General features: G+C 60.7%; 49 protein-coding genes and 1 pseudogene. 18 read left to right on the forward strand and 32 right to left on the reverse strand.

Annotated features, from left to right (window positions below; genetic code table 11):
• Positions 1–141: 141 nt before the first annotated feature.
• From ACSFE6_RS15720 to ACSFE6_RS15765, 10 genes are all read right to left on the reverse strand, one after another.
• The gene (locus tag ACSFE6_RS15720) at positions 142–1521 is read right to left on the reverse strand and encodes a PepSY-associated TM helix domain-containing protein (RefSeq protein ID WP_435428473.1); all 1380 of its coding nucleotides are present in this window, start codon (positions 1519–1521) and stop codon (positions 142–144) included.
• A 47-nt stretch (positions 1522–1568) separates the two neighbouring features.
• Positions 1569–2009 (reverse strand): DUF2946 domain-containing protein, encoded by a 441-nt coding sequence (locus tag ACSFE6_RS15725; protein ID WP_435428474.1) that lies wholly within the window; start codon positions 2007–2009, stop codon positions 1569–1571.
• 21 nt (positions 2010–2030) lie between these two features.
• On the reverse strand, positions 2031–2510 hold the full coding sequence (locus ACSFE6_RS15730; protein ID WP_435428475.1) for a copper chaperone PCu(A)C: 480 nt from the start codon (positions 2508–2510) through the stop codon (positions 2031–2033).
• 48 nt (positions 2511–2558) lie between these two features.
• The gene (locus ACSFE6_RS15735) at positions 2559–2957 is read right to left on the reverse strand and encodes a DUF2946 domain-containing protein (RefSeq protein ID WP_435428476.1); all 399 of its coding nucleotides are present in this window, start codon (positions 2955–2957) and stop codon (positions 2559–2561) included.
• Between the two features lie 117 nt (positions 2958–3074).
• Entirely contained in the window at positions 3075–3398 is a 324-nt protein-coding gene (locus tag ACSFE6_RS15740) for a DNA-binding protein (protein WP_435428477.1), read from the reverse strand.
• Between the two features lie 4 nt (positions 3399–3402).
• On the reverse strand, positions 3403–3738 hold the full coding sequence (locus tag ACSFE6_RS15745) for a type II toxin-antitoxin system RelE/ParE family toxin (protein ID WP_435428478.1): 336 nt from the start codon (positions 3736–3738) through the stop codon (positions 3403–3405).
• Positions 3739–3794: 56 nt separating this feature from the next.
• Positions 3795–4520: a cobalt-precorrin-6A reductase gene (locus tag ACSFE6_RS15750; protein WP_435428479.1), complete on the reverse strand. Its 726-nt coding sequence runs from the start codon at positions 4518–4520 to the stop codon at positions 3795–3797.
• On the reverse strand, positions 4517–5614 hold the full coding sequence (locus tag ACSFE6_RS15755) for a cobalt-precorrin-5B (C(1))-methyltransferase (protein WP_435428480.1): 1098 nt from the start codon (positions 5612–5614) through the stop codon (positions 4517–4519). The genes ACSFE6_RS15750 and ACSFE6_RS15755 overlap by 4 nt, the downstream gene beginning before the upstream one ends.
• Positions 5607–6818: a precorrin-6y C5,15-methyltransferase (decarboxylating) subunit CbiE gene (gene cbiE, locus ACSFE6_RS15760; protein ID WP_435428481.1), complete on the reverse strand. Its 1212-nt coding sequence runs from the start codon at positions 6816–6818 to the stop codon at positions 5607–5609. The genes ACSFE6_RS15755 and cbiE overlap by 8 nt, the downstream gene beginning before the upstream one ends.
• 135 nt (positions 6819–6953) lie before the next feature.
• A complete protein-coding gene (locus tag ACSFE6_RS15765) occupies positions 6954–7607 on the reverse strand; it encodes a hypothetical protein (protein ID WP_435428482.1) in 654 nt (217 codons plus the stop codon).
• Positions 7608–7823: 216 nt separating this feature from the next.
• On the opposite strand from ACSFE6_RS15765, the gene cobG reads away from it, so the two are divergent.
• From cobG to ACSFE6_RS15790, 5 genes are all read left to right on the forward strand, one after another.
• Positions 7824–9146, forward strand: a complete 1323-nt coding sequence (gene cobG, locus ACSFE6_RS15770) for a precorrin-3B synthase (protein ID WP_435428483.1) — start codon at positions 7824–7826, stop codon at positions 9144–9146.
• Positions 9139–9765 (forward strand): precorrin-8X methylmutase, encoded by a 627-nt coding sequence (locus tag ACSFE6_RS15775; RefSeq protein ID WP_435428484.1) that lies wholly within the window; start codon positions 9139–9141, stop codon positions 9763–9765. The genes cobG and ACSFE6_RS15775 overlap by 8 nt, the downstream gene beginning before the upstream one ends.
• Positions 9765–10496, forward strand: a complete 732-nt coding sequence (locus ACSFE6_RS15780; protein WP_435428515.1) for a precorrin-2 C(20)-methyltransferase — start codon at positions 9765–9767, stop codon at positions 10494–10496. Before ACSFE6_RS15775 ends, ACSFE6_RS15780 begins: the two co-directional genes overlap by 1 nt.
• A complete protein-coding gene (gene cobJ / locus ACSFE6_RS15785) occupies positions 10496–12205 on the forward strand; it encodes a precorrin-3B C(17)-methyltransferase (protein WP_435428485.1) in 1710 nt (569 codons plus the stop codon). Before ACSFE6_RS15780 ends, cobJ begins: the two co-directional genes overlap by 1 nt.
• A gap of 195 nt (positions 12206–12400) precedes the next feature.
• A complete protein-coding gene (locus ACSFE6_RS15790) occupies positions 12401–13216 on the forward strand; it encodes a hypothetical protein (protein WP_435428486.1) in 816 nt (271 codons plus the stop codon).
• 45 nt (positions 13217–13261) lie between these two features.
• Here ACSFE6_RS15790 and ACSFE6_RS15795 read toward each other — a convergent pair whose 3' ends face one another.
• The 14 genes from ACSFE6_RS15795 to gcbA all read right to left on the reverse strand — a co-directional run bounded on the left by ACSFE6_RS15795 (position 13262) and on the right by gcbA (position 31943).
• On the reverse strand, positions 13262–13858 hold the full coding sequence (locus tag ACSFE6_RS15795; protein WP_435428487.1) for a MarC family protein: 597 nt from the start codon (positions 13856–13858) through the stop codon (positions 13262–13264).
• A gap of 63 nt (positions 13859–13921) precedes the next feature.
• Complete coding sequence (locus tag ACSFE6_RS15800; RefSeq protein ID WP_435428488.1) at positions 13922–16699, reverse strand: response regulator; 2778 nt, start codon at positions 16697–16699, stop codon at positions 13922–13924.
• A gap of 99 nt (positions 16700–16798) precedes the next feature.
• Complete coding sequence (gene purD, locus ACSFE6_RS15805; protein WP_435428489.1) at positions 16799–18094, reverse strand: phosphoribosylamine--glycine ligase; 1296 nt, start codon at positions 18092–18094, stop codon at positions 16799–16801.
• A 154-nt stretch (positions 18095–18248) separates the two neighbouring features.
• Positions 18249–19856 (reverse strand): bifunctional phosphoribosylaminoimidazolecarboxamide formyltransferase/IMP cyclohydrolase, encoded by a 1608-nt coding sequence (gene purH / locus ACSFE6_RS15810; protein ID WP_435428490.1) that lies wholly within the window; start codon positions 19854–19856, stop codon positions 18249–18251.
• An 82-nt stretch (positions 19857–19938) separates the two neighbouring features.
• Positions 19939–20259 (reverse strand): DNA-binding transcriptional regulator Fis, encoded by a 321-nt coding sequence (gene fis / locus ACSFE6_RS15815; protein ID WP_015093301.1) that lies wholly within the window; start codon positions 20257–20259, stop codon positions 19939–19941.
• Entirely contained in the window at positions 20256–21266 is a 1011-nt protein-coding gene (gene dusB / locus ACSFE6_RS15820) for a tRNA dihydrouridine synthase DusB (RefSeq protein ID WP_435428491.1), read from the reverse strand. The genes fis and dusB overlap by 4 nt, the downstream gene beginning before the upstream one ends.
• 185 nt (positions 21267–21451) lie before the next feature.
• Complete coding sequence (locus ACSFE6_RS15825; RefSeq protein ID WP_435428492.1) at positions 21452–22726, reverse strand: DUF3426 domain-containing protein; 1275 nt, start codon at positions 22724–22726, stop codon at positions 21452–21454.
• A gap of 30 nt (positions 22727–22756) precedes the next feature.
• Entirely contained in the window at positions 22757–23635 is an 879-nt protein-coding gene (gene prmA / locus ACSFE6_RS15830) for a 50S ribosomal protein L11 methyltransferase (protein WP_435428493.1), read from the reverse strand.
• A gap of 252 nt (positions 23636–23887) precedes the next feature.
• Complete coding sequence (gene accC, locus ACSFE6_RS15835; RefSeq protein ID WP_435428494.1) at positions 23888–25246, reverse strand: acetyl-CoA carboxylase biotin carboxylase subunit; 1359 nt, start codon at positions 25244–25246, stop codon at positions 23888–23890.
• A 17-nt stretch (positions 25247–25263) separates the two neighbouring features.
• Complete coding sequence (gene accB / locus ACSFE6_RS15840) at positions 25264–25728, reverse strand: acetyl-CoA carboxylase biotin carboxyl carrier protein (RefSeq protein ID WP_435428495.1); 465 nt, start codon at positions 25726–25728, stop codon at positions 25264–25266.
• A gap of 48 nt (positions 25729–25776) precedes the next feature.
• The gene (gene aroQ, locus ACSFE6_RS15845) at positions 25777–26229 is read right to left on the reverse strand and encodes a type II 3-dehydroquinate dehydratase (RefSeq protein ID WP_017336343.1); all 453 of its coding nucleotides are present in this window, start codon (positions 26227–26229) and stop codon (positions 25777–25779) included.
• Between the two features lie 132 nt (positions 26230–26361).
• Positions 26362–28110: a protein-disulfide reductase DsbD gene (locus ACSFE6_RS15850; RefSeq protein ID WP_435428496.1), complete on the reverse strand. Its 1749-nt coding sequence runs from the start codon at positions 28108–28110 to the stop codon at positions 26362–26364.
• A gap of 164 nt (positions 28111–28274) precedes the next feature.
• Positions 28275–30221 carry a methyl-accepting chemotaxis protein gene (locus ACSFE6_RS15855; RefSeq protein ID WP_435428497.1) on the reverse strand — a complete coding sequence of 649 codons (1947 nt, stop codon included), beginning with the start codon at positions 30219–30221 and terminating at the stop codon, positions 28275–28277.
• Between the two features lie 51 nt (positions 30222–30272).
• Positions 30273–31943 carry a diguanylate cyclase GcbA gene (gene gcbA / locus ACSFE6_RS15860; RefSeq protein ID WP_435428498.1) on the reverse strand — a complete coding sequence of 557 codons (1671 nt, stop codon included), beginning with the start codon at positions 31941–31943 and terminating at the stop codon, positions 30273–30275.
• Positions 31944–32450: 507 nt separating this feature from the next.
• Between gcbA and ACSFE6_RS15865 the strand changes: the two genes are divergently transcribed.
• The 6 genes from ACSFE6_RS15865 to ACSFE6_RS15890 all read left to right on the forward strand — a co-directional run bounded on the left by ACSFE6_RS15865 (position 32451) and on the right by ACSFE6_RS15890 (position 39240).
• The gene (locus tag ACSFE6_RS15865; RefSeq protein WP_435428499.1) at positions 32451–33518 is read left to right on the forward strand and encodes a DUF2333 family protein; all 1068 of its coding nucleotides are present in this window, start codon (positions 32451–32453) and stop codon (positions 33516–33518) included.
• A gap of 3 nt (positions 33519–33521) precedes the next feature.
• Positions 33522–34091 carry an NUDIX hydrolase gene (locus ACSFE6_RS15870; RefSeq protein ID WP_435428500.1) on the forward strand — a complete coding sequence of 190 codons (570 nt, stop codon included), beginning with the start codon at positions 33522–33524 and terminating at the stop codon, positions 34089–34091.
• 296 nt (positions 34092–34387) lie between these two features.
• Positions 34388–34759, forward strand: a complete 372-nt coding sequence (locus ACSFE6_RS15875) for a translation initiation factor Sui1 (RefSeq protein WP_110966161.1) — start codon at positions 34388–34390, stop codon at positions 34757–34759.
• 218 nt (positions 34760–34977) lie between these two features.
• Complete coding sequence (speA, locus tag ACSFE6_RS15880) at positions 34978–36891, forward strand: arginine decarboxylase (protein WP_085727441.1); 1914 nt, start codon at positions 34978–34980, stop codon at positions 36889–36891.
• A gap of 232 nt (positions 36892–37123) precedes the next feature.
• Positions 37124–38446, forward strand: coding sequence for a type VI secretion system Vgr family protein (locus tag ACSFE6_RS15885; RefSeq protein WP_435428501.1), 1323 nt, complete (start codon positions 37124–37126; stop codon positions 38444–38446).
• Positions 38443–39240, forward strand: coding sequence for a DUF4123 domain-containing protein (locus tag ACSFE6_RS15890; RefSeq protein ID WP_435428502.1), 798 nt, complete (start codon positions 38443–38445; stop codon positions 39238–39240). The genes ACSFE6_RS15885 and ACSFE6_RS15890 overlap by 4 nt, the downstream gene beginning before the upstream one ends.
• Before the next feature lie 11 nt (positions 39241–39251).
• Here ACSFE6_RS15890 and ACSFE6_RS15895 read toward each other — a convergent pair whose 3' ends face one another.
• Together ACSFE6_RS15895 and ACSFE6_RS15900 are read right to left on the reverse strand one after the other, a co-directional pair.
• Positions 39252–40598 (reverse strand): MATE family efflux transporter, encoded by a 1347-nt coding sequence (locus ACSFE6_RS15895; RefSeq protein WP_435428503.1) that lies wholly within the window; start codon positions 40596–40598, stop codon positions 39252–39254.
• Positions 40599–40765: 167 nt separating this feature from the next.
• Positions 40766–41059 carry a hypothetical protein gene (locus tag ACSFE6_RS15900; RefSeq protein ID WP_435428504.1) on the reverse strand — a complete coding sequence of 98 codons (294 nt, stop codon included), beginning with the start codon at positions 41057–41059 and terminating at the stop codon, positions 40766–40768.
• 255 nt (positions 41060–41314) lie between these two features.
• On the opposite strand from ACSFE6_RS15900, the gene ACSFE6_RS15905 reads away from it, so the two are divergent.
• From ACSFE6_RS15905 to ACSFE6_RS15920, 4 genes are read left to right on the forward strand one after another with little or no spacing between them, the layout of a single operon-like run.
• Positions 41315–41617 (forward strand): MazG-like family protein, encoded by a 303-nt coding sequence (locus tag ACSFE6_RS15905; protein WP_008011269.1) that lies wholly within the window; start codon positions 41315–41317, stop codon positions 41615–41617.
• A complete protein-coding gene (locus ACSFE6_RS15910; protein WP_435428505.1) occupies positions 41617–42366 on the forward strand; it encodes a methyltransferase in 750 nt (249 codons plus the stop codon). The genes ACSFE6_RS15905 and ACSFE6_RS15910 overlap by 1 nt, the downstream gene beginning before the upstream one ends.
• A gap of 12 nt (positions 42367–42378) precedes the next feature.
• A complete protein-coding gene (locus ACSFE6_RS15915) occupies positions 42379–42990 on the forward strand; it encodes a DUF4136 domain-containing protein (RefSeq protein ID WP_435428506.1) in 612 nt (203 codons plus the stop codon).
• Between the two features lie 54 nt (positions 42991–43044).
• Positions 43045–43605, forward strand: coding sequence for a DUF4136 domain-containing protein (locus ACSFE6_RS15920; protein WP_435428507.1), 561 nt, complete (start codon positions 43045–43047; stop codon positions 43603–43605).
• Positions 43606–43697: 92 nt separating this feature from the next.
• Here the strand turns inward: ACSFE6_RS15920 and ACSFE6_RS15925 are convergent, their stop codons facing one another.
• The gene (locus ACSFE6_RS15925; protein ID WP_435428508.1) at positions 43698–44552 is read right to left on the reverse strand and encodes a MaoC family dehydratase; all 855 of its coding nucleotides are present in this window, start codon (positions 44550–44552) and stop codon (positions 43698–43700) included.
• 2 nt (positions 44553–44554) lie between these two features.
• The gene (locus tag ACSFE6_RS15930) at positions 44555–45907 is read right to left on the reverse strand and encodes a 3-oxoacyl-ACP reductase (RefSeq protein WP_435428509.1); all 1353 of its coding nucleotides are present in this window, start codon (positions 45905–45907) and stop codon (positions 44555–44557) included.
• A gap of 263 nt (positions 45908–46170) precedes the next feature.
• Here ACSFE6_RS15930 and ACSFE6_RS15935 point away from each other — a divergent pair, with 263 nt between their 5' ends.
• Positions 46171–47448, forward strand: a complete 1278-nt coding sequence (locus ACSFE6_RS15935) for an acetyl-CoA C-acetyltransferase (RefSeq protein WP_435428510.1) — start codon at positions 46171–46173, stop codon at positions 47446–47448.
• Between the two features lie 211 nt (positions 47449–47659).
• Positions 47660–48451, forward strand: coding sequence for an AraC family transcriptional regulator (locus tag ACSFE6_RS15940; protein ID WP_435428511.1), 792 nt, complete (start codon positions 47660–47662; stop codon positions 48449–48451).
• A 92-nt stretch (positions 48452–48543) separates the two neighbouring features.
• On the opposite strand, the gene ACSFE6_RS15945 is transcribed toward ACSFE6_RS15940, so the two are convergent.
• The gene (locus ACSFE6_RS15945) at positions 48544–49311 is read right to left on the reverse strand and encodes a methyl-accepting chemotaxis protein (protein ID WP_371920820.1); all 768 of its coding nucleotides are present in this window, start codon (positions 49309–49311) and stop codon (positions 48544–48546) included.
• A gap of 90 nt (positions 49312–49401) precedes the next feature.
• Positions 49402–50592 (reverse strand): annotated as a pseudogene (locus ACSFE6_RS15950) (cache domain-containing protein); the annotation flags it as partial.
• Between the two features lie 262 nt (positions 50593–50854).
• On the opposite strand from ACSFE6_RS15950, the gene ACSFE6_RS15955 reads away from it, so the two are divergent.
• On the forward strand, positions 50855–51748 hold the full coding sequence (locus tag ACSFE6_RS15955; RefSeq protein ID WP_435428512.1) for a PA4780 family RIO1-like protein kinase: 894 nt from the start codon (positions 50855–50857) through the stop codon (positions 51746–51748).
• Between the two features lie 162 nt (positions 51749–51910).
• Here the strand turns inward: ACSFE6_RS15955 and cueR are convergent, their stop codons facing one another.
• Both cueR and ACSFE6_RS15965 read right to left on the reverse strand, forming a co-directional pair.
• Complete coding sequence (gene cueR / locus ACSFE6_RS15960) at positions 51911–52324, reverse strand: Cu(I)-responsive transcriptional regulator (protein ID WP_435428513.1); 414 nt, start codon at positions 52322–52324, stop codon at positions 51911–51913.
• Positions 52321–54714 carry a heavy metal translocating P-type ATPase gene (locus tag ACSFE6_RS15965; protein ID WP_435428514.1) on the reverse strand — a complete coding sequence of 798 codons (2394 nt, stop codon included), beginning with the start codon at positions 54712–54714 and terminating at the stop codon, positions 52321–52323. Before ACSFE6_RS15965 ends, cueR begins: the two co-directional genes overlap by 4 nt.
• Between the last annotated feature and the right edge of the window lie 142 nt (positions 54715–54856).

Here is a 54856-nt window from a genome sequence, read left to right on the forward strand (position 1 = left end):
GGCTCGCTCCCACATGGATTGCGTTAACCCTGTGGGAGCGAGCCTGCTCGCGAAGGCGGTTCTGAAGATCAGGAGAAAAGCCGGACGACAGAAATGCGCGGGAAGTTTACCGCTCCTTCATTCCCGCGCATCTCGCCTGTTTCATGATGAAGTTGAAGCGCTCTCAGTTTGCCGGGTGAAGCGCGACAGCAGTAGCTTGTCGAGCACCCAGACCGCCACCAGCGAAGCACCCACCAGCGGGAACGCCACCGCCAGGGCGAACATGATCACCATCGCGGTTTTCCATTTCGGCAGGTCATGACGCAGTGGCGGTACGCCGAGCTTGCCTTGCGGGCGACGCTTCCACCAGATCACCACGCCGCTGACGGCGCTGAGCAGGATCATCAGGCAGATCAGCAACACGATGATCTGGTTGACCACGCCAAACATCTTGCCTTCGTGCAACATCACGCCGATTTCCGTGGCGCGGGCGACAGTGCCGTATTGCTCGAAGCGCACATCGGCCAGGACCTTGCCGCTGTACTGATCGACATGCAGGGTGGCGTCGTTGCGCGGGTCATCGGCGAATACCGAGATGGTGAACACGCCGGTCGCGGACTTCGGCAAGGTGATGCTGTAACCCGGTTCGACCTTGCTCTGGGTGGCGATGTTTTGCACATCTTGCAGGCTGATGGTTGGCGCCGCCGGACCCGCATGCGCGCCGTCGTGGGCCATGTGTTCGGCATGATCGCCAGACATCGGCATCGGCGTGTTTTCCATGGCCCATGGCACGGTTTGCCGATGAGCCTCGTTGAGGCTGCGCGCTTCAACATCGGATTTGGGTACGTCATCCCACATCGCGGCCGGGAACACGTTCCACACGGCAGCGTATTGCGAGCCCCAGAATCCGGTCCAGGTCATGCCGCTAAGCAGCATCACCAGCAGCAGCGAGGCGCCCCAGAATCCGGTGACGGCATGCAGGTCGCGCCACAACACCCGACCGCGACTGCTCAGGCGTGGCCATAGAATTCCAGCTGCTTGGCCGCGTGGCCACCACAGGAACACGCCGGACACGACCAATACCACGCCCCAACCGGCAGCCAATTCCACCAGTCGGTCACCAACGGTACCGATCATCAGTTCGCCGTGAATGGCTCGCGCGATGGCTTGCAGGTTTTTCTTGGCGTCTTGCTCGCCGAGGATGTCGCCACGGTACGGGTCGATGAATACGTTCAGCTCTTTGCCAGCGTCGAGCACGACAAATTGGGCGCTGCGTTCGGCGTTCACCGGTGGCAGGTATTGCTTGATGGTGCCCTGTGGATAAGCGTCTTTCACGCGTTTCATCAGGTCATCGGCCGCGACGGTGTGATGTCCGGCCGGCACATTGAGCCAGTGGCTGTACATCAGAGAATCGAGTTGTGGCTTGAACAGATAAATGGTGCCGGTCAGGGCCAGCATCACCATGAATGGCGCCACGAACAGTCCGGCATAGAAATGCCAGCGCCAGGCCAGGTTGTAGAAATTCACTTTTGGCTGCTTCATCACGTGTGCTCCGCGTGCTTCGGATCTTTTAGTTATGGGGTGCGGGATTACACGTGGATGGGCGGGGCACGAGTACGGGCGCCGGGGAAAATGGTTTGCCGGGCATGGCCCAGGCGCGGGGAGGGGGACGTGAAATGACCGGTGGGGGGCGTGTCGAACGCAGCGAATGACGCGCCACCGGTGAGTGCCGGGCAATTGAACAGCAGGCTGCAATAGCCGCATTTTTCCCAGATGGCATGATGCCCGGCCTGCGGCGGGCAGTGTTCAGCGTCGGATTGTGCGCCGTGCCCGGCCTGGTCCAGCGCTGGCGCATCCATGGGCATGTCCATCGACATGTTCATGGTCGCGTGTGAGTCCATCGGCATCGACTGGGAAACCAGTGGGCCGATAAAGATCATCAACATGGCGAACAGGCTGATCCAGCTGCCGCGTGTCAGGCTCGATGTCTGACGACGCAGTTTGGATGACCTGACGCTAGCCGGGCGCATTGGCGTTTTCTGCTCAGCCGGTTACTGGGCGTGCGCGTGCTTTTGCCCGTCTTCAGGCGCCTGCTTCTGTACCGCGACTTCGACCGTCACGTCGCCGGCTTTCTCGAAGTGCAAGGTTATCGGGAAGCGCTTGCCATCGCTCAGCAGGTTGCGGTCGTTCGGGTTCAGCAACATCACGTGATAGGCCATGGGAGCAAAGGTGACTTCGCCGCCGGCAGGGACTTCCACGCTCGGTACATGCTCCATCTTCATCACATCGTTTTGCATCACGTGCTCGTGCAATTGCGCAACGCTTGCAATCGGCGAGTCGACACTGAGCAAGCGATCGGCGGTTTGGCCTTCGTTGTGAATGACAAAATAGGCCGCGACGTTTGGCGCGTTGGGCGGCAACTCCTGCGACCAGGGGTGGTCGATGTGCAGCTCCCCGACCTTGTATTCGTGAGCATTGGCAAAGCAGGCAGGCAGCAGCAACGCGGCCACAACGAAGAGTCGATTCAACATGATGGTTCTCCAGAACGATTCAAAACGCAGGTCAATTGCGAGAAGGAATCACACCAGAGGGGACGCGCGGGGGTTGAGATTCGGCCATTGCTGGCGCGGTGTCGGCGTGTCGAGTGAGGCGGGGGGCAGGCTTCGATTGGATTCGAACTGCGCGAAATACAGCTGTGGTGCGTGTCCGGGCAGGGCCACCAACGGCGCGGAACCTGAACAACACCAGCAATGCTGCATGTTGGAGTGATCGTCGTTTTGAGAGGCTTTTTTCTCGATCCCACCCAGGGATATCGCCACCATTTTGGTGCCGCTGGACGAGCAGAAACTACCCCACAATAACTGTTCGGCAGGCGACTTAGCCGACTGCGCCATCGCTCCGGACATCGGCATGGCGAGCAGGTTGAACAGCACTGCGAAGCAGGCTATCCAGGCAATTGCGAGCCGTTGTCGGGTCATTGGGCAGATCCGGTTGAGTGGGCGATCAGGCGCGGCTATTTAGCCTGATCAATGCCGATAAGTAAAAACGCGGCGTGCGGTGTGGTGTCGCAGTAACACTAGCTGGTTTTTATGCCATTAGTGCGCACGTACCGCATGCACTTGCATATCTACTCCAAGCGTAGCGCGAATTACGGCGAAGATTGCAGCCAGGTTGTCCATGCTCGGGTTACCTTTGGCAGATAACATTCGATGGAGGCTTTTACTGGGCTTTGCCGTTTCCCTTGCCAGCTCCTCGAAGCCGACAGTGGCGTTCACGAGATCACGCAGAATGATCCTGGCCATTTCAGGCTCCCCGTTAAGAAACAGGGTAGCAGCCTCATCCAGCAATGCCTGGGCGAACTCCGGGTCACGCTGGGCACGTTCGGCGATGGTGTCTTTGTAGCTTCGGGTGAGCGCCATAACGTTATCTCCGGGGGCGGTCAGCTTTCTTTCGGGCTCTAAATTCGGCAATTAATATCTTGGCCTGTTTGATGTCGGCTTTTTGAGTGGATTTGTCGCCCCCACCAAAAAGGATGATCAGCCGCTTGCCCTCTTGAACAAGATAGATTCTGTAACCGGGCCCCCAATTTATTCGGTATTCGCCGAGTCCATCGAACCACTTGATGTTTGATGTGTTACCGAGTTCCAGTCGAATCAGCGCATTGGATACCCTGAGCGCGGCTTGCTTATTCAAGGTGGAAAACCAGCGTCCGAAGGGGCTTGTTTCATTGTCCTGCAGGTATTCTTCGAGTGTAATCACAGGCGGCTCTGAAGGTAACAAATAGGTTACTGTTCATGCAAGCCAATGATCCTGCCCTAGCGAGCGAAGTCCGCCAATGCAGCAAGTGTTTCTCCAAGCGTCAGAAACTCCCGCTCAACCCCCGGCAACACCGGCCGCTTCAACACCAGCACCGGCAGCCCACGCTCGCGCGCCACGTCCAGCTTCGGTTCGGTCGCGGCGCTGCCGCTGTTCTTGCTGATCAACACGTCGATCTGCCGACGTTCGAACAACTGCCGTTCATCGTCGATCAGGAACGGCCCCCGTACGCCGATCACTTCGCAGCGTTCGTTGCCCGGATACACGTCCAGTGCGCGCAAGGTCCAGAATTGTTCCGACGGGATTTCGTCCAGGTGCTGCAAAGGTTCGCGGCCCAAGGTGAACAGCGGTCGTCGAAAGGGTTTCAGGGCTTCGATCAGTTCGGCCCAGTCGCTGACTTCGCGCCAGTCGTCTCCGGCCTGGGGCTGCCAAGCCGGACGTCGCAGTGCCCAACAGGGAATACCGCTCAGGCGCGCTGCGCTTGCTGCGTTATGGCTGATTTTGGCCGCGTAGGGGTGGGTGGCGTCCAGCAGCAGGTCAATCCCTTCTTCGCGGATGAATTGCGCCAGGCCTTCGGTACCGCCGTAGCCGCCGACGCGAACCTGGCAGGTCAGGTCCGTCGGCACCCGACCGATACCGGCCAGGCTGTAGATGTGTTCCGGCCCGAGGGTTCGGGCGATGGCCAGGGCTTCGCTCACACCGCCGAGCAACAGCATGCGTTTCATTGGAAAGCTCCGGCATGGCCAACGATCCCGCCCTGGCGGTCGATGGCAAACACTTCGACTTGCACCTGCGCCGGGACCACGCTGCGGGCAAAATCCAGGGCGTGCCGGCATACCTCATCACCGAGGGCAACGCCTGCGGCCTTGGCCATGGCCAGGGCTTGCTGACTGGTATTAGCTTCGCGGATGCCTTGCTGCAATGCCGCATCGGCGCCAATCGCAGCAGCCCATTCGGCCAATTGCGGCAAGTCGATGCTCGAATGCCGACTGTGCAAGTCCATGTGGCCGGCCGCCAGTTTGCTGATCTTGCCGAAGCCGCCACAAATGCTGAGTTTATCCACAGGCACTTTGCGCAGATGCTTGAGCACCGCGCCGACGAAGTCGCCCATCTCGATCAGGGCGATTTCCGGCAGGTTGTAGATCCGGCGCATGGTGTCTTCGCTGGCGTTGCCGGTGCAGGCGGCGATGTGCAGGTAACCGTTGGTTTTCGCCACATCGATGCCTTGGTGAATCGAAGCAATGTACGCCGCACAGGAGAACGGCCGGACAATGCCGCTGGTGCCGAGGATCGACAAACCGCCGAGAATCCCCAAGCGCGGGTTCATGGTTTTCAGCGCCAGGGCTTCGCCGTTTTCGACGTTGATCGTCACCTCGAACCCCCCTTGATAACCCAGTTCGTCGGCGAGTCGGGTCAGATGGTCGGTGATCATTTGGCGTGGCACCGGGTTGATCGCCGGTTCGCCGACGCCCAGCACCAGCCCGGGACGGGTGACCGTGCCGACACCGCGTCCGGCATTGAAGCCGATGCCAGGCTCGGGGCGCAGTCGCACCTGGGAGTAGAGCAAGGCGCCGTGGGTCACGTCGGGGTCGTCGCCAGCATCCTTGATCGTGCCCGCCTCGGCGCCGTCATCTGTCAGCCGGCAGAACTCCAGGCGCATTTGCACCTGTTTGCCCTTGGGCAGGACGATTTGCACCGCGTCCGCCATCGTGCCGGCCAGCAGCAGGCGCGCCGCCGCGAGACTGGTCGCCGTGGCGCAACTGCCCGTGGTCAGGCCACTGCGCAGCGGTGCGGGTTGTTCGCCGGTTTCGTCACGCATCGAGAGGCTTCGTCATATCCAGAATGGTAATCGGCAAGGCCTGGCGCCAGGTGTCGAAGTCGCCCAGCGGTTGCGCCTGGGCGATATGAATGCGCGTCAGCTCGCCACCGTGTTGTTCGCGCCAGCCCATCAGGGTCATTTCACTTTGCAGGGTGACCGCGTTGGCGATCAGTCGGCCGCCCGGTTTGAGGGCGGCCCAGCAGCTATCCAGCACGCCTTCGCGGGTGACACCGCCACCGATGAAAACGGCGTCGGGACGTTCGAGCCCCTCAAGGGCTTGCGGCGCACGGCCGCGAATCAGTTGCAGGCCAGGCACGCCAAGGGCGTCGCGGTTGTATTCGATCAATTGTTGCCGCCCTTCGTCGGCCTCGATGGCCAGCGCCCGGCAACTCGGGTGGGCGCGCATCCATTCGATGCCGATCGAACCGCTGCCGGCGCCGACGTCCCACAACAGTTCACCGGGCGTTGGCGCCAGGCGAGCGAGGGTGATCGCGCGCACGTCACGCTTGGTCAGTTGACCGTCGTGTTTGAACGCCGAGTCCGGCAGCCCGGCAAGGCGCGACAGACGGGGTGTGTTCGGTTCTGCAATGCAGTCGATGGCGATCAGATTCAGATCGGCGATGTCGGGATCGGTCCAGTCGCTGGCGATGCCGTCGATACGCCGCTCGGCTTCACCGCCCAGATGCTCCAGCACGGTGAGGCGGCTCGGGCCATATCCACGATCACGCAACAGCGTAGCGACGGCGGCGGGGCTGCGACCATCGTTGCTCAGCACCAGCAAGCGCTGGCCGCTGGATAACTGAGTGTTGAGCGCGGCGACCGGACGAGCCACCACCGACAGGGTGACCACGTCCTGCAAGGGCCAGCCCATTCTGGCGGCGGCCAGCGAGCAGGAAGAAGGGGCGGGCAGGATCAGCATTTCATCGCTGGCAACTTGCCGGGCGAGGCTGGCGCCCACCCCGAAAAACATCGGATCGCCGCTGGCCAGGACGCAGACGGGTTCGCCACGACGCGCCAGCACCAACTCAAGGGAAAAGGGGCTGGGCCACAGTTGCCGATCACCGCGGATACAGGTCGACAACAAATCCAGTTGCCGTTGCGCGCCAATGATCCGCGACGCGTTCAGCAAAGCATGTCGTGCATTTTTGCCGAGCCCCTTGAAGCCGTCTTCGCCAATGCCTACCACTGTCAGCCAGGGGGTCATGCTGTTCCTCTTTTCTCGATCAAAGCCAAGTCATCGCCGCGCCCGACGTTATCGATCTGGCGGTCGCGCATCATAGCGCGGCGTGGATTGCGTTAGCCGAAATTGTAGTGGACGCCGACTCCAGCGGCCCAAGACTTAACGAGCCGCTTGTTTTCTCAAGTCGAATCGTTTCATCAGGAGTTCACGGCACTTGTCTTCAAGGAGTGCTCTTTTGGTTTCGAGTATGCGTTTGTCCAACTTGAGAAAGGCTCGACTCTGAATGATTTTGGCGGCCTGCCTATCCCAATTCCAGAACAGGAAACCGCTCTTTTTGGTGTGCACCACCAATTCGAGATTGAACACCGCTATTTCCAGAAAGCCCTTCGAGTCGTACCGCGCAGGTAAGACCTGAAAGCGCTCGCCCATCAGACTTTCTTCATCCAGCGAATACAGCGCCGGTTTATCGGGTTTCAATGCGTCGAGGGTGTCGATCATGGCGTTGCCCTGGCGGGTGTCGTGCATGCCGTGGGCGCTTCTGACCAGATAGTCCGCAACGCTTTGCGACACGTCATAACGGGTGCGGGTCTGGATGGCATCCTGAAAGACCGACCAGCCGAAAAAATTCAAGGTCGAAACATATTCGTTCAGCCACGCTGCCGAGTTGGCAAAGCGGCTGGCAATCATGTCTGCGGACCTCGTGGCGATCTGCGTGCAATGAGTGAGGTCGTGGTAATCCTGCGGTGAGAGTTCGTCGATACATGAAATAAGGTTGTGACCGGTCAATAGTCCATTTGAGTGATTACTGTCCATGTGTTGCTCCGAGAAAAATGGGTGAAGTCTTGCCAGTAAAAAAGTACAGGTTGCGCAACAGGCTTTAAACGAGAGTAATTCGGCGAATTGATTCTGGCTGTTAGTGCTTTTTTGCGGCGTAGCTTCGCGCTCTATTCGTCGACAAGTGTCTCGGGCTTTTCATCCCACCGGACAAAGCAGGCATAATGCTGCCCTTCATCTTGTGCCGGTCATCCTGTGAGCTCTCCCAAGACATCCAACCCTTTGCGTCCTACGGCCTGTCCCGGGTTGTTGCGTATTGTCCGGGCGTTGGATGGAGGTATCTGCCGGATCAAGCTCAACGGTGGCGCGATCAGCGCCCGGCAGGCTATTGCAGTGACGCAGGCCGCCGAACGCTATGCCGGTGGTGTGATCGAGGCGACCAACCGCGCCAACTTGCAGATTCGCGGGATTGGTAGCGAACAGACGCCTTTGATCGACGGCTTGCTTGCTGCGGGTTTGGGGCCGCGTAATGCGGCCAGCGATGATGTTCGCAACCTGATGCTCAGCCCGGCCGCCGGCATTGACCGGCAGATGCTGTTCGACACCCGGCCGCTGGCTGAGCGGATTCTCGCCACGTTGCAGGGTGACGAACGCTTTCACGATCTCAGCGCCAAGTTCGCCGTGCAGCTCGATGGTGGCGAGGCGCTGAACATGCTCGAGCATCCCCATGATCTTTGGCTCTCGGCCTTTGTTCGAGAGGGCGAGCAGCGCCTGGCGTTCGGTCTGGCCGGCTGCCCGATAGACAAACCCGCAGGTTCAGTGGCGCTCGACGCTGGCTATGCATTGGTGGTCGCAGTGCTTGAGTTGTTCCTGGAGTTGGCGCATCCCGAGCAAACGCGGATGCGTCATTTACTGACCGAGTACACCGTCGAACACCTGCTGAGCCGACTGAGCGAGCGAGTCTCCATTCAGGCTGTTACCGATTGGCGGCGCCTGCCGGATTCGAGCGTTCTGCACATCGGCGCACATCCTCAGAAAGAGGCCGGTGTTGCCTATGTGGGAGCGGTGCCACCACTGGGACGACTGGATCCTGCAACGTTGCACGGTGTCGCACAACTGGCAGAAACCTACGGCGACGGCAGCCTGCGATTCACGCCCTGGCAAAGCCTGCTGTTGCCCAATATTCCCGACGAACGCTGTGCTGAAGTCATCCGGCGCCTGGCTCAATTGGGCCTGCTGTGTCACGCCGATCAGGCGCTGACCCGGATGATCGCCTGCACCGGTTCAAACGGTTGCGGTAAAAGCCAGGCCGAGACCAAGGGCGATGCCCTGAGACTGGCCGCGCTGCTGCAAGGTCACGGGCATGCGCTGAGTGTGCATTTGAGCGGCTGCCCACGTTCCTGTGCCGCCGCGCATACCGCACCGGTCACATTGCTGGCCGTCGCCCCCGGCCATTACGATCTCTATTTTCGCGACGCAGCGCAGCCCGGTTTCGGCGCGTTGCACGCACGCAACCTTACTATTGAAGCGGTCGCAGCCTTGCTTGACGCCCGCTCACGGAGCCCCCTTGATGCTTGATTACATCCGCGACGGTCAGGAGATCTATCGCAACTCCTTCGCGATCATTCGCGCCGAGGCCAATCTCGCGCGAATCCCGGCCGATCTGGAAAAACTCGCGGTTCGGGTGATACATGCCTGTGGCATGGTCGAGTCCATCGACGGTTTGCAGTTTTCCGAAGGCGCGGGCAAGGCCGGGCGCGTTGCGCTGGCGGCCGGTGCGCCGATCCTGTGTGATGCGCGAATGGTCTCCGAAGGCATCACCCGCGCACGGTTGCCGGCCAACAATCCAGTCATCTGCACCTTGCGTGACGAAAGTGTTCCCGAGCTTGCCCGCGAGCTGGGCAACACCCGCTCCGCCGCCGCACTGGAACTGTGGCGTCCGCATCTGGAAGGCAGTGTGGTGGTGATCGGCAATGCGCCGACGGCACTGTTCTATCTGCTGGAAATGCTCGATGCCGGTGCGCCGAAACCCGCGCTGATCCTCGGATTTCCGGTGGGCTTCGTCGGCGCCGCCGAGTCCAAGGCCGCGCTGGCGGCGGACAGTCGAGGCGTGCCGTTCGTCATCATGCAAGGTCGCCTGGGCGGTAGCGCCATGGCCGCCGCCGCCGTCAATGCCCTCGCCACGGAGATCGAATGATGCAGCAACCTGGACGTTTGATCGGCCTCGGCGTGGGGCCCGGTGATCCGGAACTGATTACCGTCAAGGCACTGCGCCTCTTGCGCGAATCGCCGGTGGTGGCCTACTTCGTCGCCAAAGGTAAAAAGGGCAATGCGTTCGGCATCATCGAATCGCATCTGCAAGACGCTCAGAACCTGCTGCCGTTGGTGTATCCGGTGACCACTGAAGCTTTGCCGGCGCCGCTCTCCTACGAACAAGTGATCAGCGATTTTTATGATGGTGCCGCCGAAGAACTGGCTGCGCATCTTGATGCCGGTCGCGATGTGGCGGTGATCTGCGAGGGTGATCCGTTCTTCTACGGTTCCTACATGTACCTGCACGACCGCCTCGCCGAGCGCTATCAGGCAGAAGTCGTGCCGGGTGTTTGTTCGATGCTCGGTGGTGCTTCGGTCCTCGGTGCGCCGCTGGTGTATCGCAATCAGAGCCTGTCGGTGTTGTCCGGCGTGTTGCCTCATGATGAGCTCAAGCGCCGCCTGGCGGATGCCGATGCTGCAGTGATCATGAAGCTGGGCCGCAACTTTCCCAAGGTCCGTCAGGTGCTGGAAGAGCTCGGGTTGGCCGGGCGGGCGCTTTATGTCGAACGTGCGACCATGGCTAACCAGAAAATCGTCCCGCTGGATCAGGTCGAGCCGATGTCGTCGCCGTATTTCTCGTTGATCATCGTTCCCGGTGAAAGGTGGCAAGGCTGATGACCCGTCCAGTTCCGGCGATTGTCATTCTCGGCAATGGCAGTCTCACCACCGCGCGCGCTATTGCACAGGTGTACCCTGGTGCCTTGATCCATGGCCTGGCCGGGCGGGTCGAGGGTGCCGATCGTGTTTTTCACGAGTTTGGCGCGACCCTGCGCGAGCTGTATCAACAAAACACGCCCCTCATCGCCCTCTGCGCCGCCGGGATCGTCATCCGCACCCTGGCACCCTTGCTGCTGGAAAAAGGTGTCGAACCACCGGTGCTGGCCGTGGCTGAAGACGGCAGTGCGGTGGTGCCGTTGCTTGGCGGTCTTGGCGGTGTGAATGTGATGGCGCGAGAAATCGCCGCGCATCTCGATGTTATGCCGGCGATCACCACCAGTGGCGAGCTGCGTTTTGGCACTTGCCTGCTCAATCCACCCAGCGGCTACGCACTCGGAGATCTGGAGCTGGGCAAGCGGTTTGTATCTGACCTGCTGGCCGGTGAAACGGTGCGTGTCGAAGGTTCCGCGCCGTGGCTGGCGCAAGCGCAGTTGCCTGAGGATGACCAGGCGCGATTGGCGGTGCACGTCAGCCATGTCGAACGTGTGCCGGTGGCCAACGAACTGCTGATCTATCCGCGCAATGTCCTGGTGGCGGTCAGCGCTGGCGTTGCCGACTTGCCGAATGCGGTTCGCGAGGTTTTGCGTCAGGCCCGGATCGCCATGCAATCGGTGGCCTGTCTGTTGGCGGCTGATACTGAAATGGCCAGCGCGGAGTTACGTGAAGGGGCGCTTGAGTTGGGCGTGCCGCTGCGTTTTGCCAAGACTGAGGCTGGAGCTGGTGAACTGGTCCGCAATGCTATCAGTCAGTCTGTGTCCATGTTGGGTGACGACAGTATTGCCATTGCAGTCGCGGAACAACCGCTGGACCCATTGCAGATTGGTCGGCCTCGCGGACGTCTGGCGGTAGTGGGATTGGGGCCGGGGGCTGCCGAGTTGATGGTGCCTGCGGTGAAAACCGAACTGGCGCGCGCCAATGATGTGCTGGGTTATGAAACCTACGTGCGTATGGCCGGACCGTTCCGCGATGATCAGGTGCTGCACTGCACCGACAATCGCGAAGAAATGCAGCGGGCGCGTCACGCCTTTGAACTGGCGGCGCAGGGGAGATCGGTGGTGGTGGTGTCTTCGGGGGATCCGGGTGTGTTTGCCATGGCCGCTGCCGTGCTGGAAGCGCTTCATGAGTCGAGCGATGCGACGTGGCACAGCGTTGATCTGGACATTCTGCCAGGCGTCTCCGCTTCCCTGGCGACAGCTGCCCAGGCCGGCGCGCCGTTGGGGCATGACTTCTGCGTGCTGTCGCTGTCGGACAACCTCAAGCCCTGGACGATCATCGAGAAACGCCTGGATCTGGCGGCTCAAGCCGATCTCGCCCTGGCGTTCTACAACCCGATTTCGCGATCGCGTCCATGGCAGCTTGGGCAGGCGCTGGATATCGTCGCCCGCCATCGTGAGCCACGGACTCCGGTCGTGCTGGGACGGGATATCGGCCGTCCGGGTCAGACCTTGCGAGTTACCACGCTGGGTGAGTTGAGTGTCGATCAGGTGGACATGCGGACCATGGTCATTATTGGCTCTTCCACGACGCGGGTCATTCCCCGTGCCGATGGCTGCCCGTGGGTTTATACACCGCGAAGTTACGGCGACAAGCTCACGCCCATCCGGTAATTGATATTTATCGCTTTAAAATGAAGCCAGATCGCCCATGTTGTTGGACGGTCTGGCTTTTTTATATGCGTTGAGGCTTTGTTTTTATAACTGTACATATGTTGTATTTGGTTTGGGTTGTTGCTCGAAGTTGATTGGGATAGGTTTATGGTGTTCCTGGATGGAGCGCAGGTTAATTATTAAAGGGATTTATATATGGATGTTTTTGAAAGTTCAGTCAGTATTGCGCGCAGTGGTGAGTTCGTCCGGGCGTGCCTGCAAAAGCGTAAGGCAGGGTTGCCTGCAGTCAATCGCGCCAGGTCGTTGGTGTCATCGGTGGCGACGAGCCCAACCAAGGAGCTGGATGCGCTGGTGCTGGGCAATAGCCTGATTGGCTACGGTGACAAGATCAGCGTCGAGAATATGGCGATCATCGAAAACCTGATCACCATGTCGAAGATGGAAGCGAACTACGAGGTGCCTGGAAACTCCGATCCAAAGGCGTGGTATCAAGCGTTTGCCAAATGCATGGAAGATCTTGGTTGTTTTGTGGCGGATAAAGGTTATTCAAAATACAGCGCCACTTCGTTGAAGATCGAAATGGATAACGTCATGGTCGATATTATTCAGGCTGCGATCGAATCGGCAAAAGCCGCCATTCCTGGCGCCACTGTGCTCAGTGCGGTAACAAACACTACGTTGACTGCATTAAAGAAAGAGCCTGACGCGATCAATTTACTGAATATTGAATCCAAAAGTGCAGAAGGCGTAAGGCTGTCAACTATTCCCATCGAACAATTGCCTAATGGCATTATCCTGATTGCGATTGCGGCGCTCGATCACCAGGGTGGCAGCAACGATGGTGGTGTGTTGTTTGTTGACTGGAAGACATCTTCCCTCGATGTTTTTCACGGCAAGTCGTTCATCACGTTCAACCCTGCCCGGTACGCGGAAATCAAATCGGATATCGAAGAGTATCTAGGCGTGCACCGTAAGGAAGTTCTGGTCAAACGCTTCAGTCGGCGCAAGTGACCTGGCAAGGCCAGAGGCGGGTTGGCTCTGGCCTTGCTACAACGGCTAAGGAACCAGGTAACCCTTGACCCCGGTAAAAATAATCTGCGCCGCCAGCGCGCACACGAACAACCCCATCAACCGGCTGAGAATCTGCAGCCCCTGATCGCCGACAATGCGTTCGATTCGGTTGGACAGATACAGCACCACACCCACCGTAAAGCTGGCCAGGGCAATACTGAGAATGGCCGTGAGCTTGTCGTCCCAATGCGGCTGGCCCACGCCCATCACCAGCAATGCACCAATGGTGCCGGGGCCGACCGTCAACGGGATCGTCAGCGGGACGATGGTCACGTCCTGCTGCACGTTGTCGGTCTGCACCGCCGACTTGCCCTGAGCCATGCCCAGCGCCGAAATGAACAGCACGCTGCCGGCACCGATTCGGAAGGCATCCACCGTTATGCCGAAGACGCTGAAAATCACCCGGCCGAACAAGTACAACAAGACACTGGAGACCAGCGTGGCAATCGCCACTTTCCAGGCCAGTCGACGTTGTTCCTTGCGCGAGTAACCGCGGGTCAGGCTGATGAAGCAGGACAACACGAAGAATGGGCTATAGAGCACCAGCATCTTCAGGTACACACTGAACAACACGTGGAGCATGGTGCAGGCTCACTGGCGAGGGAAGTCGAGGGGAGTCTATCAGGCGTTACGAGGTCTGTCGGCTCAGGACGTTGGTGTCACTGTGCGATTCTGCAGGTCGCGCTGGGCTACCCAGTGCTCAATCAGTTCGCGCAGCTGCGAGAGTTCGACCGGTTTGGCCATGTGCCCGTCCATGCCAGCCTGGCGTGCGCGTTCCTTATGCTCGGCCAGGATGTGCGCGGTCAACGCCACCACAGGGGTACGGGTCCGCTGGTTGCCCACTTCCCAGGCACGTAATTGCTGGGTGGCAGAGAAGCCATCAAGGATAGGCATTTCGCAGTCCATCAGCACCAGGTCGTAGCGCTGGGCCTTCATCGCCTGCAAGGCTTCCTCTCCATTGCTGGCCGTGTCGGGTTGCAGATTGAGCTTGCCCAGCATGCCGCGGATCACCTTGGTCGAGATGCTGTTGTCTTCGGCCACCAGAATGCGGAAATCGCTGGGCACCTTGATCGGCAGCGTCGGGCTGGAAGGCAGGTGCTGTACGAGCACGAGGCCTTTGTTACGTTGGTTCAGCTCATCGGCCAGGGTCGTTTTGAGGGTGTAGCCTGCCACCGGTTTTGCAAGGATGCGTTTGATTCCCGAGTTGCGCGCGATGATCTTGCTTGGCGCATTGCTGATGCCGGTGAGCATGATCAGCAGGATGTCGTGGTTCAGGCTTGGGTCTTCCTTGATCTTGGCCGCCAGTTGCATGCCGGTCATGCCCGGCATGTTCTGGTCCAGCAGGACCACGTCGAAATAGTCACGCAAGTGTGCCTTGGTACGCAGCAGCGCCAGCGCTTCCTTGCCGGACGGTACCGCGCTGACGTTCAGGCCCCAAGCGCTGCACTGCTGCACCAATACCTTGCGACAGGTGTCGTTGTCGTCAACCACCAATACCCGTGCGCCTTGCAGCGGGCCATCGAGGTCCGAGGTCGGGTGTTCGAGCCGATCTGGGTCCAGTGGCAAGGTCAGCCATAGCGTGCTGCCCTGATTGTTTCCGCTCTTGATGCCGAACTCGCCTTGCATCAAGCGAATCAGCTGGCGGGCGATGACCAGGCCCAGATTACCGCCCAGGCGGTTCGCCGAAAGGAAGTGCTTGCTGTGCAGTTCGGCGTGCATCAATGCATCGCGCTCTTCTGCATCCATGGGTTCACCGCTGTCCTGCACCGCTATACGCAAGCGTGGTTTTGCACTGCGCTCGTCGAGCGCGACGACGATCAGGACTTCGCCTTCGTCGGTTTTCTTGAGGGCGTTCTCAAGCAGGCTCAGCAGGGTTTGGCGCAGGCGTGTCGGGTCGCCGCTGATGACCCGCGGTACTTGTGGTTGAATGAAGCTGATCAGCTCGACGTTCTGCTGCTCGGCCTTGGCGCGGAAGATGCTAAGGCAGTCCTCGATCAGCGCGTTGAGATCGAACTGCACGTCGTCGAGTTCGATCTGTCCTGATTCGAGCTTGGAGATATCGAGGATTTCGTTGATCAGTGTCAGCAGTTCGTTGCCGGCGCTATGGATAGTCTGTACATAGTCGCGCTGTTTCACCGAGAGTGGTGTCCCCAGCAGCAACTCGGTCATGCCCAGCACGCCATTCATCGGCGTGCGGATTTCGTGGCTGATCTTCGCCAGGAATTCGGCCTTGGCATTGATCTCGGCGTTGCTGGCCGCCAGGTCACGGCTAATGCTGAAGCGGTCTTCAGTGATGCGGCGCTGGCGTTCGCTCAGGGCAATGCTCATCAACAGGCCACTGATGCAGATGAATACCAGCAAGGTAGTGATCAGGCCATGGGGTTCGATCAGGGTCAGCCCCAGCAGCGCGGGCAGGATGATCAGCGTTCCGAGGTTGAACGCCACCATGGCGGCCACAAAGAGCCGCGCCGGGCGATAGCCTTTCTGCCAGTGATAGGCGCTGACGAACAGCATGCTCAGTCCCGCAAGGGCGACCAGGCCATAAGTGATGATGTTCAGCGGCAGTGTATTGACGAAGAGCAGCAACAGGCTGCAGATCATGATGAGCAGGATTTCCCCCAGTATCAGCCTGTTCAGCGGATGTGGACCCAGGGGGGTAAAGAAGCGATAGGCGAACATCAGCCCGCAGGGGGCCGTCAGTAACAAGGCAAGGTATGCGCCGGGCGTTTGCAAGGCTTGCCAGTCCGGCAACCAGTTCCCCGCCAGATTCAGTAACAGCACCAGGCTGAGCATCAGCAGCGCTTCGCAGGCTGCCAGCCAGAGGCTGCTGTGCGACCGGGTGTAGGCGTAGCGGATGAGGTTGTGCAGGATCAGCATGCCGATGCAACCCAACAGCAAGCCGTAGATGAGTGTCTGGCTCTGGCTGGCCGCGGTCATGACCGCCGATTGCAGGGTGATATAGGGGCGCAACTGGTGTTCGGAAACCAGCCGCAGGTACACGTCTAGGGGTTTGTCGTTCTGTGGCAGCGGCAGCATGAAGTCACTGCTGGGCAGTGGCCGGTCAGCCAGAGGTTGTTTGTTCCCGGTATTCGATTGCTCAATCAGCTTGTCGCCGTCCAGCACATACATATTGAGTTGCAGCAGGTCGGGGGCGAACACTCTCAGCAGTTGTTCATGTCTGCCGGGTGCCAGGCGGAAGCGTAGCCAAAGCGCGCCGTCGGGTTCGGCGGCCGTGAGGCGGTCGAGTTCGATTGGGCTGAATTGGTTGGTGTAGCGGGCAGACCGGATGTCGCTCAGCTGCAGGTCACCCTGTTCGTCGAGCAAAACTGCCCATCCACTGCCTTGCGCGGCCTGGGCCGGGAGCATGCAGAGCAATGTCAGCAGAGTGACGGTGAACCCTATGGCAATCCTGAGCCAGCGCACGGCGAAATCCCTTCGTAGGTTGATGCCAGAATATAACTATGCGCGGCGCCGGAATAGTCAGGCAAGGACCGAAGGCCCTTGCCCGGCCGAATGGGTAGCTTATTCCTGATTTTCGCCACGCTCACGGGCAATGGCACGGTAGCCAATGTCCTTGCGATAGAAACAGCCTTCCCAATCAATGCTGGCCGCCAGTTTGTATGCCTGCTGTTGAGCAGCATCGACGCTGGCGCCCATGGCGGTGGCGCAAAGCACCCGACCACCGGCCGCCACAACTTGACCGTCCTTGAGCGCAGTACCGGCGTGGAACACTTTGCCTTCCAGTGTCGCCGCTGCATCCAGGCCCTTGATGGCCGCGCCTTTGGCGTAGTCACCAGGATAGCCGCCCGCAGCCAGCACAACGCCGACGCTCGGACGTGGATCCCATTGTGCTTCAACCTTGTCCAGGGCCTGTGCCAGGGCCGCTTCGACCAGCAGTACCAGGCTCGACTGCAAGCGCAGCATGACAGGTTGGGTCTCAGGGTCGCCGAAACGGCAGTTGAATTCGATAACTTTTGGGTTACCAGCCTTGTCGATCATCAGGCCTGCGTACAGGAAGCCAGTGTAGACGTTTCCTTCTTCGGCCATGCCGCGAACAGTCGGCCAGATCACTTGGTCCATGACGCGCTTGTGCACTTCGCTGGTGACCACGGGAGCAGGAGAGTAGGCACCCATGCCGCCGGTGTTCGGACCAGTGTCGCCGTCGCCGACGCGCTTGTGGTCCTGGCTGGTGGCCATCGGCAGGACATTCTTGCCGTCGACCATGACGATGAAGCTGGCTTCTTCGCCGTCCAGGAATTCTTCGATCACCACGCGCGAACCGGCATCGCCGAAGGCATTGCCTGCCAGCATGTCGCGAACGGCGTCTTCGGCTTCGGCGAGGGTCATCGCGACGATCACGCCTTTACCGGCGGCCAGGCCATCGGCCTTGATCACGATCGGAGCACCTTTTTCACGCAGATAAGCCAGGGCTGGCTCGATCTCGGTGAAGTTCTGGTAGTCGGCGGTCGGGATCTTGTGGCGAGCCAGGAAGTCCTTGGTGAACGCTTTCGAACCTTCCAGCTGTGCAGCACCCGCAGTCGGACCGAAGCAGTCCAGGCCACGGGAGCGGAACAGGTCGACGACGCCAGCGACCAGCGGCACTTCCGGGCCGACGATGGTCAGGGAAACGTTCTTCTCGGCAAAATCAGCCAATTGCTCCAGGGCCAGCACATCGATGGCAACGTTTTCGCATTTGGCTTCAATGGCGGTACCGGCGTTGCCCGGGGCCACGAACACTTTCTGCACGCGCGGATCCTGAGCCACTTTCCAGGCCAGGGCGTGTTCACGGCCACCGCTGCCAATGATCAAAACATTCATTTCAAAAACCTCGGATGACGCTAATTCTGTAGGCAGCCTGTCGCTGCTTTTCTGTGGGAGCGAGCCTGCTCGCGAAAGCGGTGTGTCAGTCACCTTGGTTGTTGCTGACAGATTGCATTCGCGAGCAGGCTCGCTCCCACAGTTGATCGGTGTATCAGTGACGGAAGTGGCGCATGCCGGTGAACACCATCGCGATGCCGGCTTCGTCAGCCGCGGCAATCACTTCGTTGTCACGCATCGAGCCGCCTGGCTGGATCACTGCGGTGATACCGGCCTTGGCCGCGTTGTCGATACCGTCGCGGAACGGGAAGAATGCGTCGGACGCCATGACCGCGCCCTGTACCTGCAGGCCAGCGTGTTCAGCCTTGATCGCGGCAATGCGCGCAGAGTTCACGCGGCTCATCTGGCCGGCGCCGACACCAATGGTCTGGCGGTTCTTGGCGTAGACGATGGCGTTGGATTTGACGTACTTGGCGACTTTCCAGGCGAAGATCAGATCGTGGATTTCCTGCTCGGTCGGTGCGCGTTTGGTCACGACTTTCAGGTCATCGGCACCGATCATGCCGATATCGCGGCTTTGCACCAGCAGGCCACCGTTGACGCGCTTGTAATCCCAGGCAGCGGCACGATCGGCCGACCACTCGCCGCACGCCAGCAGGCGTACGTTGGCTTTTGCCGCAACGATGGCGCGGGCTTCTTCGCTGACGCTTGGGGCGATGATCACTTCGACGAACTGACGCTCGACGATGGCCTTGGCGGTTTCAGCGTCCAGTTCGCGGTTGAAGGCGATGATGCCGCCAAATGCCGATTCGGTGTCGGTGGCGTAGGCCAGGTCGTAGGCCTTGCGGATGCCGCCTTCGGCATCCGGGCTTACCGCCACGCCGCATGGGTTGGCGTGCTTGACGATCACGCAGGCTGGCTTGACGAAGCTCTTCACGCATTCCAGCGCGGCGTCGGTGTCGGCTACGTTGTTGTACGACAGTTCCTTGCCTTGCAGTTGGGTCGCGGTGGCGATGCCGACTTCCGCAGGCTTGGCTTCCACGTAGAACGCCGCGCTCTGGTGCGGGTTCTCGCCGTAGCGCATTTCCTGGGCCTTGATGAACTGGGTGTTGAAGGTGCGCGGGAACTCACTGCGACCTTCTGTGCTGAGGGTCTCAGCAGCCTGGTTCACGGTGCCCATGTAGTTGGCGATCATGCCGTCGTAGGCCGCAGTGTGTTCGAACGCCTTGAGCATCAGGTCGAAACGCTGAGCGTAGGTCAGGCCGCCGGCCTTGAGGTTTTCCAGCACGTTGGCGTAATCGCTGGCATTGACCACGATGGCTACGTCTTTGTGGTTCTTGGCGGCGGAACGGACCATGGTCGGGCCGCCGATGTCGATGTTCTCGATGGCGGTCGGCAGGTCGCAGCCTGGCTTGCTGATGGTGGCTTCGAACGGGTACAGGTTGACCGCTACCAGATCGATCGGCTTGATGCCGTGCTCATTCATGATGGCGTCGTCGATACCGCGACGACCGAGGATCCCGCCGTGGATTTTCGGGTGCAGGGTTTTCACCCGACCGTCCATCATTTCCGCGAAGCCGGTGTAATCGGCGACTTCGACTGCGGCAACGCCGTTGTCCTGCAGCAGCTTGAACGTTCCGCCGGTGGAGAGGATCTCGACGCCCAGGGCTTCAAGCTCTTTGGCGAATTCGAGGATCCCGGTCTTGTCGGAAACGCTGATCAAGGCGCGGCGGATCGGCAGGCGGGTAGTCTGGTCGGTCATCTCAATTTCCATCAAAAGCAAAGGAAGTCAGCAAAAAAGGCGACCGGTTTTACGCGGGCGCCTTTCTGGTTTGATTGAATGCTTACAGCAAATCGTACTGCTTGAGTTTCTTGCGCAGCGTGCCTCGGTTCAGTCCGAGCATCTCGCTGGCCTTGGTCTGGTTGCCCTTGACGTAGTTCATCACGCACTCGAGCAGGGGAGCCTCGACTTCGGAGAGCACCAGGTTGTACACATCCGTGACGGCAGCGCCCTCAAGGTGGGCGAAATAATTGTGCAGCGCTTTCTCGACACTCCCGCGAAGGGTCTGGCCTTCTTCGCTTGGGGTATTGAGGTGCTGTTTCAAATTCACGTTGTCGCTCACGGGTGTCGTTCCACTCACTAAAGTCTCGGTCATCATCGTCATGCGGCCACCCCCTCTCCGTCCCCTGTCAGGCTCTTGTAACGTTCGGCGAAGAAGGCCTGAACGTTGGCGCATTGTGCTTCCGTATCTTCCAAACGATTGAAGTGGGCGCGAAACTCCCTGGCGCCCGGCAAGGTTGCGAGATACCAGCCCACATGCTTTCGAGCAATGCGTACGCCCATCACGTCTCCATAGAAGGCGTGCAGCGCAGCCAGGTGCTCTAGCAGAATGCGTTCCACTTCGATCAGTTCCAGCGCCGGGAGCTTCTCGCCGGTACGCAGGAAATGATCGATCTCGCGAAAAATCCATGGCCGCCCCTGGGCAGCCCGGCCAATCAGCAGGCCATCGGCACCGGTCGCGTCGAGCACGTACCGGGCCTTTTCCGGCGAGTCGATATCGCCGTTGGCGAAGACCGGTATCGACACCGCCTGCTTGATCGCGGCAATGGTGTCGTACTCGGCTTCACCGGTGTACAGGTCTGCACGGGTGCGGCCATGGACCGCCAACGCCGTGATGCCTGCCTGCTCGGCGATCTTCGCCACCGTCAGGCCATTCTTGTTGTCCCGGTCCCAGCCGGTACGGATCTTCAAGGTAACCGGCACATCGACCGCAGCCACGACGGCCTGCAGGATCTCGGTCACCAATGCTTCATCCTTCAACAGTGCGGACCCGGCAGCCTTGTTGCAGACTTTCTTGGCCGGACAGCCCATGTTGATATCAATAATCTGCGCGCCCAGTTCAACGTTGGCCCGGGCCGCCTCCGCCAGCATCTGCGCGTCACCACCGGCGATCTGTACCGAGCGTGGCTCGGGATCACCTTCGTGGATCATGCGCATCCGCGACTTGCGGGTGTTCCACAAACTCATGTCGCTGGTGACCATTTCAGAGACTACTAGTCCCGCACCCAATCGCTTGCATAGCTGACGAAAGGGCTGGTCAGTGACGCCCGCCATGGGAGCGAGAATCAAGCTGTTATGTAATGTGTATGGACCGATGCGTACCGCCGACATAGGACTTCCCTGTTGTGGGGCCGGATCATGAGAGTTCGAAAAAGGGTTGGCATGATACCCGCTCTCGATGACTGGATAAAGGCTGAATTGAACAAAATCTGAACAGTTATGCTGTTATCGCCAGCGGTTTGGTCCGGGCGAGTGAAGTCAGAAGGCCGTCGTCAATTGGCGATCAGTGAATCGTTTCACTCTGGCGAGTGGAAACTCAGGCTGTAGTTAACCGCTTTGGCGCCTGGATCCAGAATGTCCAGCGCGATGTGGATCGGCGTCTGCGGAGGCATTTCCACCATGCCTTCGAGGTCGCCGTTGAGGTATTCGCCAGGCTTGAAGCGACGGCTGGCGATCAGGTGGCCGTTGAGGTCGGCGAAGCGTAGTTCCAGCAACGGGAAAGGCTGAGAGAAGGGCGCGCGGTTGTAGATGATCGCATCGACCACCAGTGCACCGCTGAATTCGGGGTGGCTGCGCACCACCAGATTGCTGCTTTTGATTTTCGCGATGTCGACCTTGGAGGGCACGGTGCAGCCGATTTGCGGGCACAGTTGCTGGAACCACGGGCGGTACTGGTCCTGGCGCGCCAGTTCGTCAAAGTGGTAGGCGACATACTGGCCGACGAGTGCGCCTGCTGCGAGCAGGATCAACAGTAGCCAGAAGAATCGGCGGCCCCAGGGCGAGCGGCGTTTTTGCCAGTCCAGTTGCAACGGGTCGTCGGTCAGGTCTTGCAGGACCTCGGCGCGAACATCGGGCTCACTGCGCTCGCGTCGTTTGCGCGGCGGCTCGATCGGCGACAGGTCGTGATCCGTTTCTCCGGCTGCCGTGGTGGACAAGCGTTCGCGGTGTGGTGGCGCATCCAGTGGATCATGCAGGCGAAGTTGCGGCGGTTGCGGTTCGTCGTCCAGATCCACCGGTTCCAACGAAAGCGAGGGTTCGGTGCGCGACAGAATGCTGCCCGGTTCGCTCACCGGTTCCGTGGTGTCCAGGGTTTCGAGTGCGTCGAGCGTATCGAGCTCGTCAAGTTCATTGATCGCTTGCGCCCGCTCCGCCGCCGATTCGCTGAACAGGCTGTCGGAAACCCAGGGCTCTTCGTCGCTTTCGGCGCTATCGCGGCGCGCGCTAAGGGTGTCTTCGCGGTGCCGGCCGAACTCGGTGATCGGCTGGATTTCCCGCTGCTCGAGCCGGGCGAGTTCTTCGTCCAGATCGAGGCTGTCCAGGTCCAGCTCGGTAGCGCTCCATTGCTTTTGGCTGATGGCTCGCGGCTCTGCGGGTGTTGGCGGTTCGACGATGGTTGGGGTGACAGGCGCGGCGGATTCTTTGCCGGCCTGCTCAAGCAGTTGCTTGGCAGCGTTGAACACCAGCAGGCATGAACCACAGCGAACGACACCACGAGCCACGCTCAACTGAGCATGGCTGACGCGGAAGCTGGTTTGGCAATGCGGGCACTGGGTGACGAAGCTGTCGGTCATGCGGCGATCCGGTTTATGCAGGCGTTCATTCTAGCGCCGACGGCCTGTAATGCGCACCCAGCCATCGCGATTGGCGATCGGATCCAGATCGAAGTCTTTTGCATAGGCGGCGGCAACCTCGTCACCTTGCTCGGCGAGGATGCCCGACAGCGCCAGGCGACCGCCGGTTTTAACCAGGCCTGACAGTTGCGGTGCCAGGGAAACCAGCGGACCGGCGAGGATGTTGGCTACCAGCACGTCGGCCTGAACCTGTGGCAGATCTTCCGGTAGGTAGAGGGGGAAAAGTTCCTCGGCAATATTGTTACGCCCGGCGTTATCGCGGGAGGCTTCCAGTGCCTGCACGTCGATGTCGGTGCCCACGGCGTGTTTGGCGCCGAGCAGTAGAGCGGCAATCGCGAGGATGCCCGAACCACAGCCGAAGTCGAGGACGTTGCAGTCCTTGAGGTCCTGACCATCGAGCCATTCCAGGCACAGCGCGGTGGTCGGGTGAGTGCCGGTACCGAATGCCAGCCCCGGATCGAGCAGCAGGTTTACGGCGTCAGGCTCGGGCGCGGCGTGCCAGCTCGGCACGATCCACAGGCGTTGACCGAAGCGCATTGGCTGGAAACCGTCCATCCAGCTACGTTCCCAATCCTGGTCTTCGATCACTTCGCTGTGATGTTCGGGCAGCGGGCTGCCGGTCAGCAATTCCAGATGGGCCAGTACCGGGCCGGGCTCGGTGCCGCCTTCGAACAGGGCCAGCAGGTGGGTATGCGACCACAGCGGGGTGGTATTGAGTTCCGGCTCGAAGATCGGCTGGTCTTCGGCATCCATGAAAGTCACCGACACGGCGCCCACTTCAAGGAACGCGTCTTCGTAGGTTTCGGCTTGTTCTGGGCTGATGGCGAGACGGACTTGCAGCCAAGGCATGGCGGGCACCTTTGAAAAATATTGATTGCAGCCTAGCGGGCTGCGAGAAGCGCGCAAGTTTACGCGAGCGCGAAGGTTTTGTGGGAGATCCCTTGTTGGAGCGAGCCTGCCCGCGAAGACGGTGTATCAGTCAACATTGATGTTGAATGTGCTGGCCTCTTCGCGAGCAGGCTCGCTCCCACAGGGTAAGTGTGAGGCCTTCAGAAACAACAAAGCCGCCCGAAGGCGGCTTTGTCATGTGCCGGTTGAAGCTTAGTGCTTCTCGCCAGCCAGCTTGTGCTCGAGGTAGTGAATGTTCACGCCCCCTTTGCAGAAGCCTTCGTCGCGGGTCAGGTCGCGGTGCAGCGGGATGTTGGTCTTGATCCCGTCGACCACGATTTCGTCCAGCGCATTGCGCATGCGGGCCATGGCTTCGTCACGGGTTGCACCGTAGGTGATCAGCTTGCCGATCAACGAATCGTAGTTCGGTGGAACGGCATAACCACTGTACAGGTGCGAATCGACGCGAACGCCGTTGCCGCCTGGTGCATGGAAATGCTTGACCGTGCCCGGGCTCGGCATGAAGGTTTTCGGGTCTTCGGCGTTGATCCGGCATTCCAGCGCGTGACCACGGATGACCACGTCATCCTGGGTGAACGACAGCTTATTGCCGGCGGCGATGCTGAGCATCTCCTTGACGATGTCGATACCGGTGACCATTTCCGAAACCGGGTGCTCTACCTGGACGCGAGTGTTCATCTCGATGAAGTAGAAGCGGCCGTTTTCGTACAGGAACTCGAAAGTGCCTGCGCCACGGTAACCGATGTCGATGCACGCCTTGACGCAACGGGCGAGGACTTCTTCACGCGCGTTCTCGTCGATGCCCGGTGCCGGCGCTTCTTCGAGAACTTTCTGGTGACGACGCTGCAGCGAGCAGTCGCGGTCGCCCAGGTGTACGGCGTTGCCCTGGCCATCGGAAAGTACCTGGACTTCCACGTGGCGCGGGTTGGTCAGGAATTTTTCCAGATAGACCATCGGGTTGCCGAACGCTGCACCCGCTTCGGAGCGGGTCAGTTTCGCCGAGGCAATCAGGTCTTCTTCGCTATGCACAACGCGCATGCCGCGACCACCGCCGCCGCCTGCGGCCTTGATGATCACTGGGTAGCCCACTTCGCGACCGATGCGCAGAGCGGTTTCTTCGTCTTCCGGCAGCGGGCCGTCGGAGCCTGGAACGGTCGGTACGCCGGCGGCGATCATCGCGTGCTTGGCCGAAACCTTGTCGCCCATCAGGCGGATGGTTTCAGCTTTCGGGCCGATGAAGGCGAAGCCGGAGTTCTCGACCTGCTCGGCGAAGTCGGCGTTTTCCGCGAGGAAACCGTAGCCAGGGTGAATGGCGGTAGCGCCGGTCACTTCGGCCGCGGCGATGATGGCCGGAATGTGCAGGTAGGATTGCGCGGCGGAAGCCGGGCCGATGCAGACGGATTCGTCTGCCAGACCCAGGTGCATCAGCTCTTTGTCGGCCTTGGAGTAAACGGCGACGGTCTTGATGCCCATCTCTTTGCAGGCACGCAGAATCCGCAGGGCGATCTCACCGCGGTTAGCGATCAGAACTTTTTCCAACTTCGCAGTCATCAAAGGCTCTCCGCGGTTCAAACGATGGTGAACAGCGGTTGGTCGTACTCAACCGGCTGGCCGTCTTCGACGAGGATGGATTCGATCACACCGCTGGTTTCAGCTTCGATGTGGTTCATCATCTTCATGGCTTCAACGATGCACAGGGTGTCGCCTTTCTTCACGGTCTGGCCGACTTCTACGAAGGCTGGCGAGGTTGGCGAAGATTTGCGATAGAACGTACCGACCATCGGCGAACGGGCAACGGTGCCGTTCAGCGCGGGTGCGGCCGCAGCAGCAGGGGCGGCAGCGGCAGCCGGAGCGGCGGCAGCGGCAGGAGCGGCAGCGGGAGCCGCCATTGGAGCTGGCGCGTAGTACTGCTGAGCCGGGGTCTTGCTATGACGGCTGATGCGTACGGACTCTTCGCCTTCCTTGATCTCGAGCTCGTCGATGCCGGACTCTTCCAGCAATTCGATCAGTTTCTTAACTTTACGGATATCCATGAATCATCAACTCCCAAGGGTCGGTCAGGGGCGTTTAACGCTTGTGGTTCAAGCCGTTGCCTGTCTTTCAAGCTGTTCTAGTGCAGCCTCCAGGGCCAGTCGATAACCGCTGGCGCCAAGGCCGCAGATCACTCCCACCGCTACGTCGGAGAAGTAAGAGTGATGGCGGAAAGGTTCGCGTTTGTGCACGTTGGACAAATGCACTTCGATGAATGGGATGCTCACCGCCAGCAGCGCGTCACGTAATGCGACACTTGTATGCGTAAAAGCTGCGGGATTGATCAAAATGAAGTCCACGCCTTCACTGCGAGCGGCGTGGATGCGGTCGATCAATTCGTACTCGGCATTGCTTTGCAGGTGCAGCAGATGATGGCCGGCTTCGCGGGCGCGGCGCTCCAGGTCCTGGTTGATCTGCGCCAGTGTCGTGGCGCCGTAGGTGCCCGGTTCACGGGTGCCAAGCATGTTCAGGTTGGGTCCGTGCAGAACCAGTAGCGTCGCCATCGGCTGTTCCCTTGTTATCGGTGAGCAATTGTCAGAACCCGGCGACTATGCCGCAAAGCCTTTGTGACTGTCCAGTTCTCTGCAATAGCCGGCACGATGACCGATGTTTGCGCAAAATATATGACTGCTTGATTAAATCCGGTCATTTGCCCTGGCGACACGTTCGGCGAAGTCCGCCGCGCTTATCTCGCCAATGACCCGCACATCGGAGCGTTCGACCCCATCCTTGCCGAAAAACATCAGTGCCGGAGGACCGAACAGCTTATAGCGGTCAAGCAGTGCCCGTTGTTCGGCGTTGCTGGCGGTGATGTCGAAGCGAATCAGCCGATAACCCTTGAGGCGTTCGATGACAGTGGCGTCGTTGAGCACTTCGCGTTCGATGACCTTGCAGCTGATACACCAGTCTGCATACCAGTCGAGCAGCAGCGGGGTACCGGACGAACGGGCTTCAGCGAGTACGCGGTCGAGATCCGTCGGGGTACTGACGGTTTGCCAGGCGCTGCTATCGGGCGCTTGTTCGGTAATGGCAACCGAGCGCGATTGGCCGATTGGATTGAACGGATCGCTCTGGCCGCTGAATCCGCCATACCAGCAGGCCAGTGCATAAAACAGCAGGAACATGCCGAGCAATTGGCCGAGGCGTTTTCTCGGAGGTTTATAGACGAACTCCAGCGCGCCCATGAACAAACCGACGCCGCCGGCGAGTAAACCGATCAGCAACAAAGTGATCTGGCCGGGCAATACCCGGCTGAGCAAGCCAATTGCCAACCCCAGCAACAACACGCCAATGGCGTTTTTCACGTAGATCAGCCACGGCCCGCTTTTCGGCAGCCAGGCGGCACCGCCGGTGGCCACCAGCAGCAGTGGGGCGCCCATGCCGAGGCCGAGCATGAACAGTTTCAAACCACCGCCCAAGGCATCGCCGCTGGCGCTGATGTACAGCAGTGCGCCGGCCAATGGCGCCGAAACGCAAGGCGAAACCAGCAGGCTGGACACTACCCCCAGCACCGCCGCGCCCCATAGCGATCCGCCTTCGGTGCGGCCGGCAATGCGATCCAGTCGACTGCTAATTGCATGCGGCAACTTGAGTTCGAAGACGCCGAACATCGCCAGGGCAAACACCGCAAAGAACGTAGCAAATGGCACCAGCACCCAGGCCGATTGCAGGCGCGCCTGCAGATTGAGCTGTGCGCCGAACAGGCCCATCAGTGCGCCCAGCAAGGCAAAGCAGGCAGCCATGGGCAGGACGTAGGCCAGCGAAAGATTGAAACCGCGCCAGCCACCGACCTGGCCACGCAGCACCACGCCGGAAAGAATCGGCAACATCGGCAACACGCACGGGGTGAAGGTCAGGCCCAGGCCCGCGAGGAAGAACAGTGCCAGTTCACGCCAACCCCAGGCGTGAGTGGTCGCTGCGCCGCTGCCACTGCCATTGATATTCAAACGTTCGGTTTCAGGCGGATAGCACAGGCCTTTGTCGGCACAGCCCTGATAGGTCACGACCAGAGTGAAGGCGCGTTGATCGCTGCGCGGCAGTTCGACGTCGAGAATACCGTGGTAGACCTCGACATCCCCGAAAAACTCGTCGTGCTTTTGTTCGCCATTGGGCATTTGCGCCGGGCCGAGGGTCACATCGGCCGGATCGGCGCGGAACTGGAAGCGGTGCCGATAAAGGTAGTACCCCTCGGTAGCGACGAAGCGCAGTTTGATCGATTGCGGCGTGCTTTCCACCAGGCTCAGCTGAAAGGCTTCGCGCACCGGCAGGAAGTCGGCGCTGTTGTTGATCGATCCCAGCGTGGAACTGGGGCGATTCTCCAGCAACCCAGCGGCGGAGGCCGGCAGGGTGAGCACTAATAGCAGGAGGCAAAGCAAGCGGCGCATGACGGTCTCGCGTATCGGGGTTGGGGGCATGATAGCGGACAGCGGGCGGGTGTGCAGGGCGGGGCGTTTTGCGGTAATTGTTCTGGCGTCTTCGCGAGCAGGCTCGCTCCCACTCGGACAGCGCATGCCCTTGTGGGAGCGAGCCTGCTCGCGAAGGGGGATTATCAGACGCGGAAGGCCTGGACGGCCGTATGCAGGCGTCCACCCAACACCAGCAGATTCTCCCCTTGCTCACGCCCTTCACCGATGCGCAGCAAGTTGTCCCCACCCAATTGATGGATACGCTCGCTGTGATCGCGGATCTCGCTGACGGCGCCGCTCTGTTGGGCGGTGGCATCGGCGATGCGTACGGCAGTGTCGGAAATGGTCTGGATGGCCCCGACGATTTTATCCAGTGCACCGTCGGCGGCCTGGGCCTGGTTGGCTGTGGCTTCGGCATGCTCGACCTGGGCACGCATGCCTTCGACCGATTGCCGTGCCGCGGTTTGCAAGCCGGCGATCAACGTTTGGATCTCGGCTGTGGCCCCGGCAGTGCGTTGCGCCAGTGAGCGGACTTCTTCGGCCACCACGGCAAAACCGCGGCCCATTTCCCCTGCGCGCGCCGCCTCGATGGCCGCGTTCAGCGCCAACAGGTTGGTCTGATCGGCGATCGAGCGAATCACCGTCAGTACGCCGCCGATGGTTGCGGACTCTTCGGCCAGGTGTTCGATCATCTGCGCATTGCCTTGCACTTCATTTACCAGTGCATGCAGGCCGGTAAGGCTCTGGCCGATGACTTGCTGTCCGTGTTCCACGGCCAGGCCGGCATGGCGGCTGGCGTCGGCGGCCTGGCTGGCATCACCGGCCACTTGCTGGATGGTGGCTTCCAGTTCGCCGAGGGAATCGCGGATCAGCGCGGTATCGCCCGCCTGGTGTTCGGCGCCACTGTGCAAGTCATTGCTGAGTTCGGCCAGGGTGCGGCTGCTGCCTGCGACCTGCTCGGCATTGAGGCGAATGGTCCCCACCAGGTCCACGAGATAGGCACGCAAGCGATTGAGCGAGGCTTCAATGTCATGCAATTCGCGGTTGGTCTTGCCCAATTGGATGTCCTGGCTGAAGTCGCCCTCGGCCCAGATCGAGAGTGCAGGTGCGAGGTTGGTCAGGGTGCGGGCCAGACGCCGTTGCAGGGTGTCGATGAGCAAGGCGATCAACAGGATCAGGCCGATCATCACGCCCTGCATCAGCCGAACCTCGCCCTGGATCTGCCCGTGCTGGGCGCGCACCACTGGTTCCAGGCCGGAGATGGCTTGCTGCACATCGGCGATTTTCAGGTGGGTTGCGGCGCTGAGGTCGGCGCGTTTCTGGATCTGATCGCGGGTGCGCGCCAGTTCCGCCGGATAGCGGGTGAGCAGACTGTTCAGCTCGCGCTTGAATCCGACGCCGGCGTCTTCGGCAACGGTTTTCTCGGTGTTTTCCAGGCCCATCATCGCGGCGAAATCATCGGTGTTCGATTCGCTGCTGGCCGCCACGCCGAGCAAAGGCAGGGCGTCCAGTTGGCCGGCTTGGGTGCGGATGTTGCTGACTTCGCGCTCAACATCGGCGGCCAGTTCGCTGCGGCCGCTGCTGACCAGTTTGTCCCGGGCCAGCGACAGTTTGCCCAGATGCTGGGAGGCGGCGAGCAGTGGCGTCAGGTACGCCGCATTGCCGCCAGCGTACTGGCTGAGTTGATCAAGGCTGGCACCCAGCTCGCGCTCGGCTTGCAGCAGCAGGGCTTGCGGGTCGCCGGCGAGTTTGCCGGCGGCCAGCAGGTCGGTTTTGCTGAAATCGTCCAGGTTCGACAGGCTGGGACGCAGGGTTTCAGCCAGCGCCGGTGGCAACTCTCCGAGTTCCTTCTGCAGGTTGTCGATGGCCTGGCTGGCGCTGCTCAAGCGCAAGGCATCGCCGCTGGCGAGGTAATCCTCGATATTGCGCGCCACTTCGTTTTGAAATTGCTGGGACAAGCCCAGGTAGCGCTCCATTAACAGATAAGGGCGCTCCAGGGCTTTTTGCGACCACCAAAGTGTCGCGCCAAGGGCGACGCATACGGCGACTAAAAGGAGGGTGTTGAGATTGGTCAGCAGCTTCAGGCGCATCGCGGGACTACCAACGGCAAATGGTAAGCGCCTGAAGTTATTGCGTTTCTGTTACAAAGTTATGACGGATGGACTGGATTGAGATGAAAAAGTGGCACTTTGCTTTGACGTTTGCGCGGCTTGAACGCGATTACGTCCTGCGCCTTTGGCACGATACAGCGCCTCGTCTGCCTGAGTGGCCATCAGCAGGCCGTCGGAGTCTTCGCACAGCTCGACCACCCCGGCGCTGAAGGTGCACCACAGATCCTGGGGCTGGGCAGGGTAGTGGATTTCGGCAAAACGCTGGCGGATTTCATCCAGTACGTTCCAGGCCGCCTCGAGGTCGGTGTCGGGCATGACGATGGCGAACTCTTCGCCGCCGTAGCGGCCGATGAAGTCGGTCTTGCGCAGTCGCTGCTTGAGGAACAGCGCCAGGCTCTTGATCACCCGGTCGCCCATGGGGTGCCCGTGGCTGTCGTTGACCCGTTTGAAGTGGTCGATGTCGAGCATGGCAAAACTCAGCGGCTTGTTCTCGCGGCGGGCGCGGAACGAGCAATCTTCGAGCAATTGCAGGATGTGGGTGTGGTTATACAGACCGGTGAGGCTGTCGCGGACCATCCGTGCCTTCAGATTGCGCGCCCGCGCCGCCCGGTTGCGCACGGTGGTGATCAGATGCCGGGGCTTGATCGGTTTGGTCAGAAAATCGTCGCCGCCCTCGCTCATGGCGTCGAGCTGCTTGTCCTGGTCGTCTTCGGCCGACAGGTAAATGATCGGCACACTGACATAGCGGTCGTTGTGGCGGATGACTTTGGCCAGTTCCGTACCGGTGCAGGCCGGCATGTACATGTCGAGGATGATCAGGTCCGGCTGGAAGTCCGCCAGTTCCGCCATGGCCTGAATCGGCTCGATCAGTGTCCGGGTCACGATCCCCGCGCTGTTGAGCAGGCGCTCGGTGTGCAGGGCCTGGGCACGGGAGTCGTCGATGATCAGCACTTTATAAGGTTCGTACTGGGCAACGCAGGTCAGGACTTCGATTTTCTCCAGCAGGCTCGATGCTTCGAGGGTGCCAGTGAGGAACTCCTGGCCGCCGGCGCGCACAGCGGCAAGGCGGGTCGGGGTGTCGGTTTCGTGCAGGCTGAAGAATAGAAGCGGCAAACGCTGGTCGAGGCCTTCCTGGGCTTCGGCGGCCAGTTTCAGACCAACGCCTGGGCCACTGAAATCCACGTCCATGACAATGGCGGCCGGCAGGCGCTCGACAATGGAGGAGCGAAACGCCGCCACGCTGTCCAGGGACTGGGCACTGAGCCCGAAGAATTCCAGTTGCTTGGCCAGGCGCTCGGCGCGGTCGTGATCCTGCAGCATCACGTAGATCGGCTTGCGCAGGGGCGGCAGGAACGTTTGATCGAGCTGGTCGCCATGTCGCAAACCGGTGCGCGACAGACGCTGCATCAAACGGTTGAGGTCGGTGATCAACCCGCTGCTCAGGCGTCCGCGATTGGCGTCGACCGCTTCCAGCGACTGACTGATGTGGCGAGCCAGTTGTATATGTTCCGGTTGTTCGAAGCGCTCGGCGAATCGCAACAGGCGCAGGTTGGCTTCGTTCAGTTCCGACAGGTCATTGGTGGACCACTCGCTGCGTTGCAGGCGCTGCCATATCTCAAGTATCTGACGTGCCTGATGAATGACCCGCTGGGCAAAGTGGTGCTTGAGGCGCTCGCGGCTGGGATCTTCTGGCTCGGTCATATCCTGACTACTAGTTAGGGTGCACGCTGAGGTCGAGTGGTGGCTCTATGCTAGCACCTCTTTTCGATTGCATGAGCGTTGTACGTTAATAATCTGCAAAGTGGATGCATTCAGTTTGTGACTTGCTGGTCTTTAATTGAATGATGGTTCTCGGGATGAGCCCGTGTTTCTGGGGGTTAAGGGCTTTTTGTACGTGGCGGTTAGCTTTTCCATAGGCGACACTGAGCCCCGTCTATCCGGTTTTTTGATTTTTGCCGGGGTGAATCGAAGAGGGATTTTTGGGGGGAGGGTGACTCAGGGATTCCCCTAGTCGCAGTCGTTGCGGTCAGGCAAAAAAATGCGCTGTTTTGACCCGTCTCTGTTTTCTGAACGAGGCTCGACCGGATTTTTATCCGCGTCGGGCCAGTAAATTTCCGGCATGAGCCCAACGGCGGGTGCCGGGCCAAGGCACGTTGTTGTATGGTTGCGGTCGAACCGATGAACCCAAGAGATTGAAAGGATATCGCCATGCTGGACTGGAAGAACCGCGCCGGTAGCGCACCTGAACGTGCCGCTGAACCGAAATCGGCTACCCGCAGTTACCTGGGCGGCCTGTTGTTCAGCCGGGCGCTGGCCACGCTGATTGGCCTCTACCTGTTGGTGGCGATCGTTTTGGGATGGTACTGGAGTGCCGAGCCCGCACTGTTTCCGGTGCAACAGACGGCGCAAATGGCCGCGGAAAAGGAGGGCAAGCAGATGGTGGTCGGCTACACCACCGTGGAAACCCTCAAGACCGTTGCTGGCACCTTGCTGACCAAACAGGGCGGCTATATTTCCAACGACCGTTTCCCGCCGGGACTGTGGATGGACAACATGCCGAGCTGGGAGTACGGCGTGCTGGTGCAGGTGCGAGATTTGAGCCGGGCACTGCGCAAAGACTTCGCCCGCTCGCAATCGCAGTCGGCTGAAGACGCCGATCTGGCCAAGGCCGAACCGCGTTTCAACTTCGACAATAAAAGCTGGGTGTTGCCGTCCAGTGAGTCCGAATATCAGGAAGGCATCAATTCCCTGAGCCGCTATCAGGCGCGCCTGTCCGATCCGAATCAAAAGAGCGCGCTGTTCTATGCCCGTGCCGACAACCTGAACAACTGGCTGGGTGACGTCGGGACTCGCCTGGGTTCGCTGTCGCAACGCCTGTCGGCCAGCGTTGGCCGGGTCAAGCTCAACACGGCGTTGAAGACCGAGGTCGTGGCCCCGGGCGTGGCGCCGCAGGTGGACGAAGAAATCGTCGAAACTCCATGGCTGCAGATCGACAACGTGTTCTACGAAGCCCGCGGCCAGGCCTGGGCCCTGTCGCATCTGCTGCGCGCCATCGAAGTCGACTTTGCCGACGTGCTGGCCAAGAAGAACGCCACGGTCAGCGTGCGTCAGATCATTCGTGAGCTGGAGGCTTCCCAGGAAACGCTGTGGAGCCCGATGATCCTCAATGGCAGCGGCTTCGGTGTGCTGGCCAACCACTCGCTGGTCATGGCCAACTACATTTCCCGGGCCAACGCCGCGGTGATCGATTTGCGTCAATTGCTGAATCAGGGTTGAGCCATGGCCGACAGTTCCATCGATAGCCAGCGCGAAGCCGCCCATAGGGCGGCGTCCGATGCCGAGCAAATCGCCTGGGTCGATGAACAGGACAACCTGCTGGGTGCCCTGGTCCGTTCCGACCTGCGCGAGCGCGGGCTGATCGGGCGCGGGACCTACATCATGTTGTTCAACTCCGCTGGCGAACTGTGCGTGCACCGTCGCACCCTGAGCAAGGCGATCTATCCGGGATACTGGGACGTGGCGGCGGGCGGCATGGTGCTCGCCACCGAAACCTACGCCGAGTCGGCGGCCCGGGAGCTGGAAGAGGAACTGGGCGTGAGCGGGGTGGCGCTGACAGCTCATGACCACTTTTTCTTCGAGGACACCGGCAATCGCCTCTGGTGTTCGGCATTTTCGGCGGTGTGGGATGGTCCGTTGATCCTGCAGCCGGAAGAAGTGCTCGAAGCGCGCTTTTTGCCGATTGAAGACGTTCTGCGGGAAATCGAGGAGAAGCCTTATTGCCCGGACTCCTTGGCGGCCTTGAAACGCTATCTGAGGTCTCGCGGGCAAGACGTCGCAAAAGAGCTATAAATTGGCGCCGATTGGCTCTTAGCAATCGGCGGATTTGCCGTTACACTGCGCGACCTTTTCAAACTGAAGCGGTATGGCTGTTCCTGTAGGAGCGAGCTCGCTCGCGATGGACGTTAACGATAACGCGGGCATCCAGAATGAACGCGTCGCCCTTGAGTTCATCGCGAGCAAGCTCGCTCCTACAGTGACGTGAATGTCGTACCGTTTCAGTAGCGCTGCCCCTGCCTGAGTGGGGCTTCGCGGTCGATAGCTCCAAGCGCTGCGACCAGTCTTTGTCCTCCCATAGAGGATTGCCGGTGGCCAAAAAAGCCGCATCCTTCGCCGCCCTGGGCGGCCTGGTATTTTCCACCGACGCAGGTCGTCATTGCCCGGAATGCAGTAAACCGGTGGACGCCTGCATCTGCAAACAGACCGTTATCCCTGCTGGCGACGGCATTGCTCGCGTGCGTCGCGAAAGCAAGGGCCGTGGCGGCAAGACGGTGACCACCATCACCGGCGTGCCGCTGGCTGAAGACGCGCTCAAGGAACTGGCGACCACGCTGAAGAAACGCTGTGGCACCGGTGGAGCGTTGAAAGACGGCGTCATCGAAATCCAGGGCGATCATGTCGAGCTACTCTTGGCAGAACTGATCAAGCTCGGTTTCAAGTCGAAGAAATCCGGCGGCTAGCAGCCTCTGTGAAAACCACCTGTGGCTTGATCCAGTCCTGAAACCTTCAGGCCTGGCGTCGTCACCATGGTTTTCACAGAGCCTGTTCATGACCGGTTTCTAAACTCGTTGCGGTCGGCGGGGTCTACTCCCCCGTTGATGAACCGTCATTTTCATTCTTTAGACTGCGCCGGCCTGATTCCAGGCGACGCACCATGACTTCTTTATAGGGGACTTCGATGTCCGTACGACGCACACGCAAAGACGATGGCAGCCAATGGACAGTTGCGGACAGCCGCAGTGTTTACGGGATTCGCCATTGGGGGGCCGGGTATTTCGCGATCAATGACGCCGGTCGCGTCGAAGTTCGTCCGAACGGTCCGAGCAGCTCGCCCATCGACCTGTTCGAGCAAGTCGACCAGTTGCGCAAAAGCGGCCTGTCCTTGCCGTTGCTGGTACGTTTTCCCGACATCCTGCAAGACCGCGTGCGTCAGCTGACCGGCGCGTTCGACGCCAACATCGAGCGCCTGGAATACCAGAGCAAGTACACCGCGCTGTACCCGATCAAGGTGAACCAGCAGGAAGCGGTGATCGAAAACATCATCGCGACCCAGAACGTCTCCATCGGTCTGGAAGCCGGCTCCAAGCCGGAACTGTTGGCGGTACTGGCATTGGCGCCGAAGGGCGGCACCATCGTCTGCAACGGCTACAAGGACCGTGAGTTCATTCGCCTGGCGCTGATGGGCCAGAAGCTCGGCCACAACGTTTTCATCGTGATCGAGAAAGAATCCGAAGTCGGTCTGGTGATCGAAGAGGCCGCCTCGCTCAAGGTCAAGCCACAGGTTGGCTTGCGCGTGCGCCTGTCGTCCCTGGCCTCGTCGAAGTGGGCTGACACCGGTGGCGAGAAATCCAAGTTCGGCCTGTCGGCGGCGCAACTGCTGTCGGTGGTCGAGCGTTTCCGCGCGGCGGGCCTGGATCAGGGCATTCGCTTGCTGCACTTCCACATGGGTTCGCAGATCGCCAACCTGGCGGACTACCAGCACGGCTTCAAGGAAGCGATCCGTTACTACGGTGAACTGCGCAACCTCGGCCTGCCGGTGGACCACATCGACGTCGGTGGCGGTCTGGGCGTGGACTACGATGGCACGCACTCGCGTAACGCCAGTTCGATCAACTACGACATGGACGATTACGCCGGTGTCGTGGTCGGGATGCTCAAGGAATTCTGCGACGCGCAAAGCCTGCCGCACCCGAACATCTTCTCCGAGAGCGGTCGTTCCCTGACGGCCCACCACGCCATGCTGGTGGTCCAGGTGACCGACGTCGAGAAACACAACGACGACGTGCCGCAGATCGAAAACAAGGAAGCACTGCCGGAAACCGTGCAGTGGCTGGTGGATCTGCTGGGGCCGACCGACATTGAGATGGTCACCGAAACCTACTGGCGCGCCACGCACTACATGAGCGATGTCGCCGCCCAGTACGCCGATGGCAAGCTGACCCTGGCCGAAAAAGCCCTGGCCGAGCAATGCTACTTCGCGGTGTGCCGTCGCCTGCACAACTCGTTGAAGGCGCGTCAGCGTTCGCACCGTCAGGTGCTGGACGAGCTCAACGACAAGTTGGCCGACAAATACATCTGCAACTTCTCGGTCTTCCAGAGCCTGCCGGACACCTGGGCCATCGATCAGGTACTGCCGATCATCCCGCTGCATCGTCTCGATGAAGAGCCGCTGCGTCGTGCGGTGCTGCAGGACCTGACCTGCGACTCCGACGGCAAGATCAACCAGTACGTCGACGAGCAGAGCATCGAAACCAGCCTGCCGGTGCACGCACTGAACGAAGGCGAGGACTACCTGTTGGGCGTGTTCCTGGTGGGCGCCTACCAGGAAATCCTGGGTGACATGCACAACCTGTTCGGTGATACCGACTCGGTGAACATCTACCAGAACGCCGACGGCAGTGTGTATCACGCCGGTATCGAAACCCACGACACCATCGAAGACATGCTGCGTTACGTGCACCTGTCACCGGAAGAACTGATGACCCACTACCGCGACAAGTGCGCCAGTGCCCGCATCAGTGCCACCGAACGCACCCAGTTCCTTGACGCTCTGCGTCTGGGCCTGACCCGTTCGTCCTACCTGTCTTCCTGACGTCTGTACCGCTCTCATCAGGTTGTCTGAAAATTTTCCGCCAAGTTGCGGAAATTTCAGATGACCTGGTGGGACGACTCTCTTTTTGCCTGCGAAACGACCTGCATTTTCGGCTTTTCGAGTCATTGGTCTTCTTTTCGCGTAGGTCATTTCCCAAGTTGTACTTCACCTCTCTACTCGACCATGCCTCTCGGCGAGAATTCCCGGCCGTCCCTCCTGTAGAGAATCGCCGATGTTCGATCCAGTCAACGAACCTGAATTTCGTCTGGACGTCGCAGGACTGTCCGACGCCTTTGAAGTACTGTCCTTTACCGGTAGAGAAGCGATCAGCGAACCCTTTGTGTTCGACGTGGACCTGCTGGTCGACGATCCGACACTCGACCTCGCCAGCCTGCTGTATCGGTCGGCCACCTTGCATTTCGGGCCGACGGAAAACTTCGTCCACGGGCAATTGCTGGAACTGGTCCAGCGCGACCACGGCTCGACCATCAGGCTGTGCCATGTTCGCCTGGGACCGAAACTGGCGTGCCTTGCCCAGCGTTTCAGTCAACGCATCTTCACTGCCCGCTCGGTGCCGCAAATTCTCGATCAGGTGCTCAAGGAGCATGGCATTGCCGGCCAGGACCGACGCTTCGAACTGAGCGGCGATTATCCGCTGCGGGATTTCTGCACGCAGTACCGTGAATCGGACCTGCAATTTCTCCAGCGTTTATGTGCCCAGGAACGGCTTCACTATCACTTCGAGCATCGGGCTCGGGGACATTGCGTGGTGTTCGTTGATGGGCCGGGGCGTTTTTCTGTCGGCAAAACGGCGGTCTTCAGGCGTGACGGCGAACCTGCGGGGGTGCGTCGTTTCGAGGTTCAGCGATCCGTCGACAACACCCAACCAAGTGCTGATTGCCGGACGGATCTGACGACGTTGCGCAGCGGTCAATTGATGCCGCTGGCCGAGCACCCGGTGACCGCATGGAATCAGCCATGGCTGTTGACCCATGTCGAGCATCAGGGCAGCCAGGATCCTTTCACGCCTTACAGCAACCAGGTACGTGCCCTGCACTGGGCCGCGATGTTCGAATCACACCCTCGATCGCTCAAACCCAGGATGCACAGCCTGCAACGGGCGTGGGTGGTGAGTGTTGACGAGCCTCAACCGGATCCGTCGCGGCCGGTGGCTGTGCAGTTCGACTGGTGTTATCAGGGCGAGGGGGCAACGCCTGGCCACTGCTGGCTGCGGTTGGCGCCGCACTTGCAAACGGCAAGCGGCACGCCGTTGAGCGAAGGTGCTGAAGTCGTGGTGAGCTTTATCGAAGGCGATCCGGATCAGCCGTTGATCTCGGGCGTGCTGCACATGCCCAAATTGATTGAAGCGCCTGATACGGCCGGCTCGGTGAGGATCGATCAATGTCTGACCGAGGGAGTACAGGACTGGCTGCATTCGGGTGAGCCGTTGCTGCTGTTGTGCCTGCTGCCCGGTGGCGGCAGTTTCAATCATTGTGCGCAGTCGCTCTGTACCTGTCGGGCGGCCTTGCAGCTTGGCCAGAGCGGTGCGGCATGATGGCTTTGCGCACGGCCGATACGCTCGCGCAATGGTTGCTGCTGGATGTCCCGGGCACGCCGCAGGCGGGTGTGACATTGAAAATGCAATTCGCCCACGCCCGCGGGTTCTCGCTATTCGAAGGCACCGAGTGGCATGCACTGCGTGAGCAGGGCCCGGTATTGGTCAATTTGCGGACCTGCCCGATGCTGGCCGAAGCGTGCCAGCGCGACCCGCAGCACTGGCGCGGCTTGCTGTTGATCAGCGAGGCGTCGGCATCGACGTTGCTGGCACATTTACGGCGCATGCTCACGGTCAGTTTCGGTCTGCATCACCGGGCCTTGTTGAGTTACTACAATCCGTACACCGCCAGTTACTTTTTCGATGCCTGCGATGCCGGGGAACTGAGTCGCTGGCTGGGGCCCATCAGCCAGTTGCGTTGGTTTGGTGGCACCTGGGCCGACCGGGCGTTTGGCAGTCAGGGATGGCAGAAACTGCTCAATCCTGGACTTGCCGTCAGCCCTTTGGCCGTCGAAGAAAACCTCAGCCTTCGGCAGCGGGAAAAACTGCAAACCTGCCTGATGGAGCAGCACGCCTGGCACTGGAGCCAATCCACCGCGACAGACTACGCCCGCCTATGGGCCTGGTTGCAGGAAGGGGTGGCGCTGGGTTTCAGCGAGCGTCCGGTGTTGGATGGCTGGTTATGGTTACGCCTGCAGCATCCCGACGCGGTGTCCGTATCGCCGTTATCCGGGCGGACCCAGCAGGCACGGCTCGAGAGCCTGCGCCGCCATTGGCAGAACGATCAACCCTGAGCGCCCGTCTTTCAGTGCGCGCGGGCGAACCAGCCATCGTTGCGGCGCAGACGCCAGGCAATGACACCGAGGGTCAGGCTGCGCAGCATCATGAACAGCAGAAAGCTTATCCACAGGCCATGATTGCCCAATCCTTGCAGTGCCCAGGCGAACGGCGCCAGCAAGGCCACGGTCAGCAGCATGCCGTTGCGCATTTCCCGGGCGCGGGTGGCGCCGATGAACAGCCCATCGAGCAGGTAGCTCCAGACGGCAATCAGCGGCAGCGCGGAGAGGTAGGGCAAATAGATGAACGCCGTGTCGCGCACGCTGGCAATGTCGGTCTGCATCTCGATGAACAGGTGCCCGGCCAACAGAAACAACACGGCAAACCCCAGGCTCGCCAGCAACGACCAACCGCAGGCCACCACCAGGCAGCGGCGCAGGGCATCGCGGTCACGAGCGCCGATGGCGTGCCCGCACAGGGCTTCCACGGCGTGGGCCAGTCCATCGAGTGCATGGGCGGTCAGCAGTAAACCATTGAGCAGCAGGGCATTGGCGGCAACGGTGGCATCGCCCAGTCGCGCGCCCTGCACGGTGATCAGAAAAAACACCGATTGCAGGGCCAGGCTACGGATGAAAATGTCGCGGTTGACCGCCAACAGCGGACGCCAGCTCTGCCACAGTCCCAGCGCCGCCCAAATGATCTGGCCAGGGTAAGCGCGCAGGGCCTGGCGGGTCATCAGCAAGCCGATCAGGGCACCGGTCCACTCGGCGATGACCGAAGCCCTGGCCGCGCCGACCACGCCCCATTCCAGGCCGAGGACAAACCACAGGTTCAGGGCGATGTTGACCAGGTTGGTACTCAACAGAATCACCAACGGCGCACGGGCGTTTTGTGTGCCGAGGAACCAGCCGACCAGCGCATAACTGGCCAGCGCCGCGGGCAGGCCAAACAATCGTGTGTGGAAGAACTCGCGGGTCATCTGGTCCAGTTCGGCTGACGGCTGCATGAAATGCAACGCCACCCCGCTTAGCGGCACGCCCGCAGCACCCAGCAAGATGGCCAGTCCCATGGCCAGCAACAGGCCCTGCAACAAAACCTGCCTCAACGCCGCACCATCTCCGCGCCCGGCCGCCTGCGCCGCGAACCCGGTGGAGCCCATGCGCAGAAAACCCATGGCCCAGGCCAGGAAGGTATACAGACTGGCCCCGACCGCGACGGCACCGAGCTGATGGGCATGGGGCAGGTGACCGATGACGGTGCTATCAACCAGCGCCACCAGCGGTACGGAAATGTTCGAAAGAATCATCGGCGCCGCCAGCGCCCAGACCCGACGATGGGTAGGGCGGTCGCGCCAGTCGGCAATCAGGTTGGACATGCAGGCTCCTTGGGGGAGCGGGCATTGTAGCGGTGAACTCAATCTACTAAGCAATGAGATCACTGTGGGAGCGGGCTTGCCCGCGATGGCGGAGTGTCAGACAACATCAACTTTGACTGTCGCACCGTAATCGCGGGCAAGCCCGCTCCCACATGTTTTTTGTAGTGTCAGTGCATGATCCAGCTAAGCAGCCACAACCCCAGCATCAACCAGATGAGCCCCATGATGAACGCTGCATTCATGAAGGCGCGGATGGCCGACCAGAGCAGCACCAGGCCGAGGACCAGGACAATGATGCTGATGATCGAGGTGTCCATGCCCAACGCACGGGACAGGCCGTCGACAAAGTGGCTGCTGGCACGGCTCACCATCTGGAACAGGCCGCTGAGTGCATCAACGATGAACCGGATGACGGTGCCAAGCGCCTGGCCGAGCCATTCGAAAAAACCTTCTACCTGCATGGAATGAGCGTCCTGATGAAGTCGAGTGTTGGGCCATTGAATACGGTGGCGAGTTCCCCCACAAGCATAGAGCGTTGCTGTGTACCTGTGGGAGCGAGCCTGCTCGCGAATGCGGCAGAACATCCAACCTTTACATGTCTGACCCACCGCCTTCGCGAGCAGGCTCGCTCCCACAAAAACATCCGGGTCGTTCAACGGTTGTCACTTGCCTTCCCCTGCCATCCCCCCGAAGCTATACGCCTTCAGGAGAGCCCGATGAACCTTGTTGAACTGACCGAACGCCTGCACGCCATCCGAGACCGCAATGACTGGCGGCAATTTCACAGCCCGAAAAACCTGGCCATGGCCGCCAGCGTCGAGATGAGCGAGCTGGTGGAGATATTCCAGTGGCTGACGGAAGACCAGTCGCGGCAGTTGCCGGCGGATAAACTGGCCCATGCCGGGCAGGAAATTGGCGATATCGTCCTGTATCTCTTGTTGCTGTGCAGCGAGCTGGGCCTGGACATGAATGAAGTGGTGCGCAGCAAACTGGCCGACAGCGAGCGGAGGTTCAGCTGATGAGCGACCGTCATTTCGATCAACTGGCGACGCGCTTCGCCGAAAAAATCTACGGTGGGGCCAAAGGCGCGATTCGCCTGGCGGTGCTGCAGGCCGACCTGGCTGAAACCCTGCCGGACCGGCCGCTGCGGGTACTGGACATCGGCGCGGGCCTTGGCCACATGTCGTTGTGGCTGGCCGAGCGCGGGCATCAGGTGACATTGGCCGAGCCGGCCGAGCCGATGCTCGAAGGTGCACGCCAGCGTTTCGCCGAGGCCGGGCAAACCGCGATGTTTATTCAGGCGCCGTGGCAAGACTTGCTCGGTCAGCTCACCGAACCCTACGATCTGGTGCTGTGCCATGCCGTGCTGGAGTGGCTCGCCGAACCCCACGCCATCCTGCCGGTGCTGCATCAGCTGACCAAGGCCGATGGCTGGCTATCCCTGGCGTTCTACAACCGCGATGCGTTGATTTATCGCAACTTGCTCAAGGGCCATTTCCGCAAGATGCGCAAGAACGACATGGCCGGCGAAAAACAGAGCCTGACCCCGCAACAACCCCTGGATCCACGTGAGTTGGCGGCGCAACTTGATGGCCTGTGGCGAGTCGAAATACAGAGCGGGGTGCGGGTTTTCCACGATTACATGCCGGTGGAATTCCAGGCCCGCGCCGAGCTGCTGGACTTGCTCGAAATGGAACTGGCGCACCGCCGTCACCCAATCTTTGCCGGGCTTGGGCGTTACTTGCACTGGATTTGCCGGCCTGTCTGATCGGAGCGCGCAATGAAAAGTCGTTCAGGGTTGCTGGTGATCTGCCTGGCTTTGGCTGCCTGTGAGGGCACCAACCCATACGTGGCGTCCTCCAACCCGATTCCCCCGGCACCGCCTCAGGCGGCCAACACTTTCGACCTCAGTGCCTACCCGGCGCCACCCCGTGACTACGGGCGCTATCGCAGTTGGACCTGGCTCGACGGGCATCTGCCACCGGGTACCGCATGGGCAGACTCGGAGCAGGTCGCCGAAGCGGTCAGCAATGCGCTGGATCAACGCGGCTTGCGCCCTCGGCAGGGTGATCGTGCGGCGGACCTGTTAGTCAGCGCCGACCTTCGTCTGGAAACCCGCTTGCGTCAGGTTCAGGACGATTACGGGTATTACGGTGGATACGGCGGCTACAACCGCTATGGCTCGGGTTATGGCATGTACGGCAGCGTACCCATCGTGCGCACTTACCAGGAACAGGTAGTCGTGGTTCAGGTGGATATGTTCGACGCGCAAAGCGGTCAGCCGGTGTGGAGTTCCAGCGCCGAAACCAGCCAGCGGAGCACTCAGAGCCAGCAAGCCGATGCCATTCGGGAGGCTGTAGAAAAAGCGATGTCAGCGTATCCTCCTAGTTAGCTTCTGTTATTGAGAAGCTTTTCACAGGTGCATGTTCTCAACCGGAGATTCATCATGTTCCGCCGTTTTGCTTTACTGGCAGTGGCTGTGCTACTCAGTGCCTGCGCTGCCAACCAGGTCAATCATGACTTCGATGCCAGCCGCGATTTCTCTGCCTATCGTAGCTGGAGCTGGAAAGAACCCGCCCTGCAATATCGCCCCGATGACCCCCGGATCAAGAGCGACCTGACGGAGCAGCGCGTGCGCCAGTCGGTGGCCGATCAACTGGATCAGCGCGGACTGCGTCCGGCCGCCGGCGATGCCAAGGGTGATTTGAATGTGCAGACCTACCTGATTGTCGAAGAGCGCCAACAACAGGTGACCACCAACTATGGCGGCGGTTGGGGCAATCCGTGGTACGGCTACTGGGGTGCACCGATGTACAACGAAACGCGCCTGGTGAATTACAAAGTGGCGACCATCCAGATCGATCTGCTCGATGGCAAGGATGGCAAACTGGTCTGGCGCGGCAGTGACGAACAGATCCTTAGCCGCACACCGAATCCATCGGACCGCAGTACGGCGATACACGACACGGTCGCCCGGATATTGGCCAACTATCCACCCAAAAGATAAACACATCATTCGCAGACACGATCTATCCCTTGTGGGAGCGAGCCTGCTCGCGAAAGCAATCTGACAGACTGCGAAAAATCCGGATCGAACGATCAGGCCACCGGCCGCCAATTCCCGACCATGTGCTCCAGATCCCCGGCCCCGATCAATTGCAGCTCACCAGCGGATCCCGCCGCGCTAGCCAGCAGGGCCACCTCGCTGGGCAGTCGCACCGGCTTCTTGAACTGCACCGCAATCTCGATGTTCGCCGTCGGCAGATGGTCAGCCAGAGCGGCCAGGGTGCGGGCCTTGTTCCATAAACCATGGGCAATGGCCGAAGGGAAACCGAACAGTTTGGCACTGGCCGTACTCAGGTGAATCGGGTTGTAGTCGCCGGAGACTTTGGCGTACTGCCGACCGATATCCGAAGGCGCTTTCCACTGCGCGATTTGCGTCAGCGGCTGGGTTAACGCCAGTACATTTTCGACAGGCTCACCCTCAAGCTTGACCCCACGGCAAAGCATCTGGCTTTGCGCCTCCCACAGCGTGCCCAATTGATCATCCAGGGTGGTCACCAGATCGAAAGTGGCCCCTTTGGCGTGGGGTTGCAGGTTCTGCACCTTGACGCTGACCCGCACGCGATTGACCCCGCCCATGGGACGCAGCACGCGAATGCGATTGCTCAGGTGAATCAACCCAAGTAATGGAAACGGAAACTCATGGGCAGTGAGCAATTGCATCTGCAACGCGAAGGCGAGGATGTGGGGATAGGTCGGTGGTAGCAGGCTGTTGTCGGCGAAGCCACAGACCTTGCGATAAGCCGCCAGGCGTTTGGGGTCGACATCGACCCAGCAACGCAATCCCGAGTCGGGCAGGACGGTGCCGGTGATCTTGCGCCGTGTCGCGGCTTTGGCATACAGAGTCGGCAGGGCGGGTTCGCGGTCGAGCGTGTGCCAATCGGTCGTCATGCCTAAGCCCCCAGAACGCTTTGTCCGCAGACGCGCAACGCCTGCCCGGTGAATGCGCCGGTGCCCGGTTGCGCAAGCCAGGCCACCGCTTCGGCGACGTCCTGCGGCAGGCCACCCTGTCCCAGCGAACTCATGCGTCGCCCGGCCTCGCGCAGGCCAAACGGAACCTTCGCAGTCATCTGGGTTTCGATGAAACCCGGAGCCACCGCGTTGATACTGATGCCCCGTTCCTGCAACAACGGTGACCAGGCTTGCGCCAGCCCGATCAACCCGGCCTTGCTCGCCGCGTAGTTGGTTTGCCCGCGATTGCCGGCGATGCCGCTGATCGATGCCAGCAGAATCACCCGGCCGTTGTCGCGCAGTGTGCCGTTGTCGAGTAGGGCTTTGGTCAGTACTTGCGGGGCGTTGAGATTGACCGCGAGCACGGCGTCCCAAAAGTCCGGGGTCATGTTGGCCAGGGTTTTGTCCCGGGTGATGCCGGCGTTGTGCACCACGATATCGATGCCGTCGGGCAGCTGTTCGACCAGTTGCGTGGCAGCGTCTTCGGCACAAATGTCCAGTGTGAGGCTGCGCCCGCCGAGGCGCGCGGCCAGGGCTTCGAGATCGTTTTTCGCCGGTGGGACATCGAGCAGAATGACCTCGGCACCGTCGCGGGCCAGGGTTTCGGCGATGGAGGCGCCAATCCCCCTTGCCGCGCCAGTGACCAGTGCCTTGCGCCCGGCCAGTGGACGTGTCCAGTCGCTTACCTGGATGTCGCAGGCGTTCAGGCGTATCACTTGTCCGGAGACGAAAGCGCTTTTGGGCGATAGGAAAAACCGCAGCGGGCCTTCGAGTTGGTCTTCGGCACCTTCGCCGACGTAGATCAGTTGCAAGGTGCCGCCGCTGCGCAGTTCCTTGGCCAGCGAACGGCTGAAACCTTCCAGGGCGCGTTGAGCGCTGGCGGCGAACGGGTCGCGCAACGATTCGGGGGCACGCCCGAGAATCACCAGGTGCGCACAGTGATCGAGGTTTTTCATCAGCGGCTGGAAGAACTCGCGCAGCTGTTTCAGTTGATCGGTTTGCAGCAGATCGCTGGCATCGAACACCACGGCCTTGAGTTTCGGGCCGTGGCCGGGAATCCACGCGGTTGCCATCGAAGGGTCGGTACCGTAGCCGTAGATCGCGTCGGTCAGGCGGTTGGCAAACGCACTGATTTTCTGCGCCAACGGCCCGCCACCGATCAGCAACGCCCCCTCGACCGGCCGCAACCGGCCGGCCAGCCAGCGTTCCAGGCGTACCGGCGAAGGCAGGCCCAAGGCCCCGACCAGACGATGGCCGATGGACGAATTGGCGAAGTCGATATAGCGGTCAGACATGGAACGCGCTCCGGTGGCTGGGGTTCAAAGTGTGGACCATGATTGGCAATCAGTCGTTCGATCCACGGGATACGGCCTACGCTTGATCAAAGCAGATTAGTTTGTCCCAGGACTTTTAGGTGAACTCAAACCCTGTGGGAGCGAGCCTGCTCGCGAAGGCGTCGGCACATCCAGCAACGAGTTGACTGAGCCACCGCTTTCGCGAGCAGACTCGCTCCCACAGGGACTGGCTCGACTTTCAGGTATTTCATCAGGAGCTTTTCATGACTCAGCTGCGCCGCGTCGCGATCATCGGCGGTAACCGGATTCCCTTCGCCCGTTCCAACGGTCCGTACGCCACTGCCAGTAATCAGGACATGCTCACTGCCGCGCTCGAAGGTTTGATCGAGCGCTACAACCTGCACGGCCTGCGCATCGGCGAGGTGGTCGCAGGCGCAGTGCTCAAGCTGTCGCGGGACATGAACCTGACCCGCGAATGCGTGCTCGGCTCGCGACTGTCGCCCTCGACGCCGGCCTATGACATCCAGCAGGCCTGCGGCACCGGGCTGGAAGCGGCATTGCTGGTGGCGAACAAAATTGCCCTGGGCCAGATCGAGTGCGGCATTGCCGGTGGCGTCGACACCACCTCCGATGCGCCGATCAGTGTCAGCGAGGGGCTGCGCAAGATCCTGCTGCAAGCCAACCGCGCCAAAAGCACCGGCGACAAACTGAAAACCTTCCTGCAATTGCGTCCTCGTCACCTGATTCCCGAGTTCCCGCGCAACGGCGAGCCGCGCACCGGTCTGTCCATGGGTCAGCATTGCGAGCTGATGGCGCAGACCTGGAGCATTTCCCGTGAAGCGCAGGATCAGCTTGCCCTGGAGAGTCATCAGAAACTGGCCGCGTCCTACGCCGAGGGTTGGCACAACGATTTGATGACGCCGTACCTTGGCCTGACCCGCGACAACAATCTGCGGCCGGACTCGACACTGGAAAAGCTCGCTGCCCTCAAGCCCGCCTATGAAAAAAGCGCCAAGGGCACCCTGACCGCGGGCAATTCAACGCCGCTGACCGATGGTGCGTCGTTGGTGTTGTTGGGCAGTGAGGAATGGGCGAAGGCGCGTGGCCTGCCGGTCCTTGCTTACTTACGCGATGGCGAGGCGGCGGCGGTGGATTTCGTCAACGGTGCCGAAGGCCTGTTGATGGCGCCCGTGTATGCCGTGCCGCGTTTGTTGGCGCGCAATGGCCTGACCCTGCAGGACTTCGACTATTACGAAATCCACGAAGCCTTCGCCGCGCAAGTGCTCTGCACGCTGAAGGCCTGGGAAGATCCGGAGTACTGCAAAAGCCGTCTTGGCCTTGACGCGCCATTGGGGTCGATCGACCGCTCTCGGCTTAACGTCAAGGGCAGCTCGCTGGCGGCGGGGCATCCGTTTGCGGCCACGGGCGGGCGCATCGTTGCCAATTTGGCGAAACTGCTGGATGCGGCCGGGAAGGGGCGGGGGTTGGTTTCGATTTGTGCAGCGGGTGGGCAGGGTGTTACCGCGATCATCGAACGCTGATTGCTGATTGCTGATTGCTGATTGCTGATTGCTGTAGCGGAACCTGTGGGAGCGGGCCTGCCCGCGATGGGGGCGGCACATTCAACATCTCTGTTGCCTGACACACCGCTATCGCGGGCAAGCCCGCTCCCACAGGGATTATTGCGTTGATTAGATGTGTGACATGGCTTAGCGTCGCTTAATCAGCCGTCCCGCAACACAAGGCCCTTCAATGCCGACCAACGGACAAGTGTCCCTCGAACGCAGCATCCCGCCCATCACTGTTTTGCCGCGTCCGCTATACGCCCGGGTGGAAAGCCTCAACGCCGGTTCATGGACACCGTCCCACAGCCACGATTGGGTGCAGTTTTCCTACGCCATCAGTGGCGTGCTCGGCGTGCATACCGCCGAAGGCAGTTTTTTCGCGCCACCGCAGTGGGGTATCTGGATTCCCGCGGATCTTGAGCATCAGGTGGTAACGTCGATGCGCGCCGAAATGCGCAGCCTCTATGTGCGTCGCCAGGATTGCCAATGGGCGGACGGGCGTTGCCGGGTGCTGGAAGTGACGCCGCTGGCCCGGGAGCTGATCAAGAGCTTTTGTCTGCTGCCGGTGGAATATCCACAGGGCGACAGCCAGGAAGCGCGCCTGGTGAGTGTGTTGCTGGATCAACTGGCGACGTTGCCGGAAGTCGGATTCTCCCTGCCATTACCCCGCCATGAACGACTGTTGGGGCTGTGCAATGAGTTGATCGAGAACCCCGAGCGCAACGTGACCTTGCAGGAATGGGCGGAACGTTTGGGGACGTCGGAGAAAACCCTGATGCGCCTGTTTCAGCGCGAGACCGGTTTGAGTTTTCGCGGTTGGCGCCAGCGCATGCGGTTGCTGTCGTCGTTGAGTTTGCTGGAAGAGGGGGACAGCGTGACCAATGCTGCGCTGGCTTGTGGATATGATTCCACGTCGGCGTTTATTGCGGCGTTTAAAAGCCTGTTTGGGTTTACCCCAGGTGAATTGTTTCGGCAGTGACGGCCCCATCGCTGGCAAGCCAGCTCCCACAAGGTTAGTGGTGATCCCTGTGGGAGCGGGCTTGCCCGCGATTGTCGCAACGAGGTTTCGGATCAGGTACGGAACCGCCGAACCAACCCATCCAGCTCATTGGACAACCCGGCCAGGCTCTGGGAGTCCAGTCGCGCCGAGTTCGCCAGTTCCGCCACCAACTGCGCATCGCCATGGATCTGGCTGATGTGCCGGTTGATGTCTTCGGCCACCTGGTGCTGTTGTTCCGCCGCCGTGGCGATCTGGGTGTTCATGTCGCGGATCACGTCCACCGACTCGCGAATCTGCCCGAAGCTGCTGCGCGCTTCGCCGATGCGTGTCACCGATTGTTGCGACACTTCCAGGCTGGCATGCATCTGTTGAGTCACCTGGCTGGTGCGTTTGGCCAGGTTGCCCAGCAGCCCGTCGATCTCTGCCGTGGAATCAGCCGTGCGCTTGGCCAGCGCCCGCACTTCGTCCGCCACCACCGCAAAGCCGCGACCTTGCTCACCGGCCCGCGCCGCTTCAATGGCTGCGTTCAACGCCAGCAGGTTGGTCTGTTCGGCGATCGAGCGAATGGTGCCAAGGATCGACTGAATGTCATTGCTGTCGCGTTCCAGTTGCTGCATCGACTGGGCTGACTGTTCGATTTCCTGGCTCAGGCGATCCACGCTGTTTACCGCGGCATCGATCTGCTGCTGGCCTTCGCGGGCCTGGCGCTGGCCGCTGTCGGCCGATTCGGCGGCCTGGCTGCAAGAGCGCGCCACTTCGTTGGCGGTGGCGACCATTTCGTGGAACGCCGTGGACACCATATCCACCGCCTCGCGTTGGCGCCCGGCGGCTTCAGCCATGTCGCTGGAGACCTGGGTCGAGCTTTTGGACGTGGCCAGGATCTTGGACGCCGCGCCGCCAATGCTCTGGATCAGGTTGCGAATGGCGGTCAGGAACTGGTTGAACCAGTTGGCCAGTTGCGCGGTTTCGTCGCTGCCACGGATTTGCAGGTTCTTGGTCAGGTCGCCTTCACCCTGGGCGATGCCTTCCAGACCGTCGGCCACGCTGCGGATCGGCCGCACGATGAGGCTGGCGAAACTGGCGCCGACGACAGCGAAGATCACGGCCAGCACGGCGGCGATGATCGCGATCAACCAGGTCAGTTGGGTTGCGGTGCTCATCACGTCGCTTTGCTTGATCAGGCCGATGAAGGTCCAGCCCAGTTGTTCCGACGGCCAGACGTTGGCCATGTAGCGCTCGCCGTCGAGTTCGACTTCGACCATGCCTTTGCCGGCCTTGGCCAGCTGCGCATAACCCTCGCCGAGGCTGCCCAGGGCCTTGAAGTTGTGCTCCGGTTGCTTCGGATCGACCAGCACGGTGCCGGAGTTTTCCAGCAGCATCAGGTAGCCGGTTTCGCCAAGCTTGATCTGTTTGACCAGTTCGGTGAGCTGCTTGAGCGACACGTCGATGCTGACCACGCCGCCGTTGGTGCCCAGCTTGTTGTCGACCGTGCGAACGGTGCTGACGTAGGACGTATCATTTTCGGCCCAATAGTAGGCTTCGGTGCGGAACGGCTTGCCCGGCTTGGCCTGGGCCGCCTTGTACCACGGGCGCTGGCGCGGGTCGTAGTTGGCCAGCTTGGCATCGTCCGGCCACGACACATAACCGCCGGCCGCAGTGCCGAGGATGGCGTAGGCGTAGGACGGATGGGCGTTGCCCAGGTCCTGCAGGAAACCGAAGATCTTTTTGTCCATCTCGCCCTGGGCAACGCTCGCAGCGTTGGCATCCATGTAGGTCTTGAGGCTGTCGTCGGAGTTCTTGATCAGCGGTTGCTTGGCCAGGTATTCGACGTTCTGGCTGATGCCGTCGAAGAACAGTTGCATGGCATTACTGACCTGACGGATTTCGCGACCGCTGTTGTCGACGAATTCGTCCTTGGCATCACTGCGCAAGTTCAGCACAACGAGGGTGGCGACCACTACCACGGGCAAGCAGGCGATGATTGCAAACGCCCAGGTCAACTTCTGTTTGATGTTCATCCGCGCTCCAGATTTTCTTGTAGGCCCACGCAGTGCAGATGACTCGCGGTTTATTGGCAGCCGTAAACGTTTTACATCAACCCGGTTCCCTGGGGGCGACATCGCCAGTGCAAGGCAAGGATTGTCGGACAAATCTGTTTGTCACTCAGGGCTTCGGCTGTTGCCTGCGGAAATTAAGGATTTTCTGAAAAAAATCCTGCGAAGAGCCGTCAGTCGGGATCTCGGCTGTTGTCCGGCACATTCCGTGCTTCTCGATGAGTGTGTCAGCGTTCATAGGTCGCCACCCCCTCCCATCGGTGAGTGGATTGCCGTATAACGAATGACTTTCGCGTGTTTGGTAATAAAGGACCCAGAATAAAAGCTGATGAAGACTCCAAAACGCATAGAACCCCTGATCGAGGACGGTCTGGTCGACGAGGTGCTGCGCCCACTCATGAGTGGCAAAGAGGCAGCTGTTTACGTGGTGCGCTGCGGTAACCAGTTACGCTGCGCGAAGGTCTACAAGGAGGCGAACAAACGCAGTTTTCGTCAGGCGGCCGAATACCAGGAAGGCCGCAAGGTGCGCAACAGCCGTCAGGCCCGGGCCATGGCCAAGGGCTCCAAGTTTGGCCGCAAGGAAGCCGAAGACGCCTGGCAGAACGCCGAAGTGGCGGCGCTGTTCCGTCTGGCCAACGCCGGTGTACGAGTGCCCAAGCCTTATGACTTCCTCGAAGGCGTGCTGCTCATGGAGCTGGTGGCCGACGAATACGGCGATGCCGCACCGCGCCTGAACGACGTAGTGCTGGAACCGGACCAGGCGCGCGAGTATCACGCGTACCTGATATCGCAGATCGTGCTGATGCTGTGTACCGGCCTGGTGCACGGTGACCTGTCCGAGTTCAACGTCCTGTTGACCCCGACGGGCCCTGTGATCATCGACTTGCCGCAAGCGGTGGATGCGGCGGGCAACAACCACGCGTTCAGCATGCTGGAACGGGACGTGGGCAACATGGCGTCGTACTTCGGACGATTCGCACCGGAGTTGAAAAAGACCCGATACGCCAAGGAAATGTGGGCCCTGTACGAGGCTGGCACCTTGCACCCGGGCAGTGTCCTGACCGGCGAATTCGCCGATTCGCAAGAGCTGGCCGACGTGGGTGGGGTCATGCGCGAGATCGAAGCGGCCCGTCGGGATGAAGCGCGCAAGCAAGCGGCCCGTGCCGCGGACGATGCGCCACCCGATAAAACCGAAGAACCGCCTCCGCCGTGGATGCAGTGATCAGTTGATCAAAAAAACCGGCTTCGGCCGGTTTTTTGTATCCAACCCATAACCCCTGTGGGAGCGAGCCTGCTCGCTAAGGCGGAGTGTCAGGCTAAGTAAATGTTGAATGTGTCGGCCTCTTCGCGAGCAGGCTCGCTCCCACAGGGATGCACCCGGTAATCAGGCGCGAGCCGTTGTGGCACAACACCCCGACTCCAACTCCTTGAGAATCGGACAATCCGGCCGATGATCCCCCTGGCAATGCTCGACCAGGTCCTGCAAGGTATCGCGCAACTGGCCGAGTTCGCGGATCTTCTGGTTCAGCTCGTCGATATGCTGGCGGGCCAGGGCCTTCACATCGGCGCTGGCGCGCTGGCGGTCCTGCCAAAGAGTCAGCAACTTGCCGACTTCCTCCAGGGAAAAACCCAGGTCCCGGGAGCGCTTGATGAACGCCAGGGTGTGCAGGTCGTCGTCGCCATACACCCGATAGCCGCTGTCGGTGCGGTGGGCCGCCTTGAGCAGGCCGATAGACTCGTAATAACGGATCATCTTTGCACTCAGGCCGCTATGGCGGGCTGCTTGGCCGATGTTCATCGGTTGTCCTCCAGATCCTCGGGTTTCCAGGTTTTCAACAGTAACGCATTGCTCACTACGCTGACGCTCGACAACGCCATGGCCGCGCCGGCCAGCACCGGGTTGAGGAAGCCGAAGGCTGCCAAAGGAATGCCGATCAGGTTGTAGACGAAGGCCCAGAACAGGTTTTGCCGGATCTTCGCGTAGGTCTTGCGGCTGATCTCCAGCGCCGCCGGCACCAGGCGTGGATCGCCGCGCATCAGGGTGATGCCGGCGGCGTGCATCGCCACATCGGTACCGCCGCCCATGGCGATGCCGATGTCGGCAGCGGCCAATGCCGGCGCATCGTTGATGCCGTCGCCGACCATGGCCACCACACCCGATGTCTTGAGCGCCGCAACTTCGGCAGCTTTGTCCGCCGGCAGCACTTCGGCGTGCACGTTGGTGATGCCCAGCGCCTCGGCCACCACTTTGGCGCTGCCGCGATTGTCGCCGGTCAACAGGTGGCTACTGATGTGACGTGCGTTGAGTTGTTGCACCGCTTGCAGCGCCCCGGGCTTGAGCGTGTCACCGAAAGCGAACAGGCCCAGGACTCGCGGCGCGGGGCTTTGCTCGATCAGCCAGGACAAGGTTCGGCCTTCGGATTCCCATGCGGTGGCCGAGTCGGCCAACTCACCTGGGTTCAATTCGCTCTCTTGCAGAAGACGACGATTACCCAGTGCCAACCGACGGCCATCAAGACTGCCGGCAATGCCGCGTCCCGTCAGGGACTGGCTGTCGTTGACATCGGCCACGCTCAAACCACGCTCTTTGCATTCATCCAGCACCGCCTTGGCCAGCGGATGCTCACTGCCGCGTTGCAGGGCTCCGGCCAGTCGCAGCAAGTTGGCTTCGTCACCGTCGAGGGCACTCAAGTGAGCGATGCGGGGTGTGCCCGACGTCAGGGTGCCGGTCTTGTCGAACACCACTGCACTGACTTCGTGAGCACGTTCCAGGGCTTCGGCGTCCTTGATCAGAATCCCGTGACGTGCCGCCACGCCGGTACCGGCCATGATCGCGGTCGGCGTGGCCAGACCCAGCGCGCAAGGACAAGCGATCACCAACACCGCGACGGCATTGATCAGCGCGGTTTCCAGAGGGGCGCCGTACAACCACCAGCCGATCAAGGTTGCCAGCGCCAGCAACAGCACCACCGGCACGAAGATCTGGCTGACTTTATCCACCAGTTTCTGGATCGGCGCCTTCGCTGCCTGAGCGTCTTCAACCAGACGGATAATCCGCGCCAGCACCGTTTCCGCACCGAGTGCCTGGGTGCGCACCAGCAACCGGCCTTCACCATTGATAGCGCCACCGGTGACGGTATCGCCGGGTTGCTTGGGCACGGGCAGGCTTTCGCCGCTGATCAGCGCTTCGTCGGCATGGCTCTGCCCGTCCACTACCGCACCGTCCACCGGGAAACGTTCACCGGGTTTGACCAGCACCAGATCATTGAGGCGCAGGGCGCTGATGGCGACATCCTGCTCCTGGCCATCCATCACCCGGATCGCCCGCTCCGGACGCAGCGCTTCCAGGGCGCGAATGGCGCTGGCGGTCTGACGCTTGGCACGGCTTTCCAGGTATTTGCCCAACAGCACCAGGGCGATCACCACCGCCGAGGCTTCGAAATACAGATGCGGCATGCCCCCGGCGGCTGTGGCCCATTCGTAGAGGCTCAAGCCGTACCCGGCGCTGGTACCCAGGGCGACCAGCAAGTCCATGTTGCCGGCGCCGGCGCGCACGGCTTTCCAGGCGGCGACATAAAACCGCGCACCCAGGATGAATTGCACTGGCGTGGCCAGCGCGAATTGCGCCCAGGCCGGGAGCATCCAGTGCACACCGAAAGGTTGCAGCAACATCGGCAGCACCAGCGGCAAGGCGAGGACGATGGCGGCGATCACGGCCCAGCGCTCGCGGTGCAGGCGCGTCTGTTGATTGTCGGTGGAGGGATGTTCGGCTTCCCAAACGCTGGCGGCGTAACCGGCCTTGGTTACGGCGGCGATCAGTAATTGCGGATCGACCTGCCCAAGCAGTTCAAGATGCGCGCGTTCGTTGGCCAAGTTGACGCTGACACCCTTCACCCCCGGCACTTTGTTCAGGGCACGTTCGACGCGGCCGACGCAGGAAGCGCAAGTCATGCCCTCGATACTCAGTTCCAGGCTATGCTGCGGCACGCTGTAACCAGCCTTTTCCACGGCTTCCATCAAGGCTGGCAGGCTACCGGTTGGCGCCTGGACCCGTGCCTGTTCAGTGGCCAGGTTGACGCATACGGCACTGGCGCCGATGACTTTGCTCAAGGCACGCTCGACACGCCCGGCGCAACTGGCGCAGGTCATGCCGGTAATCGGCAGATCGAAAGTGATGGATTCGGACATGGGGCACGCTCCCTGTAGAAGATGTCTACAGGATCAACCTTGCCATGCTGGCAAGGTCAAGCGCCAATCTCCAGATTGTCGCAGATCCTTTGTGGGAGCGAGCCTGCTCGCGAAGACGGAGTGTCAGTCAACGATGTTGCTG

This window comes from Pseudomonas baetica (assembly GCF_051216495.1).
Lineage (GTDB): Bacteria > Pseudomonadota > Gammaproteobacteria > Pseudomonadales > Pseudomonadaceae > Aquipseudomonas > Aquipseudomonas baetica_B.

Bases quoted from the DNA above. Each gene is read 5' to 3' on its own strand.
- ACSFE6_RS15720 (WP_435428473.1), bottom strand. From the start codon at position 1,521: ATGAAGCAGCCAAAAGTGAATTTCTACAACCTGGCCTGGCGCTGGCAT.
- ACSFE6_RS15725 (WP_435428474.1), bottom strand. From the start codon at position 2,009: ATGCGCCCGGCTAGCGTCAGGTCATCCAAACTGCGTCGTCAGACATCG.
- ACSFE6_RS15730 (WP_435428475.1), bottom strand. From the start codon at position 2,510: ATGTTGAATCGACTCTTCGTTGTGGCCGCGTTGCTGCTGCCTGCCTGC.
- ACSFE6_RS15735 (WP_435428476.1), bottom strand. From the start codon at position 2,957: ATGACCCGACAACGGCTCGCAATTGCCTGGATAGCCTGCTTCGCAGTG.
- ACSFE6_RS15740 (WP_435428477.1), bottom strand. From the start codon at position 3,398: ATGGCGCTCACCCGAAGCTACAAAGACACCATCGCCGAACGTGCCCAG.
- ACSFE6_RS15750 (WP_435428479.1), bottom strand. From the start codon at position 4,520: ATGAAACGCATGCTGTTGCTCGGCGGTGTGAGCGAAGCCCTGGCCATC.
- ACSFE6_RS15755 (WP_435428480.1), bottom strand. From the start codon at position 5,614: ATGCGTGACGAAACCGGCGAACAACCCGCACCGCTGCGCAGTGGCCTG.
- cbiE (WP_435428481.1), bottom strand. From the start codon at position 6,818: ATGACCCCCTGGCTGACAGTGGTAGGCATTGGCGAAGACGGCTTCAAG.
- ACSFE6_RS15765 (WP_435428482.1), bottom strand. From the start codon at position 7,607: ATGGACAGTAATCACTCAAATGGACTATTGACCGGTCACAACCTTATT.
- ACSFE6_RS15775 (WP_435428484.1), top strand. From the start codon at position 9,139: ATGCTTGATTACATCCGCGACGGTCAGGAGATCTATCGCAACTCCTTC.
- ACSFE6_RS15780 (WP_435428515.1), top strand. From the start codon at position 9,765: ATGCAGCAACCTGGACGTTTGATCGGCCTCGGCGTGGGGCCCGGTGAT.
- cobJ (WP_435428485.1), top strand. From the start codon at position 10,496: ATGACCCGTCCAGTTCCGGCGATTGTCATTCTCGGCAATGGCAGTCTC.
- ACSFE6_RS15790 (WP_435428486.1), top strand. From the start codon at position 12,401: ATGGATGTTTTTGAAAGTTCAGTCAGTATTGCGCGCAGTGGTGAGTTC.
- ACSFE6_RS15795 (WP_435428487.1), bottom strand. From the start codon at position 13,858: ATGCTCCACGTGTTGTTCAGTGTGTACCTGAAGATGCTGGTGCTCTAT.
- purD (WP_435428489.1), bottom strand. From the start codon at position 18,094: ATGAATGTTTTGATCATTGGCAGCGGTGGCCGTGAACACGCCCTGGCC.
- purH (WP_435428490.1), bottom strand. From the start codon at position 19,856: ATGACCGACCAGACTACCCGCCTGCCGATCCGCCGCGCCTTGATCAGC.
- fis (WP_015093301.1), bottom strand. From the start codon at position 20,259: ATGACGATGATGACCGAGACTTTAGTGAGTGGAACGACACCCGTGAGC.
- dusB (WP_435428491.1), bottom strand. From the start codon at position 21,266: ATGTCGGCGGTACGCATCGGTCCATACACATTACATAACAGCTTGATT.
- ACSFE6_RS15825 (WP_435428492.1), bottom strand. From the start codon at position 22,726: ATGACCGACAGCTTCGTCACCCAGTGCCCGCATTGCCAAACCAGCTTC.
- prmA (WP_435428493.1), bottom strand. From the start codon at position 23,635: ATGCCTTGGCTGCAAGTCCGTCTCGCCATCAGCCCAGAACAAGCCGAA.
- accC (WP_435428494.1), bottom strand. From the start codon at position 25,246: ATGACTGCGAAGTTGGAAAAAGTTCTGATCGCTAACCGCGGTGAGATC.
- accB (WP_435428495.1), bottom strand. From the start codon at position 25,728: ATGGATATCCGTAAAGTTAAGAAACTGATCGAATTGCTGGAAGAGTCC.
- aroQ (WP_017336343.1), bottom strand. From the start codon at position 26,229: ATGGCGACGCTACTGGTTCTGCACGGACCCAACCTGAACATGCTTGGC.
- ACSFE6_RS15850 (WP_435428496.1), bottom strand. From the start codon at position 28,110: ATGCGCCGCTTGCTTTGCCTCCTGCTATTAGTGCTCACCCTGCCGGCC.
- ACSFE6_RS15855 (WP_435428497.1), bottom strand. From the start codon at position 30,221: ATGCGCCTGAAGCTGCTGACCAATCTCAACACCCTCCTTTTAGTCGCC.
- gcbA (WP_435428498.1), bottom strand. From the start codon at position 31,943: ATGACCGAGCCAGAAGATCCCAGCCGCGAGCGCCTCAAGCACCACTTT.
- ACSFE6_RS15865 (WP_435428499.1), top strand. From the start codon at position 32,451: ATGCTGGACTGGAAGAACCGCGCCGGTAGCGCACCTGAACGTGCCGCT.
- ACSFE6_RS15870 (WP_435428500.1), top strand. From the start codon at position 33,522: ATGGCCGACAGTTCCATCGATAGCCAGCGCGAAGCCGCCCATAGGGCG.
- speA (WP_085727441.1), top strand. From the start codon at position 34,978: ATGTCCGTACGACGCACACGCAAAGACGATGGCAGCCAATGGACAGTT.
- ACSFE6_RS15885 (WP_435428501.1), top strand. From the start codon at position 37,124: ATGTTCGATCCAGTCAACGAACCTGAATTTCGTCTGGACGTCGCAGGA.
- ACSFE6_RS15890 (WP_435428502.1), top strand. From the start codon at position 38,443: ATGATGGCTTTGCGCACGGCCGATACGCTCGCGCAATGGTTGCTGCTG.
- ACSFE6_RS15895 (WP_435428503.1), bottom strand. From the start codon at position 40,598: ATGTCCAACCTGATTGCCGACTGGCGCGACCGCCCTACCCATCGTCGG.
- ACSFE6_RS15900 (WP_435428504.1), bottom strand. From the start codon at position 41,059: ATGCAGGTAGAAGGTTTTTTCGAATGGCTCGGCCAGGCGCTTGGCACC.
- ACSFE6_RS15905 (WP_008011269.1), top strand. From the start codon at position 41,315: ATGAACCTTGTTGAACTGACCGAACGCCTGCACGCCATCCGAGACCGC.
- ACSFE6_RS15910 (WP_435428505.1), top strand. From the start codon at position 41,617: ATGAGCGACCGTCATTTCGATCAACTGGCGACGCGCTTCGCCGAAAAA.
- ACSFE6_RS15915 (WP_435428506.1), top strand. From the start codon at position 42,379: ATGAAAAGTCGTTCAGGGTTGCTGGTGATCTGCCTGGCTTTGGCTGCC.
- ACSFE6_RS15920 (WP_435428507.1), top strand. From the start codon at position 43,045: ATGTTCCGCCGTTTTGCTTTACTGGCAGTGGCTGTGCTACTCAGTGCC.
- ACSFE6_RS15925 (WP_435428508.1), bottom strand. From the start codon at position 44,552: ATGACGACCGATTGGCACACGCTCGACCGCGAACCCGCCCTGCCGACT.
- ACSFE6_RS15930 (WP_435428509.1), bottom strand. From the start codon at position 45,907: ATGTCTGACCGCTATATCGACTTCGCCAATTCGTCCATCGGCCATCGT.
- ACSFE6_RS15935 (WP_435428510.1), top strand. From the start codon at position 46,171: ATGACTCAGCTGCGCCGCGTCGCGATCATCGGCGGTAACCGGATTCCC.
- ACSFE6_RS15940 (WP_435428511.1), top strand. From the start codon at position 47,660: ATGCCGACCAACGGACAAGTGTCCCTCGAACGCAGCATCCCGCCCATC.
- ACSFE6_RS15945 (WP_371920820.1), bottom strand. From the start codon at position 49,311: ATGGCTGAAGCCGCCGGGCGCCAACGCGAGGCGGTGGATATGGTGTCC.
- ACSFE6_RS15955 (WP_435428512.1), top strand. From the start codon at position 50,855: ATGAAGACTCCAAAACGCATAGAACCCCTGATCGAGGACGGTCTGGTC.
- cueR (WP_435428513.1), bottom strand. From the start codon at position 52,324: ATGAACATCGGCCAAGCAGCCCGCCATAGCGGCCTGAGTGCAAAGATG.
- ACSFE6_RS15965 (WP_435428514.1), bottom strand. From the start codon at position 54,714: ATGTCCGAATCCATCACTTTCGATCTGCCGATTACCGGCATGACCTGC.